The sequence below is a fragment of the Pseudomonas sp. FSL R10-1339 genome, assembly GCF_009600545.1.
GTDB lineage: Bacteria > Pseudomonadota > Gammaproteobacteria > Pseudomonadales > Pseudomonadaceae > Aquipseudomonas > Aquipseudomonas bubulae.
In genome coordinates this window covers 1-57,265 of the sequence record NZ_WIVQ01000025.1, presented here as the reverse complement: position 1 = coordinate 57,265, position 57,265 = coordinate 1, and the positions used below count along the sequence as shown (strand labels likewise).

Below are 57,265 nucleotides of genomic sequence, written 5' to 3'. Positions count from 1 at the left end.
GCTCAGGGCGCCGCCAGCCAGTGCCGCCCCGGCGACCCCCATGCCCATCAGGATGCGCCGGCGTTGCAGGTTGAACTCGTTCGGGGTGTGTGGTGAATCGCTCATGTACGTCTCGTCTGCAATTACAGGCCGCTAAGGCCGAGGGCGGGATCGATTCCATCGAGTGCATCGGCCATAACCTTGGCCTTGTTGCTGATTTGTTGGCGCTGCGGGGCGCTGACGGTGTCGTAGGTGCGGTAGCCCTGCGGGGTTTTCAGGCCATTGAGTTCGGCATCCAGCGCGCTGCTGGCACCGTCTATGGTGTGCAGCAGGTCGGCATTTTTCTTGAGCAGCAAAGGGCGCAGCAGATCAACCACTTTGTGCGCAGCCTCAAGGTTGGCGGCAAAGCCATTGAGGTCAATATGGCTGTAGCGCTCCTCTTCGCCGCTGTTGGCGCGGTTATCCGCCAGGTTGTGCAGGGTGCGGGCGACGATGCTGACCAGTTGTTCGGGGGGCAACGATTGGGCAAGCAACTGTTGCTTGAGCAGCAGGCCATTGGCTTGCAGCTGCTGGACAATCGGCGCCAGGCCTTGAGTACTGCGCTGGTCAAACAGGCCGTATTCCAGGCGGTGGAAACCGGTAAACCCCGGATCCTGCTCGCGCTTTTCGAAATAGTCGGCGCGAGCATTGATGGCGTTGTCCAGCTCGGCAAGGCGTTGCGCTGCCGGCGCCAGGCGTTGATAGGCCTCGCGTGCGGGGGTGTACAGAGCCTGCGCCTGCTCCAGATCACCGGCGCTAATGGCTTGCGACAGGGCATCGACAGCTCTGGTCAGGGCGCTGCCCTGTTGGCTCAGGTAAACCCGAAACTCTGACAACGGCCCAACAAAGGCCACCATCGTAGGCCTGGCATTGGCGCTGGCTTCGGACGCTGCAGTGGGCGTCACATGCAGGGTGCCGCGGGGGTTGCTGAGCAGGCCGCAGGTGATGGCGTAATCGCCAGGAGCGAGTGTCGCGTTGATCACCTGGCTCAGACCCGGGGCAATGTTTTCCCGCTCTTCGACCACCAGCACACCGTCGAGAATTTCCCACTCCACCGCGCGCTCGGAGGCATTGACGATGCGAAAGCTGTTGAAGCCGGCCGGTACAGTCAGGGCGTCGGGTTCACAGCTATGCGGGTGGATGGTCACGGTTATTTCAGTGCCGTGAGCCTTGCGCTTGGCCGCGGCCAGTTGCGAGGCGTAGTAGAACAACCCGCCGGCTGCGATCATCACGATCACCGAGCCGGCCACCGCCCAGCGCAGAGCGCGTGGGGGTGTACCGCTTGCAGGGGTTGGCATGCTTGACCTTATGGGTTTGTTACTGAAGAAGGGTGTGCGGTTTTGGCCGGTGCCGGCGGGCGAAAGAACATCACCAGCGTGACGACCAGATAAATCACATACGCACCGAGCACGCTGACGGTGGGGGCGTCCTGATAGCCGAACATGCCAGCCAGTACGGAGCCTAGCGGGCCATCCATCGGCAAGTGGGCGCTGATATCAAAGACCACGTCTTGCCAGTGGTTCCACAGGCCTGCCTCGTGCAGGGCCTGTACCGAGTTGGCCAGGATGCCCGCAGCGACCACCAGAATAAACAGGCCGGTCCAGCGGAAAAACAGCCCCAGGTTCAGGCGCATGCTGCCGCTGTAAATGGCAAAGCCGACGCCGATGGCCAGCAGCAGGCCGAGCAGGGCGCCCAGGGGTGCGGCGGGGCCTTCGCTTTGCTGGAAGACGGCTAACAGGAAAAATACGGTTTCAAGCCCTTCCCGGGCGACGGCAAAAAAGACCATGGCAATCAGTGCCGTGACTTGATGCTGGGAGCCGGCGAGGGCGTGATCGAGGGAGGTGTGCAGCGAATGCTTGATCGAGCGCGCGACCTTGCGCATCCAGAATACCATTGAGCTGAGAATGCCCACGGCAATGAGGCCGACGATGCCTTCGAACAGTTCTTGCTGTTTTTGCGGGAACTCGGCGCTCATCAACTCCAGCCCGCCGCCCACCAGCAAAGACAGGGCGGCGGCCAGAAACACCCCGACCCATACGGCGGGCATCCACTGCCCGCGGCCTGTTTGCTTGAGATAACTGGCAATGATGCCGACGATAAGTGCGGCCTCAATCCCTTCGCGCAGCATGATCAGAAATGGAACCAGCATGGTGGGCTACCGCGTCACAAATTAGTTAGGGTGCTAATTTGTAACATACTGATACGTATTGCCAAACAAGAATCGATTGCATTTGCTGAACGGTTGCTGAACGAAGATGGGGGTGTCTATTCAGCTTTTGCGGGAGCGGGCCTGGATCGAGTCAGGTAGTTCTACTGGTCTTTGTTGAGCACGCTTTGTTCAGCATCCTTCTTTAGCTCCTGCAGGCTTTCCAGCGCGGTTTCAGCCTTTATGGCGCGCAAGGAAAGGGCTGCGTGGCTTTCCTGGATCTGTGCGTGGGCCTGTTTCAAGCCTTCACTTTCCTGCGTGGCTACGCGCAGGCGCTCTTGAAGCAGGGTGCGTTCACTTTGCAGCTGACTGAGTTGGGTGTTGAGCTGCGTATTCTGGTTGCCCAGCTTGTGCTGCAGGTCATTGGCCTGGTTCAGTTCCTTGCCCAGTGCGCGGCTCTCGCTCAGTACGCGCTCATTGTCGCGATGCAGCTGGGTGATTTCATCCTGGCGTACCAATGCACTTTGCTGGGCCTGACGCAGTTCCATTTGCACCTGCTGCAACTGGCCTTCATGACGGCGCTGATCCTGCTCGCGCTGTTCCTTGGTCGCGCTGCGATAGTGCTCCAGCGCATCGCGGGCGTGCAGGTGCTTTTCTTCCAGCGAGCGAATCTGCTCGTCACGATCTTTCAGGCGCAGGTCAAAGTCGCTGCATGCCTGTTTCAGGGCTGCGTTGCGAGTCTGTTCGGTTTGCAGCATTGAGCGGGTGGCGTCGAGTTGGGTGCTTTCCTGATGCAGCGCTGCGCCCTGGATCTCCAGTTGCTGCTCAAGCTGTGCCCGAGCGTCCTGTGCTTCGTTCAACTGCGCCTGCAGTTGCACTTTGAGCTGCTCGTAATGCGCCTGAGCCCGGTCAATGGGCTCTTGTGCCTGCTCCTGCAGGCGCTGGGCGAGGCGGGCAACCAGCTCAGTCAGTTCATCATCGATTTGCTCACGAGGCACGCCGCGGCGCGAATCAACTTCGTCCAGTTCCTTTAGATAGCGATGGATCGTGGTTTTCGACCCGGTATTGCCCATCTCGATACGTACCGCATCAATGCTCGGGTGTTCGCCTCGAGCCAGGATCGCGGTGCGTGCAATTTGCACCACTGCCTTGTTTACGCCGCCACGGGCCATGGTCATCTCCTACGATTATGTACTGTGGTATGTATCATGTAATTACATACTAGATTAGCACATTTTATTGATGTTATTTAATGAAAAATAAGACGGGATATACTGGTATTATCCCGTGCCAGAGCCTTGAAACTGCTTTTAAGGCCTGTTTTCGGTACGCCACACAAGAGAGCTGCCCATGAGCGAGCTGGATCGCTACCTGAACGCCGCGACCCGCGACAACACCCGCCGCAGTTATCGGGCGGCCATTGAGCACTTCGAAGTGACCTGGGGCGGGTTTCTGCCGGCCACCAGCGATAGCGTGGCGCGTTATCTGGTGGCTCATGCCGGGCAATTGTCGATCAACACCCTCAAGCTGCGCCTGTCAGCGATTGCCCAGTGGCACAACAGTCAGGGGTTTGCCGACCCGACCAAGGCGCCGATGGTGCGCAAGGTATTCAAGGGTATTCGGGCACTGCATCCCGTGCAGGAGAAGCAGGCGGCACCGCTGCAATTGCAGCATCTTGAACAGGTGGTCGAGTGGTTGGAGGCTGAGGCCCTGGCGGCGCAAGCCAGTGGTGATCAGCCGGGGCTGCTGCGCGCAAGGCGTGACGCCGCCCTGATCCTGCTCGGTTTCTGGCGCGGATTCCGCAGTGATGAGTTGTGCCGCCTGCAAGTCGAGCATGTACAGGCTGTAGAGGGGGCAGGCATTACCTTGTATCTGCCACGCAGCAAAAGTGACCGCGACAACCTCGGCAAAACCTTTCAGACCCCGGCCCTGCTGCGACTGTGCCCGGTGCGCTCCTACATCGAATGGCTCAATACCGCGGCGTTGGTCCGCGGCCCGGTGTTCCGCGGAATCGATCGCTGGGGCAACCTGGGGGAGGAGGGCTTGCACGCCAACAGTGTGATCCCGTTGCTGCGCCAGGCGCTGGAGCGTGCGGGCATTGCGGCCGAGCAATACACCAGTCACTCCCTGCGTCGCGGTTTTGCGACATGGGCCCATCAAAGTGGCTGGGACTTGAAGTCACTGATGAATTACGTCGGCTGGAAAGACATAAAGTCAGCCATGCGCTATGTTGAAGCCACCCCGTTTACCGGGATGAGCATCACCGCGCAAAAAAACATCGGCAACTGATCAACATCAAGTTGAAACCTGTTCAGGTGGATCATATTTAGTTTTCGGCTATTTATAGGTACGCCTGATAGCTAAAACCAATCGTCAGCATCAGCTTTGCCAATGAGCCAGATACGAAATCTGTTGTTAGGATTCACCCCATCAACTTTTCAACCCTGACGGAGAGTCAACGATGCCTATCATCAACAGCCAAGTTAAACCATTCAAAGCAACTGCCTACAAAAACGGCAGCTTCGTGGAAGTGTCGGACGCTGACCTGAAAGGCAAGTGGTCTGTCGTGTTCTTCTACCCAGCCGACTTCACCTTCGTTTGCCCAACCGAACTGGAAGACCTGGCTGACAACTACGAAGAGTTCAAAAAACTCGGCGTGGAAATCTACAGCGTGTCGACTGACACCCACTTTGCCCACGCTGCCTGGCACAACACTTCGCCAGCCATCGGCAAAATCCAGTACACCATGATCGGCGACCCTACGCTGACCATCTCCCGCAACTTCGACGTACTGATCGAAGAAGCAGGCCTGGCTGACCGCGGCACTTTCGTGATCAACCCTGAAGGTCAGATCAAGATCGTCGAGCTGAACGATGGCGGTGTTGGCCGTGACGCTTCCGAGCTGCTGCGCAAAATCAAGGCCGCTCAGTACGTTGCTGCTCACCCGGGCGAAGTGTGCCCTGCCAAATGGAAAGAAGGTGAGTCCACCTTGGCTCCATCGCTGGACCTGGTTGGCAAGATCTAAGGCCGTGAACCAGCCAAGGGCGGTGATCCGCACCTGAGTTGTAAGCCGCATCGCCCTCAAAACGCCCGGGCGAGATTCGCTCGGGCGTTTTTTTGTAAAAAATTCATGTTCAAAGGAGATCGCCCGTATGTTGGACGCCAATCTAAAAGCTCAGTTGAAGTCATACCTGGAGCGGGTCACGCAGCCGATCGAGATTGTTGCCTCTCTCGACGACGGTGCGAAATCCCGTGAAATGCATGACCTGTTAAAAGAAATCGCCAGCCTTTCCAGCATGATCACCCTGCTGGACAACGGTAACGATGTGTGCAAGCCTTCGTTCTCGTTGAACCGCCCGGGCGGCGATATCAGCCTGCGTTTTGCAGGCATTCCGATGGGCCACGAATTTACTTCGCTGGTGTTGGCCTTGCTGCAAGTAGGCGGCCACCCATCGAAAGCCAGTGCCGAAGTAATTGAACAGATTCGCTCCCTTAAAGGCGAGTTCAACTTCGAGACCTATTTCTCGCTGTCCTGCCAGAACTGCCCTGACGTTGTGCAGGCGCTGAACCTGATGGCAGTGCTTAACCCGAACATTCACCATGTGGCGATTGACGGTGCCCTGTTCCAGGACGAAGTGACCGAGCGTCAAGTGATGGCGGTACCCAGCGTTTACCTTAACGGTGTCAACTTTGGTCAGGGCCGCATGGGCCTTGAAGAGATTCTGGGCAAGCTGGACACCAGTGCAATTGAGCGTCAGGCCGAAAAAATCAGCGCCAAGGAAGCTTTTGACGTGCTGGTGATCGGCGGCGGCCCGGCCGGTGCTGCCGCGGCGATCTATGCTGCCCGCAAAGGCATCCGTACTGGTGTGGCAGCCGAGCGCTTCGGCGGTCAGGTGCTGGACACCATGGCCATCGAGAACTTTATCTCGGTTCAGGAAACTGAAGGGCCAAAGCTCGCCACTGCACTTGAGGAGCACGTCAAGCAATACGACGTCGATATCATGAACCTGCAGCGTGCCGACAAGCTGATTGCCGGCAAGGCAGGTGAGTTGCACGAGGTGAAGTTTGCCAGCGGCGCTTCGCTCAAGGCCAAGACCGTAATTCTGGCCACCGGTGCGCGCTGGCGTGAAATGAACGTGCCCGGCGAGCAGGAATACCGTAGCCGTGGCGTGGCTTACTGCCCGCACTGCGACGGTCCGCTGTTCAAGGGCAAGCGCGTCGCGGTAATCGGCGGCGGCAACTCTGGCGTCGAAGCAGCCATTGACCTGGCGGGTATTGTGGCGCATGTCACCCTGCTGGAGTTCGATACCAAACTGCGTGCCGATGCCGTGTTGCAACGCAAGCTGCACAGTTTGCCAAACGTGAAGGTCATCACCAATGCACAGACCACCGAGGTCACCGGTGACGGCCAGAAAATGAACGGCCTGCGCTACAAGGATCGTCAGTCCGGTGAAGTTCATACGGTCGAACTGGAAGGGATCTTTGTACAGATCGGCCTGTTGCCAAACACTGACTGGCTCAAGGGTACTGTCGAGCTTTCGCCTCGCGGCGAGATCGTTGTCGATGCCCGCGGTGAAACCTCGATCCCCGGCATTTTTGCCGCCGGTGACGTGACCACCGTGCCATACAAGCAGATCGTGATTGCAGTGGGCGAGGGCGCCAAAGCCTCACTGAGTGCCTTTGATCACTTGATCCGTTCTTCAGCGCCGGAATAACCGGGCGCAAACAAAAAACCCCATGAGCAGTCATGGGGTTTTTTTTCGTTCGATTTTTACATCGGTTGTGGCTGGATGATTTCGACCCAGTAACCGTCCGGGTCCTTGACGAATGCCAGGGATTTCATGCGCCCATCGTTCAGGCGCTTCTGGAAGTCCACATTCAGAGCTTCAAAGCGCTCGCAGGCAGCACGAATATCCGGTACCGAAATGCAGATATGGCCAAAGCCGCGCGGGTCGGTGTTGCCGTTGTGGTAGACCACGCTGTCATCGGTTTCTGAACCGTGGTTATGGGTCAGCTCCAAGATGCCGGGGATGGACTTCATCCACAGTGTACGGGCTGCGTCGTCTGCCGGGATCTGTGCCTTGTCCACCAGGGCCAGAAAGTACAGGCTGAACTCGGCTTCAGGGAAATCGCGCTTCTCAACCAGCGAGAAGCCCAGGACGCGGGTATAGAAATCCAGGGATTTCTCGATGTTCTTGACGCGCAGCATGGTGTGGTTGAAAACGAAGTTGTGCGTAGCGCTATCCGGGGAAGCAGTGACGCCGGGAATGTTGTTCAGGTCTTGCAGGCTCATGAACCCTCCGAAAATAAGGCATAGGTGATCGGTCGCTACGTTGAGCGTGATGGGCGAATGATACGGAATGTGACGTCTGGCGCCAAACCCGTTTTCAGGGCGCAAGCGGTCTGCGGCAGGGAGGCAGTTGGGTTGCGGGGCAAATCACGGGCAAAAAGAAGCCCGCCGAAGCGGGCATGGGGCGCTAGTCCTTTAGCAGCCTCTATCCTGTGACCCGCGATGTGAAAAAATTGTGAAGCGCCGGCGTGTTCACGGTCTTTTGGACGCATGGATGTCACAACAGGATAATTCCTACTCGGTATTACTGTTTTAGCCGTAGTCAGTTGAGTGTTGGCGCACGGGCGGGGCAGTTATTGATGCAGGCATATTCAACGACGGAAGTGGGCAGTGCCTTTTCTGGCTGGCACCTTCATGTGGTGCATTAAACATCCGCCCAAGATTAAGCAAAATTGAATCAAGTTGAACCTTTTAGTTAAACAGCTTTAAAAGTTGTGCGGATAAAAAAGCCCTGCACAGGCAGGGCTTAGAGTGTGCACGGGCTTTATGCACGAAGCCAGGTATCCACAGTGGCTGCGCCGTATTCTTCTTTCCAGGCTTTCAAACCGCGGTGGTTGCCGCCTTTGGTTTCTATCAGCTCGCCGGTGTGCGGATTCTGATAGACCTTAAGCACCCGCGCCTTGCGCTGCTTGGGCGCAGATGCCCCTTTTGACGCCGCAGGGTTGGGGTCAAGGATGGCGATGATGTCCCGAAGATTTTTACCGTAGGTTTTCATCAAGGCTTGAAGTTTTTCTTCGAACTCGATTTCTTTTTTAAGTCCGGCATCATTTTTCAAGGCTTCCAATTGAGCCAGCTGTTCTTGTAGCGCTTTTTCAGCAGCGCGAAACTCAGCAAGTCTAGACAAAGTCATTACTCCATTCACAGCTTCGGTGGTACGTGACCGAGGCGAATTAATGATGTTTGGTTTGGAATGCACAAGATTTACAGTGCGTGCGTCCAAGGGGGTTGCTCCTGGTCGGCACGCCTGTTGATGCAATCATTTAAAGTTCGTGTCGCGACAAAAAAATTGTAGTTGTTAATTCTTGTGCTGCCAAGTCCCGCGCGGGGCAGTTTGAAAAAAGTTTTTAAACTGCACGGCTGTTTATTATTAAGTGGTCGTTAACTGCGCCTGCAAAGCCCGGATAAAGTCGACCGGTTGCATTGGCCGGGCAAATAAATAGCCCTGCAAAAAATCAACCCCATGGTCGGCCAGGTACTGGCTTTGCTCTTGTGTTTCTACGCCTTCGGCGACAATGCCCAGGTCCAGCTTGGCGCTTAGTTCAATAATGCTCTCCAGAATATGCCCGGACAATGCATCGGCGCCGATCATGGCGACAAAGCTCTGATCGATTTTCAAGTAATCAACGTTGAACTCGCGCAAGTAACTCAAGCTGGAATGGCCGGTGCCAAAGTCATCAATGGCAATCATGACCCCCAGTGCGTGCAACTGGCTAAACAATTGATGGGTTGTGGTGCTCGGTACGATCAACTCGCGCTCGGTAAGTTCCAGTACAAGATTGATATGCCCTGGCGGGAACGCTTCGAGAAAGCGCCGGCAGTCCTCTACCAACTCCAGATTCTGGCAATGATGAGCGGTAATATTGAATGCCAGGTGAAACCCGCGCTCCATGCTATTGGCATGAGGGGCCAGCAAGAGTGCGGTTTGTTCCATCAGCGAGCGCGTCATCGGCACAATCAATCCCGAATGTTCTGCGAACGGGATAAACAGATCGGGACGAACCAGCCCTTCTTTGGGGTGTTGCCAGCGCATCAATACTTCGGCGCCGGCCCATTGTTTGGTGTCGCCCCTTACAACCGGCTGCAAGTAAGGAATAAATTCGGCAGCGTCCAGGGCTCGCTGCAGTTCATGGGTGGGGGAGGTGGCGCGTTTTTTGAGTTGATGAACTGTCGCCGCAGAAATAACCCCGAGGAACATAAATAAAGCCATCAAGCCCGGGTATTGCGAGGCGACATAGCGCCAGACTTCACCCTCATTAAACCCGGCGACTACGCGGTAGGGGTAATCAGTTGAAGGTACTGTTGCTTGAGCAACGGGCAGATGAGGTGACGGTGTGTTGCGCACCAGGCCATAGCGATCAATCCATACATCGCCAACTTCTATCAATAATTGGGTTTTCTGATTGATCAGCCCTAAAACGTTAACCAGATGAAAACCGTACAGGCTGATCAGCACGCCGCGCTTTTCCTGGTTTTGCCGATAAACCAGGACGGGGTCATTGGGTGTCACCAGCGTGCCTGGCATCAGCCACAACACACCACCCGCATAGTTTTCGGGGGTTACGGCTTCTTTGAAATTGCCAAATAAAGAAGTGCAGTAAATCTGGTTGTCCCACACCAGGTTAACCGAGCGCACGAAGGGTCGGCGCGTGACCTGATCGCGCAAGGCCAGTTCAACGTGCTCGCAGTCCTGGCCTGCCAGCGGCAAGACGACATCGGCAGCAAGCTTTGCATTGTCCAGCATCAAGTCAAACTGACGCACTGCCTCTTGGGCGGTTTGTGTGGTCTCCTGTTTGAGTGACCGGTTGGCCTGCCAGACAATGATCAGAACCCCCAGTACTACTGGCAACAAGCCGCTAAGTACAATCAGGGCGTAGCGATCAGTCCATTTTCGGCTCAGCTTCAGAGTGAGTGGCATGCAGGATCCTGGTAACGCGTGGAGATGGCTTGGGTGCAAACTGACAGAACAATAGTAAAGGCATGCGCCGCACACAGGGCAATTTCATATGGCGTAGGACAAATATGATTACGCCATGTAGAATCGGCTTACGCATACAAGAATAACGACTTCTGCGAGCAGAAGCCCTACCGCGTAAGAGATGGATCGAAATGAAGCGATTCGGGTTGCAATTGATCTACGGTGATTTTCTCGCGCGCAGTGTACGCGGGATCTCCTGTGCGCCTCCTGCCAGCATCCGCATTCTTAGCAAATAACCTCTGTTAATTCTAAAAATGACCATGATGAGGCGCCAAAAATGGCTGATCTATACGAAAACCCGATGGGCCTGATGGGCTTTGAATTCATCGAATTCGCGTCCCCTGTACCCAATACCCTTGAGCCTGTATTTGAAATCATGGGCTTCACCAAGGTAGCAACCCATCGCTCCAAGGACGTGCACTTGTATCGCCAGGGCGATATCAATCTGATCCTCAACAATGAGCCCCACAGTGTTGCGTCCTACTTCGCGGCGGAACACGGTCCTTCGGTTTGTGGCATGGCTTTTCGCGTGCGCAATGCGCAACAAGCCTACAACCGCGCGCTGGAACTTGGCGCACAACCAGTGCATATCCCTACAGGGCCAATGGAGCTGAACCTGCCAGCCATTAAAGGCATTGGCGGCGCGCCGCTGTATCTGATTGATCGTTACGGTGAAGGCAGCTCGATTTACGATATCGACTTTGTCTTTATCGAAGGTGTAGACCGCCACCCGGTAGGTGCCGGGCTCAAGATCATCGATCACCTGACCCATAACGTGTATCGCGGGCGTATGGCTTACTGGGCCAACTTCTACGAGAAGCTGTTCAACTTCCGTGAAATTCGTTATTTCGACATCAAGGGCGAATACACCGGCCTGACCTCCAAGGCTATGACCGCTCCGGACGGCATGATCCGCATTCCCTTGAACGAAGAGTCGTCCAAGGGCGCAGGCCAGATCGAAGAATTCCTGATGCAGTTCAATGGCGAAGGCATTCAGCACGTGGCTTTCCTCAGCGATGACTTGATCAAGACCTGGGACGCCCTGAAAAAAATCGGCATGCGCTTTATGACGGCACCGCCTGAGACCTACTACGAAATGCTGGAAGGGCGTCTGCCGAATCACGGCGAGCCGGTTGAAGCCCTGCAATCGCGTGGCATATTGCTGGACGGTTCCTCTGACTCGGATGACAAGCGTCTGCTGCTGCAGATCTTCTCGGAAACCCTGATGGGGCCGGTGTTCTTTGAGTTTATTCAGCGTAAGGGTGATGACGGTTTTGGTGAGGGCAACTTTAAAGCGTTGTTCGAATCCATCGAGCGCGACCAGGTACGTCGTGGCGTATTGAGCGCTGACTAACAGAGCTGCTGACTAAAAGCCCCTCTCCCAAAGGGAGAGGGGCTTTGAACTGCCCGGTTAAAACAATCCCGCCGCAATATTGATCGAAAACCCCAGCACGGCCGTGTTGAACAAAAACCCCAGCAGTGAATGCCCCAGCACCGCCTTGCGCATTTCTCGGGTAGCGATACTCACATCAGCTGTTTGTACCGCAACACTGAGGGTGAAAGAGAAGTACATAAAGTCCCAGTAGTCCGGGTTCAGTTCCCCTTCAGGGAAGCGCAACGCCGGCTCAGTCCCTTCGTTGTTATAGAACAGTCTTGCGTAATGCAGGCTGAAAATCACCCCGATCATCAACCACGAACCCACCACCGTCAGCCCGGTAAAACCGTAATGCATCAGGCGATCGTCATCGCTGAGCTTGCTGCCTGACAGTTCAAGGGTAACGGCAGCCAGACTGGCAATCGAAGCAATGCATACGGTGATCAACACCATACTGGCGTTTTCATCTTCCACTTCGGCTGTACTTTTCACGTCACTGGCTTTGGAACGGATCACCAGCCAGAGCGTCATTGCCAGATACAGCCAGACACCGGCATTCCAGCCCAGCAGGAATTTGCTGGTCAGAGTGGAGGCTGGAGCAAAGATGCCTACTGCCACCCCGATCAGGGTGGCGACAGTAAGGCGAGGATGGGTGCGGGCAAGGTGCGGCATAAACAATCCCTGTTACCAGTTAATACAGCACCTTAGCACGCAGCGCGCTGGCTTAACGCTGACGAGGTTTACTTCTTGTCAGTTTCATTACAACAACGAAGAACACTGGCACAAATACCACTGCCAGGGTGGCGACGATCATGCCGCCAATCACCCCCGTACCGATGGCCTGCTGGCTGGCCGAGCTGGCCCCCGTGGCAATGGCCAGTGGCACTACACCGAGGATAAACGCCAGCGATGTCATGACAATCGGCCGTAGACGAAGGCGGGCGGCTTGCACGGTAGCGTCCACCAGATCATGGCCTTCGTCGTACAGCGTCTTGGCAAACTCGATGATCAAGATGGCGTTCTTCGCGGACAAACCAATAATCGTAATCAGGCCTACTTTGAAGAATACGTCATTGGGCATCCCGCGCAGCGTGACTGCCAGCACGGCGCCCAGGACGCCCAATGGCACTACGAGCAACACCGCAGTCGGTATCGACCAGCTCTCGTACAACGCTGCCAGGCACAGGAACACGATCAGCAGCGACAAGGCCAGCAGAACCGGTGCCTGCGCCCCGGAAACCTGCTCCTGCAAGGACAGGCCGGTCCATTCCAGCCCCAGACCTGCAGGCAACTGGTCGACCAGACGCTGCACTTCTACCATCGCCTCGCCGGTGCTGTGGCCGGCAGCCGACTCGCCGGAGATGCTAATCGCCGGGTAACCGTTGTAGCGGGTCAACTGCGATGGCCCCTGGATCCAGCGGGCCTCGACAAAGGCCGAGAGCGGTACCATCTTGCCCTGGTCGTTGCGCACATTGATTTTCAGCAAGTCTTCGACCTGGCTGCGCTGGTCGCCTTCAGCCTGCACCACGACCCGCTGCATGCGCCCCTGGTTCGGAAAGTCGTTGATATAGGCCGACCCTACGGCGGTAGACAGCACTGCGCCGATGTCTGCAAAGGAGATGCCCAGCGCATTGGCGCGCTTGCGATCGACCTCCAGCTGCACTTGCGGGCTCTCTGCCAGTGCTTCTTCGCGGACATTGGCCAGCACCGGGCTTTTTTCCGCCAGTGCCAGCAGTTCGCTGCGGGCTTGCATCAAGGCGTCATAACCGACCCCGCCGCGGTCTTGCAGGCGGAACTCAAAACCACTGGACGTACCCAGGCCGCTGACCGGGGGTGGCAAGATGGCAAAGGCAATCGCGTCCTTGATTTCACTGAAGGCAGCGTTGGCCCGATCGGCGATGGCAGACGCCGAGTCTTTGGCGCCGCGTTGCGACCAGTCCTTCAGGGTGGTGAAGGCCAGTGCCGCGTTTTGCCCGCTGCCCGAGAAGCTGAAACCCAGAATCATCGTGGTGTTGCCCACGCCGGTCTCGCTGGCGTTGTGGGCCTCGATCTGCTCGACCACGTTGATTGTGCGGTTCTGGCTGGCACCGGGTGGCAACTGGATATCGGTGATGATGTAACCCTGATCCTCGACCGGTAAAAAAGACGAGGGCAGGCGCGCAAAGCACAACACCAGAACCACCAGCAAAGCACCATATAGCAGCAGATAGCGGCCGCTGCGCTTGATCAGATGCACCACCCAGTTTTCATAACCTGCGCTCAGGTGCTCGAACTTGCGGTTGAACCAGCCAAAAAACCCGCCCTTGGCGTGATGCTCGCCCTTGGCGATCGGCTTGAGCAGGGTTGCGCACAGCGCCGGGGTCAATGACAGGGCCAGAAATGCCGAGAACAGAATCGAGGTCGCCATCGACAGCGAGAACTGCTGGTAAATAACCCCCACCGAGCCCGGCATGAATGCCATCGGAATAAACACGGCCACCAGCACCAGGGTGATGCCGACAATCGCGCCGCTGATCTGGGTCATCGCCTTGCGTGTGGCCTCGCGGGGCGACAACCCCTCGCTGACCATGATCCGCTCGACGTTCTCCACCACCACAATGGCATCGTCCACCAGAATGCCGATGGCCAGCACCATGCCGAACATGGTCAGGACGTTGATCGAGAATCCCAGTACCAGCATCGTGGCGAACGTGCCCATCAGCGCCACCGGCACCACCAGGGTCGGGATCAGGGTGTAGCGAATGTTCTGCAAGAACAGGTACATCACCAGAAACACCAGCACCATGGCTTCGACCAGGGTGTAGATGACCTTGGTAATCGAGACTTTGACAAAGGGCGTGGTGTCATAGGGGATGGTGTACTCGACACCGGCCGGGAAGTAGCGGCTGAGCTCGTCCATCTTGGCGCGAATCAGGTTGCCGGTATTCAGCGCGTTGGCTTCCGGGGCCAGCTTGACGCTGAAGGCGCTGGCCGACTTGCCGTTCAAGCGGGTGCCGTACTGGTATTCCTGGCTACCGATCTCAACCCGGGCCACATCGCTGACGCGCACGGTTGAACCGTCCGGGTTGGCGCGCAGGACAATATCGGCAAACTCTTGCGGGGTTGAGAGCTGACCCTTGACCAGTACCGTGGCGGTTATTTCCTGGGTAGAACGACCCGGCAAGTCGCCGATGCTGCCTGCCGATACCTGGGCGTTCTGGCTGGCAATAGCCTGGTTGACATCCGCTGGGGTCAGGTTGAAACCGATCAGCTTCTGCGGGTCGATCCAGATGCGCATGGCCCGCTCGGCACCATACAGCTGGGCCTTGCCGACGCCGTCGATACGCTTGACCTCGTTCATCACGTTGCGCGCCAGGTAGTCGCTTAGCGCGACCTCGTCCAGCGTGCTGGTGCTGTCGGCGGTCAGGGTCACCAGCATCAGAAAGCCCGAGGAGATCTTCTCCACCTGCAAGCCTTGCTGGATAACCGCCTGGGGCAGGCGTGATTCCACCGCTTTAAGGCGGTTCTGGACATCCACCTGGGCCATTTCCGGGTCAGTGCCGGGTTTGAACGTCGCGGTAATGCTGGCACTGCCCAGGCTGCTTTGGGATTCGAAATAGAGCAGGCCGTCGGTACCGTTGAGCTCCTGCTCGATCAGACTGACTACGCTTTCGTCCAGGGTTTGTGCCGAGGCGCCGGGGTAAATCGCGTACACCTCGACCTGCGGCGGTGCCACATCGGGGTATTTGGCGACGGGCAGCTGCGGGATGGCCAAAGCCCCCGCCAGCATAATGAACAACGCAACGACCCAGGCAAAGACCGGGCGGTCGATAAAGAACTGCGGCATGCTCACCGATCCGTGGAGTGTGCGAGAGGAAGTGTCGGGTCATCTATTTGTACTTGTTCGCCCGGGCGGGCGTGTTGCAGGCCTTCAGTGACAATCCGGTCACCGGCCTTAAGCCCGGACGTGACCGCCCAGCGATCATTCTGCGCGCCGCCCAGTTGTACCGGTTGCAGCTGCACGCGGTTGTCGGCATCGATCAGCAGCACCTGGGCGATGCCGGCGCTGTCGCGCAGGATTGCCCGTTGCGGCACGCTGATGCCTTCCTTGTTGACGGCCTGTTCCAGGCGTACCCGCACAAAGCTGCCGGGCAACAGGTCGTAGTCCGGGTTGGGGAACTCGCTGCGCAGAATGATCTGCCCGGTGCTCGGGTCCACGGTGACGTCGGTGAACAGCAGCTTGCCCGGCAACGGGTAGAGACTGCCATTGTCACGAATCAGGGTGGCCCTGGCCTGTTGCTTGCCAACTTGTTGCAATTCGCCAGCGCGGAAAGCTTCACGCAGGTTGTCCAGGTCGCGGGTGGACTGGGTGAGGTCGACATGGATCGGGTTCAGTTGCTGGATGCGCGCCATTGGCGTGACCTCGCCCTGGCCAACCAGTGCACCTTCGGTAACCAGCGCCCGGCCAATGCGCCCGGAAATCGGCGCGGTCACGGTGGCATAGCCCAGGTTCAGTTTTGCCCGCTGGACGGCGGCCTTGTTGGCAGCCACATCGGCGTTGGCCTGCTGGGCCGCTGCCCGTGCGTTGTCATGATCCTGGCGGCTGATGGCATTGATGCCGATCAGCTCGGCATAACGCTGGTCCTGCAGTTTTGCCTGCAGGGCCACTGCCTCGGATTTGCGCAATGCTGCCTGAGCGCTGTCCAGATCGGCCTGAAACGGTGCAGGGTCGATCAAAAACAGCACGTCGCCCTGTTTGACTTCACTGCCTTCGATGTACACGCGCTTGAGCACCACGCCTGCAACACGGGCACTGACTTGCGCCACGCGCGGGGCGACCACGCGCCCGCTCAATTCGTTATTGACCGACAGCGGCGCCGTAGCGATGACTTCGCTGCGCACTTTGGCCAAAGGAGGTCGGGTTTCAGCGACCGGACTTTTGTCACAGGCACTGATGGCCAGGGCCAGGGCCGTGAGAAATAGAGGGGCGAAGAGCTTTTTCAACGATCGTGCCTTCTGAAATATGCGGGATGTTTCTGTTTGGCATGCTAAGCGCAGCACGCAAGGGGCGTTGTGAAGCTATGTAGAGGGAGTGTGAAAAAGTGTGAAGGTTATGCGGCTATCCCTGCCAGGTTGTATATCCTTCGGGTTTCCCCCGGTTGTAAGCAGTTATTATGCCCACTATTTTGCTGGTCGAAGACGATGCCGCACTTTCGGAGCTGATTGCCAGCTATCTGGAGCGCAATGGCTATCAAGTCAGCGTGATTGCCCGAGGTGATCAAGTCTGTGACAGGGCGAGAAGCAACCCGCCTGACCTGGTCATTCTTGACCTGATGTTGCCAGGCCTTGATGGCCTGCAAGTCTGCCGTTTGCTCCGTACCGAGTCAGCAAGCCTGCCGATCCTGATGTTGACAGCCCGCGACGATAGCCATGATCAGGTGCTGGGGCTAGAGATGGGGGCCGACGATTATGTGACAAAACCTTGCGAGCCACGGGTGTTGTTGGCCCGGGTACGCACTCTTTTGCGTCGCAGCAGCCTGGCCGAGCCGCAAGTAGCCAGTGACCGTATCGTTATCGGCAACCTGTGCATCGACCTGTCGGAACGCACCGTCAGTTGGCGCGGGCAGATGATCGAGTTGTCCAGCGGCGAGTACAACCTGCTGGTGGTGCTGGCCCGGCATGCCGGCGAAGTGCTGAGCCGTGACCAGATTCTGCAGCGTCTGCGTGGCATTGAGTTCAACGGTACTGATCGCTCGGTCGATGTGGCCATTTCCAAGCTGCGGCGCAAGTTCGATGACTGCGCCGGCGAAGCGCGCAAGATCAAGACCGTATGGGGCAAGGGCTACCTGTTCAGTCGCTCGGAATGGGAATGCTGAATCCATGCTCAAGATTCTGATACGCCTGTATCTGGTGACCATCGTGACGTTTGCCACGGCCAGTTACCTGATCCCCGGGGTGATCGTGTCGCTGTTTCATGAGCGCTTCATGAACTACAACATCGACATGTCGCGGGGCATGCAGGCCTTGCTGGTCAAACAGTTCCATCATCTGCCCCCTGAGCAATGGCCTGAACTCGCCCGAGAAATCGACACGCAGTTCCAGCCGATACGGGTCAATCTGCTGCCCATTAGCGATGCCAAGTTCACTGCCGACGAGCAACAGCAGTTGAAGCAGGGGCAGGGCGTCTTGCGCATTGGCGAGTGGGGCTGGCGTACGCTGGTGGTTTCACCGCTGGACGATCAGGTTGCAATCGAATGGGTCATGCCGCCAGACCCCTTTGACATGAATGTGCTGTATTGGAGCATCAACGTACTGATCGGTGCCGCCATGCTCGGTGGCTTGCTGCTTTGGCTGCGACCGCACTGGCGCGACCTGGAGCGACTCAAACTGACCGCGGCACGTATCGGTCAGGGGCAACTCAGCGAGCGTACGCAGATCTCCCAACGTTCCAATATTCACGGCCTGGCCACGGTGTTCGACGCCATGGCGCAGGATGTCGAGCACCTGCTCAACCAGCAGCGGGACCTGCTCAATGCGGTATCCCACGAGTTGCGTACGCCATTGACGCGCCTGGACTTCGGCCTGGCCCTGGTTTTGTGCGACGACTTGCCCCGGGCTAGCCGTGAGCGCCTGCAAGTGCTGGTGGGGCATATTCGCGAACTGGATGGGCTGGTGCTTGAGCTGCTGTCATTCAGCCGCCTGCAAAACCCGGCTTTGATGCCGGAAAGGGTAGAGGTCTCGCTGGACGAGTTTATCGACAGCATCCTCGGCAGTTTCGATGAGGAGCTCGAAGCGCCCGAAATCGTGCTGGATGTGTTGTTACACGGTGCTCAAGAGCGTTTTGCCCTTGATCCGCACCTGACTGCCCGGGCGCTGCAAAACCTGTTGCGCAATGCCATGCGTTATTGCGACCGACGAATTCAGGTGGGTGTAAGCGTCACTGCGCAAGGCTGTGAGATGTGGGTAGATGACGATGGCATCGGCATTCCCGAACAGGAACGCGAGCGAATTTTTGAGCCGTTCTACCGCCTGGATCGCAGTCGCGACCGGGCAACCGGGGGCTTCGGCCTGGGCCTGGCGATCAGTCGTCGCGCCCTGCAAGCGCAGGGCGGGACGCTGAATGTCGAACAATCGCCTCTGGGCGGCGCCCGCTTCAAGCTCTGGTTGCCGGCCTGAAGAAGGAGACTGCGACCTAGATGGAACGTCGCTGGCGACTCACATGCTTCAAGCCTTCAATAATCAGCACGACCACCGCGAGCCAGATAGGGCCATAGGTCAGCCATTGGCCCTCTTCCAGGCTGTCGCCCAGCAACAGGGCGACAGCGACCAGCAGCACCGGCTCGACATAGCTGAGCAAGCCAAACAAGCTGAAGGGCAGCAGTCGGCTGGCCAGGATGTACGAGAAGCCTGCCGCAGCACTGATAATGCCCATCAGCGGCACCAGCGCATACAGTGCCTGGCGTTGCTCGCCAAGGTCGATATGCGGCCCTGCCAGCACAAACCACAGGGACGCCGGAACCATCAGCAACATGTCCAGCCAGAGGCCACCCAGGTTGTCGATGCCGATCTTCTTGCGCAGCACGAAGTACATCGGGTAGCCGATGGCCACCACCAGGGTCGTCCAGGAGAAGCCGCCGGTGCGATACAGCTCATTGGCCACACCGACCACGGCCAGGGCCGTGGCGATTTTCTGCAGGTGCGACAGGTGCTCGCCGTACACAATGCGGCCGGTGAGGATCATTGTCAGGGGCAACAGGAAGTAACCCAGCGACACATCCAGACCGTGTCCATTGAGCGGCCCCCACATAAACATCCACAGCTGTAGACCGACCAGGAAACTGGTAAGCAGCACGCAAGGAATCAGTAGAGGTTTATCGCGTAAGCGTTTGAAAATTATAGGAACCCATTTCCAGTCGCCAGAGAGGCAGATAAACAGGGTCATGAAGGGCAGCGAGATCAGTATTCGCCAGCCGAAGATTTCCTGGCCATCGAGGGGCCAGAGAAGGGAAGTGAACCAGTACAGAACGCCAAACAGACAGGAAGCCAAAATCGATAGAACAATGCCTTTAGACACAACAACCTCAATGGATCTACAACGTTACTCGTGTGAGTGGGCGCATAGCTTGAGGCTGTTGGCGGTCATTGGCAAACGCCTTTTAAACCAGTTACTTGGGAGTAATTCTTGTTGGTGATGTTTAACTTTGAAAATCGCAAGCAATTACTGGGCCAAAGTCGTTTAAAACGTGCGTTCGTGTTTTGAAAAAAACTGATTAACGGTGGGCTGTTACGGTGCAAAAGGGCAGATTGTGGGAGCGAGCCTGCTCGCGAAGCAGGCAACGCGAGCATTGCAGGAAATCGCAGTGATGCCTTCGCGAGCAGGCTCGCTCCCACTGTTTACACAGAACGGCGCTGGCGTACCAGATGCTTGAAGCCTTCAAAAATCAACACCAGCACGGCCAGCCAGATCGGCAGGTAGGTCAGCCATTGCCCGGCGCTGATGCTTTCACCCAGCAGTAACGCCACCAGCACCAGCAATACCGGTTCGACATAACTGAGCAGGCCAAACAGGCTGAATGCGAGCATGCGGCTGGCGAGGATATAGCTGATCAGGGCCAGGGCACTGATGCCTCCCAGAACCGGAATCAGCGCGTACAGTGCCGGGCGATGGCTGGCCACATCAAAGCCTTGTTCGCCGCTTTGCACAAACCACCAGGCCACCGGCATCAACAGCAACATGTCGACCCACAGGCCGCCGAGGTTGTCGGTGCCTGAGCGCTTGCGCAGCACGAAGTACAAGGGGTACCCGATGGCCACCACCAATGTGGTCCAGGAGAACCCACCCACTCGATACACCTCGTTGGCAACCCCCAGGGTTGCCAGCGCAGCCGCGATTTTTTGCAGATGGGACAACTGCTCGCCATACACCAGGCGCCCGGTGAGCAGCATGGTCAGCGGCAACAGGAAGTAACCCAGCGAAACGTCCAGGCTGTGGCCGTTGAGCGGTGCCCACAGAAACAGCCAGAGTTGCACGCCCACCAGGGCACTGGACGCCAACAGCACGGCAAGGAATTTCGGTTGTTGGCGCAGCCGCGAGAAAATCACCGGCACTAACCGCCAATCGCCGGAAAAACACATGAACAGGGTCATGCAGGGCAGGGTCAGGAGCATCCGCCAGCCGAAGATCTCGGCGCCGCTCAAGGGCCAGAGCAGGGATGTGAAGTAATACATGACACCGAACAGGCTCGATGCCAGAACAGACAGAACAATACCTTTGGACACAACAGCCTCGTTGAAACACGCATTTTGATTATTAGAAGTGCGTAGCTTGAGGCTCTGCGCGCTGCAGGGCAAATGCTTGATTGATTGTGGGCGCCAGATAATCAGTGGGAGCTGGTTTGCCTGCGATGCAGACGCCGCGGTCTGTCTGTCAGACCGCGGCGTCTGCATCTCAGGCAAACCCGGCTCCCACAGGTTGTGCTTGATTATGCGTTTTTGATTCCACGGGTCATGCGCAGGGCCAGCAGGCTGCCACCCACAATGACCGCTGCCAGCAAGTACAGCGCCACGTCAGTGGAACCGGTGGCGTCTTTGACAAAACCCACCAGATACGGGCTGAGGAAACCGGCCATTTGCCCCATTGAGTTGATCAGTGCCAGGCCGCCTGCGGCCGCCCCTGCGCTGAGCATCGCCGTCGGTACCGGCCAGAACATCGGCAAACCGGTCAGTGCGCCCATGGTGGCAATGGTCAGGCCCAGAATCGCTATGGCCGGCTGGGTGGCGAAATTCACCGCAATCACCAGCCCCAGTGCACCCATCAGCATCGGCACCACCAGGTGCCAGCGGCGTTCCTTGTGCAAGTCGGCAGAACGCCCGACCAGCAGCATAAATACCGCTGCCAGCAGGTAGGGAATGGCGCTGATCCAGCCAATCACCAGGGTGTCGCTGAAACCCAGGTTCTTGATGATCGACGGCAGCCAGAAGTTGATCGCGTACACGCCACTCTGGATGCAGAAGTAAATCAGGCCAAAGGCCCAGATGGCCGGGTTTTTGAACACTGCCAGCAGCGAATCGGTGGAAGAGGCCGGCTTGCTGTCCGCGTCCAGGCGATGGTCGGCTTCCAGTACCGCCCGCTCGTGGGCACCCAGCCATTTGGCGTTGGCAAAACTGTCACTGAGCAGGTAGATCGCCAGGCCGCCCAGCAACACCGTAGGCACGCCTTGCAGCAGGAACATCCACTGCCAGCCGGCAAGGCCGCCCTGGCCTGCAGCGAAGTGGCTGAGGATCCAGCCGGAAAACGGCCCACCGATCAAGCCCGAAACAGGAATGGCACACATGAACAGCGCCATGATCCGGCCACGACGAAACGTCGGGAACCACTGCGACAGATACAGCACCACGCCCGGGAAAAAGCCCGCTTCAGCCGCGCCGGTCAGCAGGCGCAGGGTATAGAAGCCAGTAGGCGTGGTGACAAACATCAGGCAGGTCGACAGTGTGCCCCAACTGATCATCATCACCGCAATCCAGCGCCTGGGGCCGAATCGGGTCAGGGCCAGATTGCTCGGTACGCCACACAAGACGTAGCCGATAAAGAAGATCCCGGCACCCAGGCCGCAGAACGTTTCGCTAAACTTGAGGGCGTCAAGCATCTGTAATTTGGCAAAGCCAACGTTTACCCGGTCGAGGTAATTGAACAGATAGCAGATAAAAATAAACGGAATCAAGCGCAGGGTGATGCGTTTGTAGATGGCGTTTTTATCGTCATCGCTGATCAGCGATGCGGTGGCGCTCTGTGACATCTTATGTCTCTCTTTATTATGTTTTTTCACGATCCAGGGGTAACGTTGACCGCAGCTTGAGTCTCGGTCACCACAACGCTGCTGTCTTTGTGCTGTCGCACAGCATTTCGCCAAGCGCTCTGTGCCCGTGAACAAATGTACCCAAGGATAGTCACCCCATGTTTGAACTGGACCACGATTTGGCGCAGGACATCGTTGACCGTGCGATGGCCATTTTGCCTTACAACGTAAACGTTATGGACAGCCAGGGCCTGATCCTGGGCAGTGGCGAGCCCGAGCGTATCAATACCCGGCACGAAGGGGCGCAATTGGTGCTGGCCAATGGACGGGTGGTGGAAATCGACGCACAAACGGCCAAATGCCTTAAGGGCGTGCAGCCGGGTATCAACTTGCCACTGCTGCTCGACCAGCGACTGATCGGGGTGCTGGGCCTGACTGGCGAGCCCGAGCTGCTGCGCACCTATGCCGAACTGGTGCGCATGACCGCCGAAATGCTGGTGGGCCAGCGCTTTCAGCAGGCCGAGCAACAATGGCGACGCCAGCGTTGTGATGACTTGGTGGCTTTGCTGCTCAGCGAGGGCGGTGACTCCCCGCGCCTGATTGATGAGGCCCAGCAGCTGGGGCTCAAGCCGCAGCTGTCTCGCATCCCCTATCTGTTCGAGCTGGGCAAGGGACAAAGTGCCGAGGCTTTGAGTGCCTGGTTGCAATCACGCTACCCGGACAGCTGGTGTGTGTGCCCGGCAACCGGGTCCCTGCTGTGGTGCCGCCCTGCAACCGCTGCACTGGATGATCTGCGTTTGCTGGAGAGGCTCGACGGCCAGGGCTGGCAGGTATTGCGCATTGCTGCGGGCGGGCAGGCCGATGCGCTCAAGGGGTTGCGCCGCTGTTACCGCCGGGTGGGGGATTTGCTGGCCTATGGCCGTGATGTGCTGCCGCACACCCGGTTGTTAACCCTTGATCGCTATCGCTTGCCGGTAATGCTGTGGCGCCATCGCAATGATGATGCATTGGAAGAACTGCTCGGCCCGCTGCACAAAGTAGTGGCCAAGGACGCCAATGGCCAATTGATTACCACACTGCGCAGTTGGTGCGAGCACGACGGCCAGAGCCAGGCCTGCGCCGATGCGCTGGGGATTCATCGCAACAGCCTGCGTTATCGGATGGAGCGCATCGCGGAATTGAGCGGCGTCGACCCCTTGAGCCTCAATGGCATGCTGGCCCTTTATCTGGGGGTGCAGTTACTGCCCCAGAGCTGAGCATTGTCCAAATGAACAACAAAGCCCGTGATTGCTTGTGCGCCCGACTGGCGTGTTTATGCCCGGTTACTGGCAGCATGGATGGCATAAGAACTGGAGATGCGCCCCATGAAAATCGTGATTGCCCCCGACTCGTTCAAAGACAGTCTGAGTGCCGAAAAAGTCGCCGATGCGATCGCTGCCGGTCTGGCTGATGCCATGCCCCACGCGCAGTTGGTCAAATGCCCGATGGCCGATGGTGGTGAAGGCACGGTCGAAGCGATTGTCGCCGCCGGTAATGGCCAGTTGCGCCGCAATCATGTGCAAGGCCCTCTGGGCGCGCCGGTCGAGGCCCATTGGGGCTGGTTGCGGGACAGCCACACAGCCATCATCGAAATGGCCGAAGCCAGCGGCTTGCAACTGCTCAAGCCGGAGCAGCGCAATGCCTGCATCACCAGCACCTTCGGTACTGGCGAACTGATCAAGGCTGCCCTGGACGCCGGTGCCCGCAGGGTGATCCTGGCTATCGGCGGCAGTGCAACCAACGACGCCGGGGCAGGCGCGTTGCAGGCCCTGGGTCTGGGCTTGTTCGATGCCCAGGGCAATCACCTGCCGCGTGGCGGCCTGGCGCTGGCCCATGTGGCGCGTATCGAACTGTCAGGCCTGGACCCGCGCCTGGCCGAAGTACGCTTTGAAATTGCCGCCGACGTCAACAACCCGCTGTGTGGCGAGCACGGTGCTTCGGCAATCTTCGGCCCGCAAAAAGGCGCATCCGCCGAACAGGTGCGCTTGCTGGATCAGGCGCTGGGGCACTTTGCCGATCACTGTGCAAACGTGCTGCCCAAGGATGTGCGACACGAGCCGGGCTCGGGCGCTGCCGGCGGGCTGGGGTTTGCTGCCAAGGCGTTCTTCGGCGCGCAGTTTCGCGCCGGGGTTGAAGTAGTGGCCGAGCTTGTAGGGTTGGCAGAAGCGGTGAAGGGCGCAGACCTGGTGATCACCGGTGAAGGCCGTTTCGATGCCCAGACCCTGCGCGGCAAAACCCCCTTTGGCGTGGCGAGCATCGCCCGCGCTGAAGGGGTCCCGGTGGTGGTATTGGCCGGCACGTTGGGCGAGGGGTATCAGGCGCTGTATGAGCACGGCATCAACGCGGCATTTGCAATTGCCAGCGGCCCGATGACCCTGCAGGACGCCTGCGCCCGGGCAGCACCATTGCTCACCGACCGGGCGCGGGATATTGCGCGGTTGCTGATCCTGGCCCGGGGTTAAATCCCCCCCTGTGGGAGCGGGCTTGCTCGCGAAAGCATCGCTGTGGTTTGCCAGATCGACCGCGTCGTTTGCATCGCAGGCAAGCCAGCTCCCGCATTGAGGCTACACATCACAGAATCGTGTAAGCTTTGCGGCTCTTCGCATTCGACCCTTAGCGAGCCCTATGCCGTCGCTCTTCAAACGCTCCTTGCTGCCTAAACTGCGCAGCTTTCCGTTGTCCGCCGATGCGCTGAGCATCTTGCCCAGCCCTGCGGATTTTCGCCGCTGCCTGCTGGAGCAGATTGCAGGTGCACGCCATCGCATCACGCTGGTGGCCTTGTACCTGCAACAGGACGAAGCCGGGCAGGAGATCCTCGATGCCCTGCACGCCGCCAAGGCCGCGCGCCCCGAGCTGGAAATTGCCGTGGTGGTTGACTGGCTGCGCGCCCAGCGCGGGTTGATCGGTGCAGGCAAACAGCCCGGCAACGCGGCCTGGTATCAGGCACAAACCGCAGCCCACGACACCCAAGTGCCGATTTATGGCGTGCCGGTGCAGACCCGCGAACTGTTCGGGGTGCTGCATCTCAAGGGCTTTATCGTGGATGACTGCGTGATCTATAGCGGTGCAAGCCTGAACAACGTGTACCTGCACAAGCTCGACAAGTATCGATTCGACCGTTACCACCTGCTGCACAACAAGCCGCTGGCTGACAGCATGCAGCACTTTGTCCAGCATGATCTGATCGAGAGCAAGGCCGTGCATCGCCTCGACCTGCCCACATTGCCTACCACTCGCAGCCTGCGCAGCGCTATCGGGGACTTTCGCAGCCACCTGAAAAAAGCCAGCTACGATACCAGCGCCGGGACTGTCGGCCACTTTGGCCTGTCGGTCAGCCCGCTACTGGGGGTGGGTAAAAACAATCAGCTGAGCCGGGTTATTTGTGAACTGATCGCCAGCAGCCAGCAACAGCTGACCATCTGCACCCCGTACTTCAACCTGCCATTGCCGGTGACTCGTGAAATCAACCGGGCTCTGGAACGTGGAGTGCGGATTGATATCGTGGTGGGCGACAAGACCGCCAACGACTTCTATATCCCGCCGAGCGAACCGTTTCGGGTTATCGCAGCGCTGCCGTATCTGTATGAGCTGAGCCTGCGCCGCTTCGCCAAGAGCCATCAGCGCATGATCGACAACGGTCTGTTGAACCTGCATCTGTGGCGCGAAGGTGACAACACCTACCACCTTAAAGGCATGTGGGTGGATGACCGCTACACCTTGCTGACCGGCAATAACCTCAATCCACGGGCATTCCGCCTGGATCTGGAAAACGGCCTGTTGATCGACGACCCACGCCGTGAGTTGCTGGAGCCGCGCAGCAAGGAGCTGGAGGCTATCTTTGCCCATACGCAACGTATCGACAACTTCAAGGACCTGGAAACCCTGGCTGATTATCCGCCAGCGGTGGCCAAGTTCCTGCGTCGCGTAAGCCGGGTACGGATCGAACGCCTGCTCTACCGAATTCTCTGAGTACCGGTGGGAGCGAGCTTGCTCGCGATTGCATCGACGCGCCGTGACAGGTACACCGCGTCGCTTCTATCGCGAGCAAGCCCGCTCCCACAGGGTATGGTCAGGGTAATTGCGGGATATACACCACGCTGCCACCTTCGCGTTTGTGCAACAACCGGTCGCCATTGTCCGGCTGGCTGGTGAGGGTCTGGTGATCCATGCTCAAGTAGCCAAGGGGCAGGGGATCGCCACTGCGGTACTGGGCAAAAATCAGCGTACGTTGCGGGTTGAAATGCTGGCCGCTGGTTTTGTCCAGCCAGGCCATTAACCCGGCACTGTCGCCATCGCGAGGGTAATCCTGGCTCTGGTCGATATAGAAGAACGGCTCGCCTTCATTCTGCACATACATGGGCAGTTTGTTGTCGACATCAATCATCACCATGCGCCACTGATCCCAGGGCGCCTGCTGGCTGGCCCGCGCTTTCACATCCTGGCCAAACTGGATAACCCCGCCGCCGCCGTTGGACCACGGATAGAACACCCCCAGCACCAACAGCAGTAACGTCGCACTCATGCCGAAACCGATGTTCCAGCGGCGCGGGTTGGTTTTGCCTTGCGCCATGCGCTGGGTCACCCACCAGGCCGCCAGCAGCTGGGCCAACGGCACCAGCGGCAACACGTAATAACTGCGCCGGCTGCCGCTGGCGGTGAAAAATACAAACAGCAAACCCAGCCCCCACACCAGCCACCGCGTATTGGGCTCGATATGCCGCCATTGACGTACGGCCACCCACAGCCCGATCATCCAGAATGGTGCCCAGGGCAGGGTGTAGGCCGGCAAGTAGATCAGGTAGGTGTAGATCGGCCCCATATGGTCAAAGGGGTTGAAGAACCGCACCACGTTTTCACGTAGCACCAGTTCCAGCCCGCTTTCGCCATAGGTGGGCGCGCCATACAGGTGGGACAGCACGAAGGGCAGCATATATACGGCCCCGGCAACCACCAGGGCGAGGAGCAAACGCAGGTTCAGATGACGCTTCCAGCGTTGTTCACTTAGCAGATGAGGCAACAGCACCAGCCCTGGCAGGATAAAACCGATCAGCCCCTTGAGCAGCGAGGTCAGGGACAGCAACAGGAAAAACACACAGTACCGGCTCAGACGGGTGTCATCGGGGCCGCGCCAGTACCACCAGACTGCCGCCAGCAAGCCGAACACCGTAAGGATGTCCGCCGTGGCCACCCGCGCCCAGAATACAAAGTAGAAGGTCGTGGCCAGCATCCAGCCAGCGATCAGCCCGGTGCCCTGCGAAACAACTGCTCGCCGAGCAGGTACACCAGCCACACGCTTAGCCAGGCGGCAATAACGGATGACAGGCGCAAGGACCAGTTGCCCAGGCCACCCATCAAGCTTGCGGTTGCCGTGATCAGCCAGTACGAGGGCAGGGGCTTGTCGTAGTAGGGCGAGCCTTTCAGATAAGGATCCAGGTAATCACCGCTCTGCAGCATCTGCAGGGCGATATTGGCCCAGCGGGTTTCCGGGCCCCAGAGCTCCCGTGAACCCAGGCCCAGCAACAAGAGCAGGGCAGATACGGCCAACAACACCAGCAAGCCTTTTTGCTCGCTGTTCCAGCGTTTGATCAGAGTCATTCAGGCTGAACCTTGGGAAAGATGAAAATCGCGAGATCACCGCGTTCGTAGCGCTTGCCACCCAGCGGCAGCAGCTCGACTTCGTGGGTTTCCAGTGCCGAATGAGCGCGCATGACCACGCCGACCGAGCCGCGTAAACGTGCCTCCTTCATCCAGCGATCGATGCTATCCATATCAACCTGACGCCCGGCTGAATCGGCATAACCCAAACCATATTTAAGCTCTCCGGTGCTGTTATAGAGCGTGATATCAGGCCGACCCAGGCGCCAGGACAGGGCCGATGCCGCGCCCAGGTCATTGCTGAGCAGCGTGCGGGCCTGACTCAGTTCCTGTACATGCTCGGCAATAAACTGATCGGGCATTTTGCTGTTGATGATCACTCCCGGCATCGCAGCGGGCAACAGCGCCACCAGCACACCCATGCCCATCGCAGGTGCTGCCCACAGCAGCAGCAGCGGGCGTAGGGCTTGCAGGGCGTTGCTAAGCAGCCAGCCCAGCAACACGATATAGGCCAGAGACAGGCTGAACACCTCGGTGTTCTCATACACCGGGCGACTGAATTGCAGGTAAGCCAGTCCAACCAGGCCGGCAACCGCCAATAGCACATTCAACAGGCCGTTGATACGCAGGGTGCGGCCCTTTGCCTGTTCAATCCATGAAACCACGGCTCGGCCCATCAGCAGCGACAAAGGCAGCAGGCACGGCATGATGTAGGTGGGCAGCTTGCCCTTGCTCATGCTGAAGATGGCCAGTGGCAGCAGCATCCACAACAGCAGAAAGCCGATCGCAGGTTGGCGCTTGTGTTTCCAGGCATCCATCAGGGTTTTCGGCAGCAAGGCCGCCCAGGGCAGGCTGGCGGCCAACAGGATCGGCAGGTAGAACCACCAGGGTTGGGTATGTTGTGCATCGGCCGCGCTGAAACGGCGTACGTGTTCGTTCCAGAAAAAAAACTGCCAGAAGTCCGGTTCCTGATGGTGGATCGCCAGCGCCCACGGCAGGCAGACAGCCACTGCGACAAGGATCGCCAACGGGCCATGGCTCAGCACTTCCTTGACGCGCCGCTGCCACAAGGCATAGGGAGCGGCGATCAACACGGGCAGTAACCAGGCCAGAAACCCCTTGGTCATAAAGCCCATGCCGCAGGCCACGCCCAGCACGGCCCAGGCACCGATGCGCGCGCGGCGGGTGGTGCTGTCAAAGGCATACCAGAGTGCTACCAGACTGAGGTTGACCCAGAAGGTGAACTGCGGGTCGAGGTTGGCATAGCCGGCTTGCCCGGCCACCAGTCCAAAACTCATATACAGCAGTGCGCTGGCAAAACGCTTGCGCGGGTCATGCCACAGGCGCCCGGCAATCAGCCATGCCAGCCAGACACTCAGCCCGGTACTCAGTGCCGAGGCGATCCGCACACCAAACAGGTTGTCACCGAATACAGCTTGCCCGATGGCGATCATCCAGTAACCGGCAACCGGCTTCTCGAAATAGCGCAAGCCCATAAAGTGTGGGGCTACCCAGTTGCCGCTATGGAGCATTTCCTGGCTGATCTGGGCATAGCGGGTTTCGTCAGGTATCCATAAGCCGTGGCTCATCAGCGGCAAAAGATAAAATACGACAAAAGCCAGGATCAAACCGGGTATTGCCCAGCGCTCAACACCTCGAGTGCGGGTATTGCAAGGTACAACGCCAGCCATGCTTTCCATCTGCGCGCCTGTTATCGACGTAAGTTATGGCCAGCACGTTAATCGGGAGGAAGTGGCGGAGAGGTGAAGCCTATGTGAAAAAAATGCGCGTCAAGCAGGGGTTACCCGATACACGCAACGGCGACTGCCTGTGATCATGTGTTCTGTTCGCTCAACCTGCCCCGAGTCCCCGATGGCCGCCTGGAACACTTGCAACTCTGCCCGGCAAAAGCCCTGGCATTGCTGCGCTGCAACACAGATCGGGCAGTGATTTTCGATGATCAGCCAGTTCTCGCCTTCAGCTTCCATGCTCGCCATATACCCGGCGCTGTCGCGTATGGCCACCAGCACCTGAACTTTCTCTTGCAGGTTTCGCCCTTGCTCACAGGCTGCAACGTATTCGCGGGTATTGGCCAGTTCCATGCTCTCGACCACTTTGTCGATCCCTTCATTGCCGTAGATCAGCTTGATTGAATCAATCAACTGCGCCGTGAGCTGCGCATGGGTATTGGGGAATCTGGCTTGAGCGGCATCGGTCAACACCCATTTTTGCGAAGGGCGCCCGGCCCCAACCGGCGGCATCAGGCAGCCAACGATCATGGCGCCGTCTACCAGCTTCTGGACCTGCTGGCGCGCAGCTTCCGGGGTGATATCGAGCATTGCCCCAAGATCCGCGGTTTTCAGCGGCCCGCGGGTTTTCAGCAGAAACAGGATCCGCTCGGCAGTGGCACCGTTGTTGCGTGCAGCATCAGGGGAGTCAGTCGCGAGCATAGAACAAAGCCATCAGGGTAATGAGGTTTATGGGGGGATCATACCGCCTGGAGGATAAATAATTACCAAAGCATTTGCTTTTATAATAGGCTGATTGCATCGAAATGGAACTCAAGGAAGGGAAATGACAACGGCATCGGGATGGTCGGCATTGCTATGGGGCCGCAACGGGCTGCGATCGGTGGCACTGGCAGGCGGAGTGGCGTTGCATGCCATCAACGTGTATCTGGTGACAACCATCTTGCCCTCGGTGGTCAAGGATATCGGCGGGCTGGATTATTACGCCTGGAACACCACACTGTTTGTGGTGGCCTCGATCATTGGCTCGGTAGTGTCGGCCAAATGCCTGTCGGCCCTTGGCCCCAGGCTCGCGTATAGCCTCGCCGGGCTGGTCTTTGCGCTGGGTTGCGGGGTGTGCAGCAGCGCCCCTGACATGGCCGTGCTGGTGTTGGGGCGCACCATTCAAGGCCTTGGCGGCGGACTGTTGTTTGCCCTGCCATATTCAATGATCCGACTGGTGTTCAACCAAACCCTGTGGCCAAGGGCAATGGCCCTGATTTCAGGAATGTGGGGCGCCGCGACCTTGATTGGCCCGGCCGTTGGCGGGGTGTTTGCGCAGTACGATGCCTGGCGTGCAGCATTCTGGGCACTGATCCCGGTGACCCTGCTGTTTATGCTGCTGGCCTGGGCCATGCTGCCCGGAAAAAGCGCCGAGGCATCACCTCGTCTGGTCTTGCCCTGGCTGCAACTGTTGCTGTTGACTGGCGTGGTGATGGCGATTGCCCTGGGCAGCATCAAGCCATCGCCGCTGTATAACGCGCTTGGGCTGGTGATCGGGCTGGTACTGCTGTATGCCGTGTACCGTGTTGAAAGCAGCGACAGGCACCGCATGTTGCCCAAGCACAGCCTGAACCCTGGCAGTGCGCTATTGCCGATCTATCTGTCGATGAGCCTGATGGTCATTGGCATGACCAGCGAAGTGTTTGTACCGTACTTCTTGCAGGTTTTGCATCTGCAAACCCCGCTGGTGGCGGGCTATATTGCAGCACTGATGGCGGGCGGCTGGACCCTTGGTGCGCTTTACAGCAGCGGCATGGCGCTGGCATCTGCCAACCGGGCAATCTGCTGCGGCCCCGTATTTGTGGTGTCTGGGCTGGCACTGGCGGCTGTCTGTGTGCCGCAAAGCGGCAGTTCATTGATCAGCCTGACCGGCGTTTCCCTGGCAATGATCGGCGTCGGTACAGGGATCGGGCTGGCGTGGCCGCATCTGCTTACCCGAGTACTGGCCAATGTGCCTGAAAGCGAAAAGGACATTGCCGGTGCGTCCATTACCACCGTGCAACTGATTGCCACGGCGATTGGCGCGGCACTGGCGGGGATGATTGCCAATATGGCCGGTTTATCCGCTCCGGGTGGCGTGGAGGGTGCCGCCAATGCTGCGGCCTGGCTCTTTGGCCTGTATGCCGTGTTGTCTGCGTTGCTGTTTATAACGGTGCGACAGGTGATTGCCCATAGTGCAAAGCGCTGAATCCGCCAGAAATCATGCCTGTGTCGATTTGTCGCAGGCATTGCTGCATCCCCCGGTTTTACAGGCTGCCGGCGCTGTAGTGCACCATTGAGGGGCGTGACTGCCGTGCGACAGCCTAGCGACAGTGGTAAATTCTGCGCCCATGCAACACGTCTACCCCACAGCAATCGTGCGCGCCAAGCCGGTCACTCCTGGCATCGGGCAGCGTACACACCTGCCTGATAATACGCAGGTTAAAGGCCTTTTCCGTTGGAAAAGGCCGCTTAAAGGAACCTGACATGAATGATTTACTGACTCGCCGCCGCGTAGTCACCGGTCTTGGCTTGCTCAGCCTGGGCTTGATCGCAGGTTGCGACCCTGGCAGCGGTTTGTCATACAAGTACGGCAAAGACCTCAGCAATGAAATCCTCGGGCGCAAGTTCAAGCTCAGGGATGCTCAAGGCAACGAGATGATGCTGGGTAGTTTTCGCGGGATGATGCCGATGATTTTCTTCGGCTTTACCCAGTGCCCGGCCGTGTGCCCGACCGCCCTGGCCCGTGCCGCCCAGGCGAAGAAAATGATGGGCCCCGACGGCGACCGCTTGCAGGTGGTGTTTATCACCCTGGACCCGGAGCGCGACAAGCCGGCGATGCTTGATGCCTATGTAAAAGCCTTTGACCCGAGCTTTATTGCCTTGTCCGGCACCCTGGAAGAAACCGCGGCTACGGCCAAGGAATTCAAGGTGTTTTACGAGAAGATCCCTACCGGTGACTCTTACACCCTGTCTCACACCGCAACCAGTTTCGTTTTCGATTCCCGTGGTGTGTTGCGTCTTGGCCTGTCGCCTTCACTGTCAGCCAAGCAGTGTGCCGAAGACCTGCTCACCGTGATGTCAGTCTGCTAATCCTGTGCACTTTGGAATGAGCCAACCCTATGAAGCCTGTTAAGTATCTACTGTTGTCACTGCTGGGCATGAGCCTGCACGTTTCTGCGCAAACCGTTGTTGATGATGCCTGGGTGCGCGCCACCGTGGCCGGTCAGCCTTCGACCGGTGCCTTTATGCACATTACTTCGAGCACCGACAGCAAGCTGGTTGAAGTCCGTTCTCCGGTAGCCAAGACCGTACAGATCCACGAATCGAAGATGCAAAACGACGTGATGAGCATGCAGCCAGTGACATCGGTAGCGCTACCGGCGGGCAAGGGCGTGGCCATCGAACCTGAGGGCTACCATGTGATGCTGATTGACCTGGTCAATCAGGTCAAAGCCGGTGACCAGGTACCTTTGACCCTTATTGTTGAAGACAGCAAAGGGGTCAAGGAACAGATTGAGGTGAAGGCCGAGGCGCGTGCACTCAATAGCATGCCGATGCACCACGATCATGGTTCGATGCACTGATTCGCAGTTAAACGCCGTAGCAGCAGCCTCGTTCCTTCGGCAGCTGCTACGGTTGGTTTACCTAAAACCGGCCCGTCAGCGGGTATTCGACCGCCAGGCGTATCTGGTCCGCATCCAGTTCGGCCTGTGCGGTATTGCCGCGATGGACATTATGTCGCAATGACATGATGGTGCCCTTGGCTGCACCGCTCTGCACCACATAGCGCGCTTCGAGATCCCGTTCCCAGTGCTTTCCGCCTTTGCCATAGCCCAGGTACGCATAGCCGCCCCGCGGATCCACATGGCTGCCGTCAATCTGGCTACCTCGCACATACGCTGCGCTGAACACCAGCCCCGGCATACCCCAGGGTGTCATCGCCAGGTCGTAACGCGCTTGCCATGATTGTTCGTTAGGTGCGTTGAAGTCAGATAGCTGGACCGCATTGGTCAGGAAAATCGCGCCCCGTGTCACATAATCAAATGGCGTGTTGCCATGCACTTTCTGATAGCCCACGCTGAAACTGTGCGGGCCCTGGGCATAGGTGCTCAGCAAACTCCAGGTGGTGTTATCGATATTGCCCGACAGCGCCTTGCCTTCATCGGTTGTGCGGTACAGGTTGAGGTTCAGCGACAGCGAGCGGTTTTCATCCAGCGCGTGGCTGAAGACGGCGCCCAGGTAATGCTGGTTCCAGGTGTCTTCGTAGCGCGAGGTGTAAAGGCTGGCGCTGAGGTTTTTGCTCGGGGTATACACCAGCCCGGCCAGGTCGAATGCATTGCCTTTGGGGCCATTGGAATAATTGACCACAAAGCCCTGATTGTGGCTGCTGGCATTGCGGTCGGTGCTTTCGGTGAAATGCCCACCGACCATTTTAAGGGCATTGAACTCGTTGCTGGTGAGGAACACCCCCGTGGCCGTTTCCGGCAGCAAGCGGCTGTCGGATGAGCTGAACACCGGGGTCTTGACCCGCTGCTCACCCCAGGACAGCACCGTGTTGGACATACGCAGCTTGAGCGCCGCGCCACCTCGGCCGTAGTTGTCCTTGGGGTAGCCGTCGTTGTCCAGCCCAAGCAGGCGGGCCTTGCCGGCGCGACCGCCGCCACTGTCCAGCTTGAGGCCCATATAGGCGTGGGCATCCACCCCGACACCGATCAGGCCCTGGGTAAAGCCTGATTGCAAGGTGCCCATCAAGCCGTAGGCCCACTCTTCGGCATAGCCATTGCGATCGGAGCGCGATTTATAGGCATTGCGTGCGCCGCTGTTGCTGGCTCCGTGGCGATACTCACGGCTGTCGTAGACCGTACGGTTGACCACACTCCAGGTGCTGTCTTCAATAAAGCCCTTGGCTTGCTCCTGGGCCGACTCCGCCACGGCCAGGGGGCTGGCGAGGGCGATCAGGATCGCGGAGCGCGTACCCACGGCACTCATTTCGCCACCTGCTGCTGTTGCAGTGCAGCAGTCAAACGGTCCAGTGCGCGTTTGGGTAACGTGGCGGGCAGCACCGGGGGCTCGGCAGAAGGTTCGCCCACCTGAATCAGCATGACCATGCCCATGGCCAGGTGCGGGGTGCATTGAATGCCGTAGAGGCCGGGCACGCTGAAGGTTTGCTCTACCTCCTGGTTGATCTTGCCCTTGAACGGTTGCGCACCTTCAGGCAGCAGTCCGGGCAGTGTGGCCGCATTGTGGCCGCTTTGTGTGGGGATGAACCTGACCGTGTCGCCGGGGGCGATCTGCAGGTAATCCGGTTCATAGACCATACCGGCCGTGGCACTGCGGGTGAGCATTTTCACTTCGTGGGTTTGTGCCAGTGTCGAAGTACAGAGCAGGGCAGTGGTCAGCAGCAGGGTAAGGGATGAAATACGCATGGGTGGCTCTCTTAAATAGTATTCAAACGCACATACGCAGGATCTGCGCGCCGTCAAAAGGGTCAGTCAGGTAATGCGCCTGTACCCCGAATGTGCTCTGCAGCCGTTGCGTGGTCAGGACTTCAAGGGGTTTACCAAGCGCCATCAAGCGGCCACGTTCAAGAATCGCCAGGCGATCACAGCTCAGGGCCTGATTGAGGTCGTGCATGGCGATCAGGGTGGTCACGGGCAGGGCATGTATGGTTTTTAATATGGCCAGCTGATGCTGGATATCCAGATGATTGGCGGGCTCATCCAGCAACAGGATTTGCGGGCGCTGGGCCAGGGCCCGGGCGATATGCACGCGTTGTCGCTCACCACCCGAGAGCCCGCGCCAGGTACGGTTGCGCAGATGCGTAGCATCCACATCGGCCAGTGCCTGCTCGACAATGGCCGTGTCCCCGGCTGACCACGGGCTTAGCGCCGACAGCCAGGGTGTACGGCCCAGCGCGACGGCATCAAAAACGCCAATGCTGTCGTGGGTGTCGGCATGCTGCTCGACCACCGCCAGGGTTTGCGCAATGTTGCGCTGGCTCATTTTGCGCAGCGCTTGCCCGTGCAGTAAAATCTGGCCCTGGCCGGGCACCCGCAGGTTGGCCAGCAGCTTGAGCAATGTGGACTTGCCGGAGCCGTTGGGCCCGACTATCCCCAGGGTTTCGCCGCGCTGCACACTGAGGGTGATGCCCTGCAACAGCTGGGTATCACCCACGCGGTAACTCAGGTTGCTACAACTCAGTACCGTCATCGTGCATGTCTCCGGCCGATCAGGATCAGCGCAAATACGGGCGCGCCCACCAGGGCAGTGACCACGCCGACGGGAATCACCTGGCCTTTTATCAAGGTGCGTGACAGCACATCGGCGGCAATCAGGAACAAGGCCCCGCCCAGGGCGCTGACGGGCAGCAGGCGGCCATGCCCGGTACCGGCCAGCAAGCGCACGGCGTGGGGAATGACCAGCCCGACAAAACCGATGGAGCCTACAATCGACACCATCACCGCCGTCACCAGCGCCGTACAACTGATCAGCAATAGCTGCACCCGGCGCACCGGGATACCCAATGAGGCCGCAGAGTCAGCACCAAAGGTGAACGCATCCAGCGCCCGTCGATGCCACAGGCACACCGCCAGCCCCAGCACCGCAACAGGCACTGCCAGCCATACCGAAGGCCAGCGCACGCCACTGAGGTTGCCCAGCAACCAGAACATGATCCCGCGAGCCTGCTCGGAACTGGCCGATTTGGTGATCAGGAAGGCAGTGATTGCGTTGAACAACTGAGAACCGGCAATGCCTGCCAGGATGATCTGGGCACTTACACCGGAGGGCCCGCTGGCCCGTGCCAGCAGAATAACCAGGGCAAAGGCGCAAATCGCCCCGGCAAAGGCCCCGGCCGACAGTGAAATGGCCCCGGCGCCCAGGCCAAGCACCGCGACCACAACGGCACCTGTGGACGCCCCGGCAGAAATGCCCAGCAGGTAGGGGTCGGCCAGCGGGTTGCGCAGCAAGGACTGCAATACCACGCCGCAGATGGCCAGCCCCGCACCGCAGGCCGCGGCCACCAGAGCTCGGGTCAGGCGATAGTTCCAGACAATGCCTTCGTCGATCGGGTCCAGTGCATGCCCGGCGCCCCACAGTTTGTTGGCCAGTACCTGCAGCACCACATCGGGTGCGATCGGAGTTTCACCGATAGCGACCCCGGCGAGTACAGCCAGCAGCAGTGCTGTACAGGCGGCGAAGGCAGTGATCAACCGTGCAGTCATTTAGGCAGGTCGTGGCGGCTGATCGCAGTTGCGAGTGTTTCGATGCCGTCGAACAGGCGCAGGCTGGCCTGCATCCCGTGGGCATCGAGGACAATGATGCGGTTGTTTTTCACGGCATCCATATTGCGGGTTACCGGGTCGGTACGCAGGAATTCAAGTTTTTTCTCGACGTCATCCGCCGGGAAGCGTCGGCGATCCATGCGCGCGATGACCAAAAATGTCGGGTTGGCCTTGGCCAGGGTTTCCCAGCCGACAGTTGGCCATTCTTCATCGGACTCCACCACATTGCGCACGCCCAGGGTGTTGAGCATAAAGTCGGGGATACCCTTGCGCCCGGCAACATATGGGTCGATATCCATGTCCGCACTGGAGAACCAGAACAGCGCACTGGTGGCGCTCAGGTCCTTGCCCTTGAGCGAGGCAATGGATTTTTCCAGGCTCGCCTTGAGCTGGTTGTTCAGTTGTTCACCGCGCGCCTGCACATCGAAGATCTCTGCCAGCTGGCTGATGCTCTTGTAGACAGTGTCGATACTGAATGGCTGCATGCGCGTGCCGTCGGCGCCAACCAGGTTGTCTTTGCCCTCGCAGTCAGAAGGCATCAGGTAAGTCGGTATCTTCAGTTCGTGAAACTGCTCGCGGGTGCCCACCACACCCTGCGGCCCCACCATCCACTCCAGCTGCACGACCACCAGCTCCGGGCGTTTCCCAATGACGGCTTCAAAGCTCGGGTCATTGTCGGCCAGGCGCTCAACCTTGTCGTTCTGTGCCTGGTATTGCACGGGGACATCGTTGAACCACAAAGAAGTACCCACCAGCCTGTCACCAAGGCCCAGGGCATAGAGCATTTCGGTGCCGGCCTGGCCAATGGTTACCGCGCTTTTGGGGGCATGCTCAAACGTCAGCGGGGTGGCGCAGTTCTGCAGGGTCAGGGGGTATTGCGTGGGGGTCGCATGAGCCAGGGCCGGCAAGGCCAGCGTGACCATGAGCGTAACAACGCGGTGCAACAGCATGATGCAATCTCCATTTGATCGTACACGGGGCATAGGTGCACGGACGGGAATGCATCATCGGGTACTGCTGCAGCAACAGTACAAAGCAGGATGCCTCCCCGGACACCCCGCCGGTTAGTGTGTGGACTTTGCCGGCAGGTCTCCTGACTGATGGGTCATCGCTTGCTCCAGCCTTCCCGGGGGGTATCCCAGTGGCAATCTTGGAGCAGGCTCGTCATCTACAGTTGCGGGGGCAGTTCCGTTGGGTGCTGAAAAAGCACTGCGGATTCCCTTTTAACCCCCCGCTAGGGGGGACCGGCGGCGAGATGATAATCGATCCTGTTGGGCAAAGGGGGGCGCCGTCAGAATCAGAAATACTTGAGCCAGGTGATATCCCGCCGGCGGGCTTTCAAGTTGGCGAACCAGCGCACCGGCAAATACAACGAAATGGCCAGCAGCACGGCCGTTAACCACACCGCCCCGATACTGTCGAAACCGAAATAGTTGCCCTGATTCAAGCCAAACAGGGCAACACTGGCCAGGTACAGCACTTTGAGTGCATACAGATGCAACAGATAGAAAAACATCGGGGCTGCGCCAAACACGGCCAGGGTGCTGATCCACTTGCGCTGTTGCGCCCGCTCAAACGTCAGCAACAGCAACAGGCCCACACCCAGGGTCAAGGCGAGAAACAACAGCGAAGGCGGGTATTTAGTGATATTGAAAAAACTCATCACGCTGTGCATGGCGGAGTCATGGCTTGCCCAGGGGGCTTCGCCATAGCCATTGAACAAACGCAGCAGCATAAAGCCGAGCAGGGCGCCACTGCCCGCCAGCAACAGATAGCGCTGGCGCAGGGCTGGCGGGGTGGAGCGGGTGAACCAGGGGCCCAGGCAATAACCCAGAGCAATCACGCCGATCCACGGCAACACCGGATAAGACGTGCGCATGCGCAAGCTGTCGCCCACTTCAATCCAGCCGCGATCATGCAAAATCGCCCAGGGCACATGCATCATCGAGCCCGCCGCAAAATGCAGGTTATCCAGCAGATTGTGCCCGGCGATGATTCCCAGGCCAAGTATCAGCAAGACCGGGCGTGGCAGCCACACCAGGGCGGCAAGGGCGATCATGCTGACGCCAATGGCCCAGATGACCTGCATGTAGATCACCGACGGCGGCAACTGGAAAGTCCAGGCGAAGTTGACCAGAGTGAACTCCAGCAGCACCAGAAACAGCCCGCGCTTGAACAGGAACGCCGAAACATCGCGTTTGCCCTGATACTTTTCGCCATACAGATACGCCGACAGACCGGTCAGCAAGACAAACACCGGCGCACACAGATGGGCCAGGGTACGGCTGAAGAACAGTGCAGGGTCGGTGATCTCGATATTCATCGGGTCGGCTACTTGCCGGTGCAGGAAGAATGTCTCGCGCACGTGGTCCAGCAGCATAAAGAGGATAACCAGGCCCCGCAGGGCATCGATGGACAGCAGGCGCTGATTCAAGGGGGGAGTAGGGAGGGTCATTGAAGGGTCGCTGGCAAGGGAATGTTATAAAGTACTGATACTGTATAACATTCCCTGTTTCGCTGTCACCCCTTTGAGAAACACTCTCAAAGCTGAATATGTCTAGCGCAGCACTTTCACCCAGGCCATCAGCAATGCCGAAGACAGCACCCCGGCCGTCATAAAGATATACGCCGCCCCCGGATTGCCGGTAAGGCCGATCAGGTAGCCCACGATCCAGGAGCCGACAAAGGCCCCCAGGGCGCCACAGGCATTGATCAGGCCAATGGCTCCGCCGAACACGTTCGAAGGAATAATCTCCGGTATCAGTGCGAAAAAAGGCCCATAAGGTGCGTAAAGTGCAGCACCGGCAATAGTCAGCAAAGCAAACGACAACCAGAAATGTGAAGACCCGAGCAGGAACGAGCAGAAGAAGGCCAGCGCCCCCAGGGCCAGCAGCGGCCAGATGAAGGGTTTGCGCTGCTGGGTTTTGTCCGAAGCCCAGGACACAGCCAGCATCGTCGCTACCGCTGCGACATAAGGAACTGCGCTTAGCCAGCCAACTGTCACGATGTCCGCCGCCGCTGCCTGTTTGATAATGCTCGGCAGCCACATGATAAAACCGTACACGCCAATGCTCCACAGCGCATGCACACAGCACAACTGGATCACCACAGGGCTGGTAAACGCCTGACGGTAATTGCGCACTTGCTGCATGCCTTTCTGTTCATCAGCCAGGGTCGCGGCCAGTCGGGCTTTTTCCTGTGGCGTCAACCAGTTCACCTGTTCAGGCCTGTCTCGCGCCATGCGCCACCAGACGAAGGCCCAGAGCACCGCTGGCGCGCCTTCAATGATGAACATTTCGCGCCAGCCCCAGGCCTGGATCAGGTAGCCGGACAGTACCGACATCCACAATACGGTCACCGGGTTGCCCAGCACCAGGAAGGTATTGGCCCGCGAGCGCTCTTTGCGGGTGAACCAGTTGCTGATGAAAATCAGCATGGCCGGCATCACGGCCGCTTCGACAATGCCCAGGGAAACCCGAATAAACATCAGCATCGGGATATTGGTCACCAACCCCGTGGCCATGGCGCAAAAGCCCCACAGGATCAGGCTCCAGAACACCAGTTTGCGCACGCTGTACTTCTGCGCGTACATCGCCCCCGGTACCTGGAAGAAAAAGTAACCGAGAAAAAACAGCGCACCGATCAGCGAGGACATGCCCTTGGTGATGCCCAGGTCCTGCTCGATGCCCGCCGCACTGGCAAAGCCGTAGTTGGCCCGGTCCAGGTAGGCCAGGCTGTAAGTAATGAATATCAGCGGGATCAGATACAGCCAGCGTTTGGTCGCGAAGCCCTGGGTCTTGACCTGCGCACTGCCGATCTCGCTCAAGGGCAGTGCTGGTTCTTTAAGCGTGCTCATGGGGTGTTCCTTGTTATTGTTTTTCAGGTGCGGGTCAAACAACGCTGGTCAGGCCCCCGTCCACAAACAGGGTTTGCCCGTTGATAAAGTCCGAAGCCGGCGAAGCCAGGAACACCGCGGCTCCGCACAGCTCATCAACCCGGCCCCAGCGGCCAGCCGGGGTGCGCTTGCACAGCCACTCGGAAAACTCCTGGTTATCGACCAGGGCGCGATTCATTTCGGTGGCAAAATAGCCCGGAGCCAGGCCATTGGCCTGGATGCCATGCCGTGCCCACTCGGCGCACATGCCTTTGGTGAGCATCTTCACTGCGCCTTTGGAGGCGGCATAAGGGGCGATGGTCGGGCGTGCCAGCTGGCTTTGCACCGAGCAGATATTGATGATCTTGCCGCGACCGCGGGCGATCATGTGCCGCGCAACAGCTTGGGAAACATGGAACACACCGTCCAGGTTGGTGCGCATCACGTCGTGCCAGTCGCTGGCGCTGAAGTCCTCCAGTGGCGCACGACGCTGGATGCCGGCGTTGTTGACCAGAATATCGATGGCCCCGACATCGCTCTCAAAGGTGTTGATCGCGGCTAGCAATTGCTCGCGGTCGGTCACATCGAAGGCCACGGATTCAGCCTTCAGCCCTTCGTCGCGCAGTTGAGCGGCCACGGCACGAGATTTATCGATATTGCGAGTGTTGATCACCACCGTTGCGCCAGCTGCGCCCAGGCCGCGGGCCAGTTCAAGCCCGATACCCTGGCCTGATCCGGTGATCAGGGCCCGACGTCCCTCAAGCTTGAAGCTGTTGATATTGAATGACATGCTGTTCTCCACAAATGGCCGTTTATTATTTTCAGCGGCCTTGTGGTTACTTCACCTCAAGCTATAAGTGCAGTCCAATCGTCATTGCTGATCTCGTGATCAATATTCTTGATTAAGATATTGGAACGTACTGCAGTGAGGGCTTGTCCATAAAGCCTGTACTCCCATACGTTGAGGTGAACATGCGCAGCTTGATTTCTGCATCAATAATGGCCGGTCTTTTGTGCGCCATGCCTTACGCAGCACAGGCTGATGACGACAAACCCGGGGACTGCAAGCCGGGGCAGATACTGGCTGAGTCCATGGACCTGAGCAGTTGCTATGGCAACGGCGACAAGGCGCCTGATCAATTCATCCGGGACGCGGAGGCGATCAAGGACTGGCACGCCCGGGGCCTGCCAAAACCTGATGAACATGAACAGTGGGTGCAAATCAGCGGCCACTATGTGCTGGTCAATCGCGTCAATGCGGTGATCAAGGAGATCCGCACCAAAGACGCCAGAGTCCTGAGTAAATAACGGCTGGATCCCGGACCAGTCAGCTCCCACCGATTGCGCTGCTGGCAATCAGGGTGGGAGCGAGCTTGCTCGCGATGATGTCACGCCGATCAGCTTTAACCCGCAGCGCGGCCATGGGCTGCCGTGGCCAGTTGCCCGGTGTCGACCCGTACGAAAATCGAATCGCCCACCGCCGTCAGCACATCCCCGGCATAGACCTCGCATATAATCCGCGTTTTACGCCCCACGTCGCCTTCCACCCGGGCCCGCAAGGTCAGCGGCACGCCCATGGGCGTCGGTTTGATAAATTTGATTCCCAGGTTGCCCGTGACGCAATTGATCCGCGGCAGGCTGGCCGCATCGCGCTGCTCCATGCGGTAGTGATAAGCCATGGCCGTCCAGTTCGAATGGCAGTCCACCAGCATGGCGATCATGCCGCCGTATACCAGTTCGGGCCAACCGCAATATTTGGGGTCCGGCAGGTGTTCGGCGATCACATGCACACCGTCTGCGTGCCAGTAACTCTTGATATGCAAGCCGTGAGGGTTGTGGCTGCCGCAGCCATAACAGACTCCATCGGGGGCTGCGGTGTCTTGCAGAGAGGTCGTTAGCCGGGACATATCATATTCATCCTCAAGGACCCGCCGACTTGTCGTGGCGGGCAATGTTCACAGCCAGCCGGGCTGTTGGAAAAGGTCTAAACCGGCGTCCGATTGCTGAGCAAAATCTTGCCGCTGGCCTCGGCAATCTGCTCGCCGCGCTGGTTGCTGCAATAGCCGCTGAGTATCGCAATACCGCCATTGCTGCGGGGTTTGTCGAGAGTTTCGGTAATGGTCCATTCGACACTCAGGGTGTCGCCTGCAAACACCGGAGCGATAAACCGGCAGTTATGCTCAAGGTAGGCCACGGCGGTGCCGTAGAAGTACATGCCGATGGAAGCAGACATGAAGGCGCTGGTCATTGGCCCATGCAGGATCGGTCGACCGAAACGGCTGCTGGCACAAAATTGGGCATCGCTGTGCAACGGGTTGAAGTCACCAAACATGTCGCAGGCACGGCTGATGTGTGACGCATCGATGGTCAGCGACTGGCCAAACGTTTCGCCCCGGGTAATTTCGTCGAAAGCCTTTCCTAGAAAATTCATGCTTGCAGCTCCATCGCAGTACGTTGTTCTTCCAGTTCGCGCAGGGCCTTGCGAATGATTTTGCCCGTCGTGGTCATGGGCAGTTCGTCTAGGAATTCAATTTCACGGGGGTACTCATGGGCGGCCAGTTGTGCGCGAACATGCGCCTGCAGCTCGCGTATGGTGTTGTTGCTGGCGGCGTAGCCGTGGTTGAGGACGACAAACGCCTTGACCACCTCGGTACGAATCGGATCTTTCTTGCCGATAGCCGCCGCCATTTTCACCGCCGGATGCTTGATCAGGCAGTCTTCGATGGGGGTCGGTCCGATGCGATAGCCTGCGCTGGTGATGACGTCATCGTTGCGTCCAAGGAAGAAGATATAGCCATCCTCATCCATCGAACCCTTGTCGCCCGTCACCAGCCAGCCGTTGAGGTATTTCTCGGCAGTGGCCTGGCTGTTTTCCCAATAGCGCAGCATCTGGCTGCCGTTGGGCGTGGCCACGGCAATATGCCCTGAACCACCTGTGGGCACGGGCACGCCATAGTCGTCGACGATGGCCACGTCAAACCCCTCGACCGCGCGGCCAATGGCATGGGGGCGGTAGATCCCCTGGCTGGCGCAGGAGGACACCACCAGATTGCATTCGGTCTGGCCATAAAATTCATTGATGCGCACGCCCAGCGCCTGGTCGCCCCAGGCCAACAGTTCATCACCCAGTGACTCGCCACCACTGGCAACCGACCGCAGCGCGAGATGCCAGCGCTGTTGCGGGTTTTCGACAGGGCGTAACAGCTTGAGGGCGGTGGGCGGGAAGAAGACATTTTTAATCTGCAATGCTTCAATCAGGGCAAATACGTCTTCAGGTACAAACTTGTCAGCGCGGTGGGCCACCACCGGCACGCCGTGATACCAGGCAGGTAGCAGCACATCGAGCAACCCGCCAATCCATGCCCAGTCTGCCGGGGTCCACATCCGGTCACCGGGCTGGGGGAAGTCGTCGTGTGAATTGCGCACGCCGGGCAAATGCCCGAGCAACACGCGATGGGCATGCAAAGCGCCTTTAGGATGGCCGGTGGTGCCGGAGGTGTAGATGATCAGTGCCGGATCCTCGGCCGCCGTATCGAGGGTCTCGAACTGGTCACTGTGGCACTGCAGTTGCTCATGGTAATCAAGCACGTCATTACGATGCGCGGGTGCATCGATAACGTAGCACAGCTGTAAGTGGGCAAGGCCGGCACGAATTCCGTCGATCTTCTGCAGGCCGCTGGCGTCGGTGATCAGCGCACGCATTGAACAGTTCGAAGCGCGATGTTCGATGGCGTCCGCACCGAACAGCTTGAACAGCGGAACCGCAATGGCGCCCAGCTTGTACAGCGCGATATGGGCGGTGCCGGCCTCCAGGCCTTGAGGGAGCATGATCCCGACCCTGTCACCTGCGTTGATACCTTGTGCGCGCAAACTGTTGGCCAGGCGGTTGGCCTGTTGTTGCAAGGCCAAAAAGCTGTGGTATTGAACCGTGCCATCGGCATTTTTCTGGATGATCGCAATGCGTTCGGGGTCGTCAGCCCAGCGGTCACAGCAAGCCCGGGCAATATTGAAACGCTGCGAAGCATCCCGTTGCGGGTCGCTGGGAGAGAGAGGTGCCGTGTTCATGGTCGAGTCCTTGTTGTTATGCGCCATGGTCAGAAGCTGCCGAACGTTGAACCCAGCACCATGACCACCAGCAAGGCGGTCATGGGCACAACGGTCGTCATCATGAAAATTTGCGGGTAGGACTGGCGGTGCGTAAGGTTACAAATTGCCAGTAAGGTGATCACCGCGCCCGAGTGGGGCAGGGTGTCCAGGCCGCCGGCAGCAATGGTAGCGACCCGGTGAAACAGGTCGGGGCTGATGCCCGCGGCTTCGATCATGCGCAGATAGTCCGCGCCCAGGGTGCGGAAGGCGATGCTCAGGCCTCCGGACGAGGAGCCGGTAATGCCTGCCAGCACGTTCATGCTGAGCACGGCCGAAATCAGCGGATGCTCCGGCGAGACATTGAGGATGGTGTCCTTGATCAGCGCAAATCCGGCCATACCGGCGATCACCGCGCCATAGGCCACTTCCGAAGCTGTGTTGAAGATCGGCAGCAGGGCGCCGATGGTGCCCTTGTTGAGGGTGACCGTCAGGTTGTCCCAGCGGCGCCAGTTGAGCAGGATCACAAATACGATTGCGCACATCAGGGCCAACAGCACGGACCACAGCCCTATGACGCTCACCGGCTCGATATTGCCAAAGCGCTCTTCACGCAAAACGCTGAGGTCCAGGGCAGGCAGGATCCAGTAGCTGAACGCCGCGTTCAGGCCGATCACCACGATTATCGGCAGCAGGGCTACGAGCAGTCCGGGTTTTTTTATGCTGGCATTCGACGCTATTTCGTCGTCATGGGGGCCGTAGCCTTCACCCTTGGCCATGGCCTTGCGGGCTCGCGATTGCAGCATCCAGCTGCCCATCCACAGCATGACGATCGACGCGATGATGCCCAGGCCCGGGGCGGCGAAGGTGGTGGTGCCCAGATAAGCCGTGGGAATCGAGTTCTGTATCGACGGTGCGCCAGGCAGCGCGGTCATGGTGAAGGTAAAGGCCCCCAGCGCGATGGCCGCTGGCATATAGCGTTTTGGCGTGCCGGACTCACGAAAAATTGCCGCCCCGATCGGGTATACGGCAAAGGCCACCACAAACAGCGATACGCCACCGTAGGTCAACAGCGCACAGGCCAGCACTACGGTGAGAATTGCATGGCGATGGCCGAGTTTGCGCATAAACCAGTCAGCGATGGTATGCGCTGCTCCGGAGTCGGCGACCAGCTTGCCGAACAGGGCACCGAGTATGAACAGGGGGAGAAACTTGATCACATAGAGCCCCAGCTCCTTCATGAACAGCTGGGTAAAGGTGGGCATGATATCTGCGGCTGCCCCGCTGAGAAGAACGGCCAGCGCGGCCATCAACGGCGCCAGGATCAAAACCGTCACGCCCCGGTAGGCGAAAAACATCAACAACAGAAGGGATATCAGTATCGCCATCGTGCTCATGGGTGGCTCTCTTATAATTATTGTTTTGGCTTGTTTTTGTGCTTACGTTTACGTTTGCGTCAACCTAGAGCACGTATGCGACCCTGTCAACCTTGCCCCCTGTATTCATCCGCCGCGCGGATCTGTCGAGGGTCGTGCAGCCTGGAGGTGATGGCTGGAACCGATAAACATATACATCGCCGGCACCATGAACAGCGTCAGCAGGGTGCCGATAGACAGCCCGGCGAAGATCACCAGACCCATATCATGGCGCCCTGCAGCCCCGGCACCGGAAGCCCAGACCAGCGGCACCACGCCCAGTACCATCGCGGCCGTGGTCATCAGGATCGGCCGCAGACGCACGCCGGCGGCTTCCTCAATGGCCTCACGCTTGCTGCGGCCTGCGCTTTGCAGTTCATTGGCAAATTGCACGATCAGGATCCCGTGCTTGGTGATCAGCCCCAGCAGCGTCACCAGGCCCACCTGGGTGTACACATTGATCGAGGCAAAGCCCATGGTAATAAAGGCCAGCGCACCAAACAGTGCCGGCGGCACCGAGAACAGAATGACCACCGGATCGCGGAAGCTTTCGAACTGGAAGGCCAGGGCCAGGTAGACGATTAATATCGAGAACAGCAGCAAGCCGACAAAGCCGCCGGACTCTTGCATGAACTGACGCGACTCGCCGGAAAAGTCCGAGGTGTAACCCGAGGGCGCAATGTCGCTCAGGATAGTGTTGAGCCTGGCCAGCAACTCGCCCTGGGCCACACCGCTGACGCCCGAGAGGGTCGCCGAGTTCAACTGCTGGAAGTGATTGATCGACTCGGGTTGTGTCGAGGTCTCGATATGCGCCACCGTGCGCGCCGGGATCATCACACCGGCGGGCGTACGGATGTAGTAATCGAGAATCTGCTCGGGGTTGAGCCGGTCAACCTGCAGTACTTGCGGGATGACTTTGTATGAGCGCCCGGCGGTCGAGAAGTAATTGACGTAGTTGCCACCCAATGCAGCTGACAGGGCTGCGCCGACATCTGCCTGGGTCATGCCCAGTGCGGCAATTTTTTCCCGGTCGACCACCAGTCTGGCCTGCGGTTTGTCCAGTTTCAGGTCCATGTCGGCAAACCAGAACAGCTGTTGCTTCTGGGCTTCGGCCATCACGGCCTGAGCCACTTCATTGAGGTTTTCTACCGAGTCGGTGGTGGTGATCACAAACTGCACCGGCAATCCCTGGGCGCCCGGTAACGAAGGCAATGGGAAGGCAGCGACGGTGGCCCCCGGCACCTGATTCCATTTTTGCTGAAGATCGAAGATCAGCTCGGCCTGGGAGCGTGTGCGCTCGCTCCAGGGCTTGAGCAAGACCCCGCCCAGGCCCTGATTGAGGGCGGGCAGCCCGGTCAGCTGGAACATCTGCGCGTATTCAGGCTCCTTGCTGGCGATCTGAAACGCCTGGTCGGCAATGCGCTCCATCTGTTGCGGTGCAGCTGTCGGCGGGCCTTTGATCATCATGAACACCAGCCCTTGGTCTTCGGTCGGTGACAGTTCGCTTTTGGCGGTCATGCCACTGGCGGCGACCAGTACAAACAGGACAAAGCCAAAGGTCACCAGCACCGGCCAACTATCCAGACCGGCTGACAAAACGCGATGGTAACGCCCGCGCAGCCAGTCAAAACACTGATCGAGCCGGCGCGCGAAGCGACCTTCATCCTGCCCGGGTTGCAATAGCCGGGAGGTCATCATCGGTGACAGCGTCAAGGCCACCACTGCCGATACGGTTACCGCACCGGCCAGGGAAAAACAGAACTCCTTGAACAGTGCCCCCGTCAAGCCGCTGCGCAGCCCGATCGGCACATAGGCGGCAATCAGCACCACCGTCATCGCGATGATCGGGCCGCCCAGTTCACGCGCCGCCATCAACGCGGCTTCAAATACACCTTTGCCTTGCTCCTTGATATGCCGGTCGACGTTTTCCACCACGATAATCGCGTCGTCCACCACCAGACCAATGGCCAGAACCAATGCAAGCAAGGTCAGCAGGTTTATCGAGTAACCCAGCAGGTACATGACAAAGAAGGTGCCGACCAGCGACAGCGGTATCGCCACCAGTGGCACTATCACCGCGCGGAATGAGCCGAGGAACAGGTAGATGACCACCGACACTATGACCAAAGCTTCCGCCAGGGTCTTGACCACCTCGATAATCGAAGTATTGATGAACGCCGTGGAGTCATAAACAATTTCGCCGCGCACGCCTGCAGGCAATTGCGCTTGCAGTTCGGGGAAGGCGTCGCGCACGCTGCTGGCAACGCTGAGGATATTGGCATTGGGCGCGGCCTTGATACCGACGAACACCGAACGTTTGCCGGAAAACGCCACGCTGCTGTCGTAGCTTTCTGCACCCAGGGTCACAGTGGCGACATCTTCCAGGTACACCAGGGCATCGTCGTTGTTCTTGATCACCAGCCGCTTGAATTCATCCACCGTGTGCAAGTCGGTTCCGGCCGTCAGGTCTACCGTGACCATTTGCCCGCGGGTTGAACCCACGGCAGACAGGTAGTTGTTGTTGGCCAGCGCCGCGACTACGTCCTGGGCGGTGACGTTATGGGCCGCCAGTTTGTCCGGGTCCAGCCAGGCACGCAGGGCGAACTGGCGCCCACCGAGGATTTCTGCGGTTTGCACGCCCTGGATCGAGTCGAGCTTGGGTTTGACCACCCGCACCAGATAATCGGTGATGTTATTGGTGGGCAGGGTGTCGCTGTAGAACCCCAGGTACATGGCATCCGTGGTTTGCCCCACCGCAACCGACAGCACCGGTTCCTGGGCCTGGGCCGGTAGCTGGTTCTTGACCGAGTTGACCTGGGTGTTGATCTCGGTCAGGGCCTTGCTGGCGTCGAAGTTCAGCCGCAGCGTGGCGGTAATGGTCGAGACCCCGGTAATACTCGACGAAGACAGATAATCGATGCCCTGGGCCTGGGCGATCGCCGACTCCAGTGGCTGGGTGATAAACCCGGCAACTGTGGCTGCATCGGCGCCGTAGTAGGCGGTAGTAATAGTGACCACCGCATTTTCGGTTCGCGGCCATTGGTTGACCGGCAATTCGAAGATCGAACGTAGCCCCAGGATCAGGATAAACAGCGAAACCACTACGGCCCAGACCGGGCGCTGGATAAAGGTATCGGTGAGCTTCATGGGTCACCTTTAATGTTCTTGAGGCGTTGGCGCCGCATCGTTGAGCGGCGCAGCACTGTTGTCGATCTGCACCGGTGAGCCATTTTTGAGTTTCATCTGACCACTGGTGATCAACAGGTCGCCTTCCTTCACACCGGACAGGATGGCGACCTGATCGCCACGGGTCGGTCCGGTCTTGATAAAGGTCTGTTGCGCCGTGAGAACGTCTTCACCCTTGTCGTTCTTGCTCGACAGCGCGATAAAAACGGTGGTGCCGTAGGGGTTATAGGTGACGGCTGTCTGTGGCACGGTCAGGTAGCGCAGCACCGCCCCCGAGTCGACAACTGCGCGGGCAAACATGCCGGGCACCAGGTTTTTCCCGGGGTTGGCAACGCTGGCTTCGACCGTGACGTTACGCGTGGTCGGGTCGAAGCGGGTGTCTATGGTGCTGACGCGCCCCGTGAATGTCTGGTTGGAGAGGCCGTCGGCGGTCACCGATACTTTTTGGCCGACAGCAATGGCTTCCAGTTGGGTCTGGGGCACGTTGAAGTCGATATAGATGGGGTCGAAGGTTTGCAACGTGGCGATTTTGTCACCGGGGTTGAGGTATTGCCCGGGGTTGACAGCAGTAATGCCTATACGCCCGGCAAAGGGCGCACGAATGGTTTTTTGCGCCACCAGCGCCCGCTGCTGTTCTGCGGCGGCCAGTTTGGCTTTGAGGTCTGCGTTGTCGGTGTCCACTTGCGCCTGGGACACGGCGTTGACCGCCAGTTGTGCGCGGTCACGCTTGAGGACGATGGCGGCCAGGTCCGCCGTGGCTTCCAGCGAATGGAGCAGGGCGATGTCCGAATCAGCATTCAATTGAACCAGCAGCGCCTGTGCTGCCACTTCCTGGCCCGGTGTAAAACCGATGCTGCGCACAATGCCACCCGCTTCGGTGGTCACATCGACCCCGCGCACGGCTTTTATCGAGCCCACGGCGGTCACCGTCGGCTGCCAGTCGTCGAACGGTACTTGTATGGCGGTGACGACGGCGGCGGGCAAGGGCTGCTTTGCCTGGGCAATCATGGCTGAGATCTGCGCGAACTTGACCCCGGCAATGATCGCGACAATCACCAGCACCACCCCGATCATGATAAGCATCGGCCGCCACAGCCTGCGCCTTGCAGTGGGTTGCGCGAGTGAGTCGTTGTTGACGTCAGCCATGGTTGTTCTCGCTGTTTCAATGGTATTCAGTCGAGCCGCGTGGGTTTGGCGGGCGCGGTCTTGTTGTGACTCGGCATGAGTTCTTGCCAGGTCGGCAAGCCGAATCGGTCAGGGCGGCCCTGGGGGTCAGGGTCGCTGCGGTTCCACCAGCCGCCGCCCAGAGCCTGGAACAGCGCTGCGGTATCGCTGTAGCGCACGGCCTGGGCCTGGACCCGGGTGAGCACGGTGTTCTGGTAGGTTTGCTGCGCCGTGAGCAAGTTGATATAAGCCACCGCTCCCAGGCGGTACTGCGCCTGCACCAGGGCAAGGCTGGCCTGGGCGGACTGCTCCGCAGCCACTTGCTGCTTGAGCGTCTCGGCATCGGCCTCCAGCGCCCTGAGCGCGTTGGCCACATCCTGGAATGCGGCAAGCACCGTACCGCGGTACTGCGCCGCCGACTGGTCATACGCCGCAACCGCCGCCCGTTTTCGGTGTTCAAGCGCACCAGCATCGAACAGCGGTTGGGCAATTGCCCCGGCCAGGCTCCATACACCCGAGCCTGCGGAAAACAGCGTGCTGCCGCTGGCTACCGTGGAACCCAATGAACCGGTAATGCTGAACTGTGGCAACTGATTGGCCACCGCCACGCCAATATTGGCACTGGCCTCATGCAGTTGCGCCTGAGCGGAGCGCACATCCGGACGCTGTTCGACGATTGCCGAGGGCAGACTCACTGGCAATTCTTGCGGCAGATGCAGGGACGCCAGGTTGAAACGCTCGCCCTTGTCCTGATTGGGGAACCTGCCCAGGTAGGCCATCAACTGGTTCCGGGTTTGCGCCAACTGCTTTTGCAAGGGCGCCAGAGTAGCGCGGGTTTGCGCCAGGGCAGTTTGCTGGGTCAATACATCGGTATCGGCAATGGCACCGAGGCGCCGCTGCGCCTGCAGCAGGTCGAGCTGGTCGCTCTGTAGCTGGATGATTTGCCCGGTCGCCGCAATCTGATCGCGCAGGGACGCCAGGCTGACGGCGGTATTGACCACATTGGTGGATAGCGTGAGGTAGGTGGCCTCAAGCTGAAAACGCTGGTACTCGGCTTGCGCCGTGGACGACTCGATCTGCCGGCGCGTACCGCCGAAGACATCCGGCGCATAGGACACGCTCAGTGACGCGGAGCTGAGTGTGAGAATCGGCGACGACGCCGTACCGGATGTGGTCCCGGAGACTTTCTGGCGGGTTTTCGACAAATTGCCGTTCAGGACGGGAAACAAGGAAGCCTGATCGACATACACCTGCTCATTGGCCTGGCGCAATGCTGCTTGCGCGGCGCTGATATCCGGGTTGGCGCGCAAGGCCTCTTCCACCAGGGCGTTCAATTCCGGCGAGCGGAACAGTGTCCACCATTGCCCGGGTATATCCATGCCGGCAATCAGGCGTTGCGCAGCGCCGCCAGCGTCGATATCGGCCCGGGCGGTGGTCGTGAGGTTGTGCGTGGAGTAACCGGCATCCGCAGCGACTTCGGGACGAACAAAGTCAGGCCCCAGGGTACAACCTGCGAGGGCAATGAACAGCAGACTCAGCGGCAAGCACCGTTGCATCCGACAGCCCTCCTGAAAGGGCAGGTAGTGACGGGATTCAAGTCACGTTGGCAGTTGGACTGAACGTTAATCCAAGCGCGGGACAACCGCAACCAGAGGAAACCTTCGCCCTCGGCGGGGTGTACAGGTTACGGGGGCACTCTGGCTTACTCGTCCACTTGGACGAGGCGCTTGCACGCAGGATCGGGCTAGCTTTCGCTCAGGGTGTTGTGCGGGCCCTTGTTCAGTTGAGGAGGCATCAATGAGTTGTGCAATTTCTTGCGCTGATGGTCTGGCAGCCCTGTTGCTTGAGCAGAAAGCCGCGTTCAACGCTCAGGGCGCAGTCAGCGCTGCGCAGCGCCGGGCGCGAATCCAGCGGGTAATCGACATACTGGTGGACCACCACCTGGCGCTGGCCGAGGCGATGGATGCCGACTTTGGCGGTCGCCCCCGGGGGTTCTCATTGATGAACGATGTGCTGGGGGCACTGGGCTCGCTCAAGCACGCCCGGGACCACCTCGAAAGCTGGATGCAGGATGAACCGCGACAGGTCTTCAGCCCCTATGATCAGCTCGGTGCCCAGGCATGGGTGATGTACCAGCCCAAGGGCACCGTGGGCATTCTGGGGACCTGGAACGCGCCGCTGTACACACTGCTCAGCCCGCTGGCTTCGGCGCTGGCGGCAGGTAACCGGGCGATCCTCAAGCCCTCGGAGGTGGTACCGCGCACTGCCGCGCTGGTTGCCAGGCTGTTTGCCGAACTGTTCGACCCGCTGGAAGTGGGGGTGGTCACCGGCGGCGCCGACCTGGCCCAGGCTTTTACTGCGCAACCCTTTGATCACCTGGTGTTTACCGGCAGTACCGCCGTGGCCCGCTCGGTGATGGGTAATGCAGCGCAAAACCTGGTGCCGGTGACACTGGAACTGGGCGGTAAATCGCCAGTGATCGTTGCCCGCAGCGCGGATCTGGCCACGGCGGCCTTTCGCATTGCTCTGTCCAAGACCACCAACAGCGGTCAGGTCTGCATCAACCCGGACCTGGTCTACGTTGCCCGTGAGCAGCTTGAGGCGTTTATCAATGCCTTTGCTGGCGCTTACCGCGGGTTCATCCCCGAGGTAAGCGACAACCCGGATGTAGTTGCCGTGGTCAACCCACAACATCTGGCCCGGGTGGAAAATCTGGTTGACCAGGCCCGTCAGGCCGGTGCCCGGGTGATAAGCCTGCCCTATGCGCAAGCGGTCGATATGCAAAACCGTCGGCGCCCGCTGCAACTGGTTATCGACCCGCCTCAAGACAGCTTGATCATGCACGAAGAGATCTTCGGCCCGGCCATGGTCGTGCTGCCCTACGACGAGGTCGACCAGGTGATTGCGCATATCAATGACCGGCCACGGCCACTGGCCCTCTACTACTTTGGCAACGATGCCCTTGAACAGCGTCATGTGCTGGAGCACACCTTGTCCGGTGGCGTCACCCTCAATGACGTGATGATGCATGCCGCCTTGCATGATGCTCCGTTCGGCGGTATCGGCGGCTCGGGCATGGGCCATTACCACGGCCGTGAAGGGTTCCTTGAGTTCAGCCACCTGCGCACCGTTCTCAAGGCACCCGACCACGACCCGCGCGGCGAATGGGGCTTGCTGCCGCCTTATAGCGAGCATTTCGAGGCGGCAATGCTGGCGCAGATCACTCGGGATTGATCCTGGCAGACGGTTGTTTTGTTCGTCCATACAGACGAAGCGGCGGGGCGCAGACAGCCTTAGAGTGAGCCGCACACAAGCACGTTTTCTAACAGTCTGGAGGCGCGTCCCCATGTTTGTCGATCTCACCCCTGAACAGCATGCATTGCGACTCAAGGTCCGGGACTATTTCCAGAACCTGATGACCCCCGAGCTGCGCCAGCAGATGCGCGGTACCGAAGGTGGCGAGCTGTTTCGCCGCACCATCGCGCAAATCGGTCGCGATGGCTGGCTGGCGGTAGGCTGGCCCAAGGCCTATGGCGGGCAGGGTTATGGCCCGACCGAGCAATTGATTTTCTTTGAAGAAGCCAATATCGCCGGCGCGCCACTGCCATTCGTGACCATCAGTACCGTTGGCCCGGCGCTGATGGCCCACGGCTCGGCGTTGCAAAAGGATAAATTCCTGCCAGGGATCGCCGCCGGGGACATCAACTTCGCCATCGGTTACTCCGAAGCCAGTGCTGGCAGCGATCTGGCGGTATTGAAAACCGCCGCCCGTGAAGATGCCGACGGTTTTGTGGTCAATGGCAGCAAGCTCTGGACCTCGGGCGCCGATGCGGCCGATTTCATCTGGCTGGCGGCCCGTACCGACCCCGAGCAGGCGCGTCACAAGGGCATTTCGATCCTGATTCTCGACACCCGTGCCCAAGGGTTTTCCAGCACCCTGATCCCGACCTCCGGCAACCCTACGGCGGCCACCTATTACGACAATGTGCGGGTGCCACGCAACATGCTGGTGGGTGAGCTGCATGGCGGCTGGAAACTGATCACGGCTCAGCTCAACCACGAACGCCTGGGCCTGGGGGCCTGGTCCGACAAAGTGGTCAGCCTGTTCAACCGCGTCTATCTGTGGGCACGTTGCGCCGATGAGCAGGGCCACCGCGCCACTGATGTGGCCTGGGTCAAGCGTGATCTGGCCGAGTGTTATGCCCGGCTTGAAGCCATGCGCCTGATCAATTTCCGGATTGCCGCCGACCTTGAACGTGACCGTGTGGACGTCGCACTGGCCTCGACCACCAAGGTCTACGGCTCGGAGTCGGCGATCGAGATCCTGCGCAAGCTGTCAGCCATCCTGGGTGCCAGTGGCCTGACCCGGGCCGGTTCGGCAGCGGCTTATCTGCTTGGCGAGCTGGAATATGAGGTGCGGGCATCGGTCAACCTGACCTTTGGCGGTGGCACCAATGAGATCCAGCGCGAGCTGATTGCCCAGTTCGGCCTGGGCATGCCGCGCACACAACGCTGAGTTACGCAGTGGCCCCAATATCGGAGATAAGGATGAACGATTTCAACAACGCAACCCTGCTGTCCAGTGCCGAACGCGCAGTTGTGCCACGGGAGCAGACGCAGGCAATTCTCGATTTGCGGGCCGCCGCCAGTGCCCGGATCAAACCGGCCGATCGCTACACCCTTGCCGATCGCCTCGAAGAGCAGGCGCAGCGTCACGGCGAACGGCCCTTTATCATTTATGGCGAACAGCGTCTCAGTTTCGCCCTGATCAATGCCCGCGCCGACCGTTTGGCCCATGTCCTGTATGCCCGCGGCCTGCGTCCGGGTGATGTCTGCGCCCTGGCGATGGAGAACCGCCCGGAGTTTTTCTGTTGCTGGTTCGCCCTGGCCAAGCTCGGCGTGGTGGCGGGTTTCGTCAATACCCAGGTCAGCGGCCGGCCACTGGTGCACGCGCTGCAGGCGATCGATGCCAAGGCCATGCTGGTCGGCGAAGAGGTGCTGGGCAATGTGCTTGCCACTCAAGGCTTGCCACCGCTGCCCTTATGGCTGGTAGCGGATACCGAGCAGCCATGGACCGGGGCCATGCCGTCACAGGTCGATACCGGACTGGCTCAAGCACTGGCCACAGCCCCCGCCATGCCATTCCCTCGTGATGTGCGCGCCGACCTGAGAGCCGAGAGCCCGTGCCTGCTGATCTTTACCTCGGGCACCACCGGCCTGCCGAAAGCGGCGCGTTATAGCCATATGCGCTGGATGTCGACCGGTGACATCATGGAAATCACCCTGCAAACCACCGCCCATGACGTGTTTTACTGCTGCTTGCCGCTGTATCACGGTGCAGCCGCCACGTCCGTGACGTCCACCGCGCTGAAAACCGGTGCAACCATTGTGGTACGGCGCAAATTCAGTGTCCGTGAGTTCTGGAACGATGTGCGCAAGCATCATGTGAGCGTGTTCCAGTACATCGGTGAAATCTGCCGCTATCTGCTCAACCAGCCCGAGGTGGCCGGTGAACGTGACCACGGTCTGCGCTGCATGCTCGGCGCCGGGTTGACCCGCGAAAGCTGGCAGAACTGGCTGCGCCGTTTCGGGCCGATCCAAGTGTGTGAAGGCTGGGGCTCCACCGAGTCCAACACCAATGTGGTCAATGTCGACAATTATCTGGGGGCTTGCGGCCGTGTGCCGTACTGGGAAAAGAGCAACTTGCGCCTGGTGCGCTATGACGTTGAAACCGACAGCCACCCACGGGACGAAAATGGCTTCTACCAGCTGTGCGAGGCGGGCGAGGTGGGTGAGGCCCTGGGTTTTATCATCAACCATCCCGACATCGGCGGCGGGCGTTTCGAGGGTTATACCTCAGCCGAGGCGACTGCCAGCAAGATTCGTCGCAATGTGTTCAGCCAGGGCGATGCCTACTGGAGTTCAGGTGACCTGCTGCGTTTTGACAAGGACGGCTACCTGTATTTTATCGACCGCATTGGCGACACTTTCCGCTGGAAAAGTGAAAACGTTTCCACCCTTGAGGTGGCGGCTGCGCTGGGCGACTTCGAAGGCCTTGAGCTGATCAACATTTATGGCGTGCAAGTACCCGGGCAGGAGGGGCGCGCCGGTATGGCGGCGGTGTTGATGCAGCCGGGCCGCCGCTTCGACCCGCAGGCGTTCTATGCATTGACCGAAACGCGCTTGCCGCGTTACGCCGCCCCGGTGTTCGTACGGGTATCGGCAGCGGCTGACCTGACCAGTACCTTCAAGTTGCGCAAGGTCGACCTGCAACGTCAGGGCTATGCCCCTGCAGCATTCAGCGACCCGCTGTTTATCCGTGATGACAGCAGCCGCAGCTATGTGCCGTACAGCGCACAGGTGCTGGAGCGCATTGGCCTGGCCGCTTTTGTCGGGGACACCAGCCAGTGACCGGTCGGCCGTAACTGATCCATAAACCTCACCTATCCAAACAGGCGGCGTCTGAGGTGGGGAGGAATCAAATCATGCTGGCGC

Annotated in this window: 45 protein-coding genes, 1 pseudogene and 1 riboswitch; of the genes and pseudogenes, 16 read left to right on the top strand and 30 right to left on the bottom strand. The window is 59.1% G+C overall.

Annotation, left to right across the window (positions count from 1 at the left end):
* Nucleotides 1-122: 122 nt before the first annotated feature.
* The 3 genes from efeO to GHO03_RS10335 form a co-directional block, all read right to left on the bottom strand.
* A complete protein-coding gene (gene efeO, locus GHO03_RS10345) occupies nt 123-1,316 on the bottom strand; it encodes an iron uptake system protein EfeO (RefSeq protein WP_133144599.1) in 1,194 nt (397 codons plus the stop codon).
* Between the two features lie 8 nt (nt 1,317-1,324).
* On the bottom strand, nt 1,325-2,167 hold the full coding sequence (gene efeU / locus GHO03_RS10340) for an iron uptake transporter permease EfeU (protein ID WP_133144600.1): 843 nt from the start codon (nt 2,165-2,167) through the stop codon (nt 1,325-1,327).
* A gap of 161 nt (nt 2,168-2,328) precedes the next feature.
* Entirely contained in the window at nt 2,329-3,336 is a 1,008-nt protein-coding gene (locus GHO03_RS10335; RefSeq protein ID WP_153399769.1) for a DNA-binding protein, read from the bottom strand.
* A 178-nt stretch (nt 3,337-3,514) separates the two neighbouring features.
* Between GHO03_RS10335 and GHO03_RS10330 the strand changes: the two genes are divergently transcribed.
* From GHO03_RS10330 to ahpF, 3 genes are all read left to right on the top strand, one after another.
* Nucleotides 3,515-4,453, top strand: a complete 939-nt coding sequence (locus tag GHO03_RS10330; protein WP_153399767.1) for a site-specific integrase — start codon at nt 3,515-3,517, stop codon at nt 4,451-4,453.
* 172 nt (nt 4,454-4,625) lie between these two features.
* Nucleotides 4,626-5,189 carry an alkyl hydroperoxide reductase subunit C gene (gene ahpC, locus GHO03_RS10325; RefSeq protein WP_016780891.1) on the top strand — a complete coding sequence of 188 codons (564 nt, stop codon included), beginning with the start codon at nt 4,626-4,628 and terminating at the stop codon, nt 5,187-5,189.
* A gap of 127 nt (nt 5,190-5,316) precedes the next feature.
* Nucleotides 5,317-6,879 carry an alkyl hydroperoxide reductase subunit F gene (gene ahpF, locus GHO03_RS10320; protein WP_153399765.1) on the top strand — a complete coding sequence of 521 codons (1,563 nt, stop codon included), beginning with the start codon at nt 5,317-5,319 and terminating at the stop codon, nt 6,877-6,879.
* Between the two features lie 56 nt (nt 6,880-6,935).
* Here ahpF and gloA read toward each other — a convergent pair whose 3' ends face one another.
* The 3 genes from gloA to GHO03_RS10305 all read right to left on the bottom strand — a co-directional run bounded on the left by gloA (nt 6,936) and on the right by GHO03_RS10305 (nt 10,149).
* On the bottom strand, nt 6,936-7,457 hold the full coding sequence (gloA, locus tag GHO03_RS10315; RefSeq protein WP_095019190.1) for a lactoylglutathione lyase: 522 nt from the start codon (nt 7,455-7,457) through the stop codon (nt 6,936-6,938).
* A 541-nt stretch (nt 7,458-7,998) separates the two neighbouring features.
* Nucleotides 7,999-8,358, bottom strand: coding sequence for a histone-like nucleoid-structuring protein, MvaT/MvaU family (locus GHO03_RS10310; RefSeq protein ID WP_095019215.1), 360 nt, complete (start codon nt 8,356-8,358; stop codon nt 7,999-8,001).
* A gap of 243 nt (nt 8,359-8,601) precedes the next feature.
* Nucleotides 8,602-10,149 (bottom strand): EAL domain-containing protein, encoded by a 1,548-nt coding sequence (locus GHO03_RS10305; RefSeq protein ID WP_095000265.1) that lies wholly within the window; start codon nt 10,147-10,149, stop codon nt 8,602-8,604.
* 337 nt (nt 10,150-10,486) lie between these two features.
* Here GHO03_RS10305 and hppD point away from each other — a divergent pair, with 337 nt between their 5' ends.
* Complete coding sequence (gene hppD, locus GHO03_RS10300) at nt 10,487-11,563, top strand: 4-hydroxyphenylpyruvate dioxygenase (protein ID WP_095000264.1); 1,077 nt, start codon at nt 10,487-10,489, stop codon at nt 11,561-11,563.
* Between the two features lie 57 nt (nt 11,564-11,620).
* On the opposite strand, the gene GHO03_RS10295 is transcribed toward hppD, so the two are convergent.
* From GHO03_RS10295 to GHO03_RS10285, 3 genes are read right to left on the bottom strand one after another with little or no spacing between them, the layout of a single operon-like run.
* Complete coding sequence (locus GHO03_RS10295; protein ID WP_095000263.1) at nt 11,621-12,256, bottom strand: DUF1345 domain-containing protein; 636 nt, start codon at nt 12,254-12,256, stop codon at nt 11,621-11,623.
* A 52-nt stretch (nt 12,257-12,308) separates the two neighbouring features.
* Nucleotides 12,309-15,410 (bottom strand): efflux RND transporter permease subunit, encoded by a 3,102-nt coding sequence (locus GHO03_RS10290; RefSeq protein WP_095000262.1) that lies wholly within the window; start codon nt 15,408-15,410, stop codon nt 12,309-12,311.
* Nucleotides 15,411-15,412: 2 nt separating this feature from the next.
* Nucleotides 15,413-16,567 (bottom strand): efflux RND transporter periplasmic adaptor subunit, encoded by a 1,155-nt coding sequence (locus GHO03_RS10285; RefSeq protein WP_095000261.1) that lies wholly within the window; start codon nt 16,565-16,567, stop codon nt 15,413-15,415.
* Between the two features lie 170 nt (nt 16,568-16,737).
* On the opposite strand from GHO03_RS10285, the gene GHO03_RS10280 reads away from it, so the two are divergent.
* Nucleotides 16,738-17,439 (top strand): response regulator transcription factor, encoded by a 702-nt coding sequence (locus tag GHO03_RS10280; RefSeq protein ID WP_095000260.1) that lies wholly within the window; start codon nt 16,738-16,740, stop codon nt 17,437-17,439.
* Nucleotides 17,440-17,443: 4 nt separating this feature from the next.
* A complete protein-coding gene (locus GHO03_RS10275) occupies nt 17,444-18,739 on the top strand; it encodes an ATP-binding protein (RefSeq protein ID WP_095019187.1) in 1,296 nt (431 codons plus the stop codon).
* A gap of 16 nt (nt 18,740-18,755) precedes the next feature.
* Here GHO03_RS10275 and rarD (GHO03_RS10270) read toward each other — a convergent pair whose 3' ends face one another.
* The 3 genes from rarD (GHO03_RS10270) to GHO03_RS10260 all read right to left on the bottom strand — a co-directional run bounded on the left by rarD (GHO03_RS10270) (nt 18,756) and on the right by GHO03_RS10260 (nt 22,359).
* Nucleotides 18,756-19,637 (bottom strand): EamA family transporter RarD, encoded by an 882-nt coding sequence (gene rarD / locus GHO03_RS10270; RefSeq protein WP_095019186.1) that lies wholly within the window; start codon nt 19,635-19,637, stop codon nt 18,756-18,758.
* A 320-nt stretch (nt 19,638-19,957) separates the two neighbouring features.
* Nucleotides 19,958-20,842, bottom strand: coding sequence for an EamA family transporter RarD (gene rarD / locus GHO03_RS10265; protein ID WP_095000257.1), 885 nt, complete (start codon nt 20,840-20,842; stop codon nt 19,958-19,960).
* 203 nt (nt 20,843-21,045) lie between these two features.
* Entirely contained in the window at nt 21,046-22,359 is a 1,314-nt protein-coding gene (locus GHO03_RS10260) for an MFS transporter (RefSeq protein ID WP_153399763.1), read from the bottom strand.
* A 158-nt stretch (nt 22,360-22,517) separates the two neighbouring features.
* Here GHO03_RS10260 and GHO03_RS10255 point away from each other — a divergent pair, with 158 nt between their 5' ends.
* From GHO03_RS10255 to pssA, 3 genes are all read left to right on the top strand, one after another.
* Nucleotides 22,518-23,615, top strand: a complete 1,098-nt coding sequence (locus GHO03_RS10255; protein ID WP_095000255.1) for a sugar diacid recognition domain-containing protein — start codon at nt 22,518-22,520, stop codon at nt 23,613-23,615.
* 108 nt (nt 23,616-23,723) lie between these two features.
* Nucleotides 23,724-24,860, top strand: coding sequence for a glycerate kinase (locus GHO03_RS10250; RefSeq protein ID WP_153381154.1), 1,137 nt, complete (start codon nt 23,724-23,726; stop codon nt 24,858-24,860).
* A gap of 163 nt (nt 24,861-25,023) precedes the next feature.
* Nucleotides 25,024-26,367: a CDP-diacylglycerol--serine O-phosphatidyltransferase gene (gene pssA, locus GHO03_RS10245; protein WP_153399761.1), complete on the top strand. Its 1,344-nt coding sequence runs from the start codon at nt 25,024-25,026 to the stop codon at nt 26,365-26,367.
* Nucleotides 26,368-26,467: 100 nt separating this feature from the next.
* Here pssA and GHO03_RS10240 read toward each other — a convergent pair.
* The 3 genes and pseudogenes from GHO03_RS10240 to GHO03_RS10230 form a co-directional block, all read right to left on the bottom strand.
* A pseudogene (locus GHO03_RS10240) lies at nt 26,468-27,993 on the bottom strand (ArnT family glycosyltransferase).
* A complete protein-coding gene (arnT, locus tag GHO03_RS10235; RefSeq protein ID WP_153399759.1) occupies nt 27,990-29,693 on the bottom strand; it encodes a lipid IV(A) 4-amino-4-deoxy-L-arabinosyltransferase in 1,704 nt (567 codons plus the stop codon). The pseudogene GHO03_RS10240 and the gene arnT overlap by 4 nt, the downstream one beginning before the upstream one ends.
* Before the next feature lie 90 nt (nt 29,694-29,783).
* The gene (locus GHO03_RS10230; protein WP_095000252.1) at nt 29,784-30,443 is read right to left on the bottom strand and encodes a metalloregulator ArsR/SmtB family transcription factor; all 660 of its coding nucleotides are present in this window, start codon (nt 30,441-30,443) and stop codon (nt 29,784-29,786) included.
* Between the two features lie 124 nt (nt 30,444-30,567).
* Here GHO03_RS10230 and GHO03_RS10225 point away from each other — a divergent pair, with 124 nt between their 5' ends.
* From GHO03_RS10225 to GHO03_RS10215, 3 genes are all read left to right on the top strand, one after another.
* Complete coding sequence (locus GHO03_RS10225; protein WP_153399757.1) at nt 30,568-31,971, top strand: MFS transporter; 1,404 nt, start codon at nt 30,568-30,570, stop codon at nt 31,969-31,971.
* A 278-nt stretch (nt 31,972-32,249) separates the two neighbouring features.
* Nucleotides 32,250-32,855 (top strand): SCO family protein, encoded by a 606-nt coding sequence (locus GHO03_RS10220; protein WP_016780913.1) that lies wholly within the window; start codon nt 32,250-32,252, stop codon nt 32,853-32,855.
* Between the two features lie 29 nt (nt 32,856-32,884).
* Nucleotides 32,885-33,349, top strand: a complete 465-nt coding sequence (locus GHO03_RS10215; protein ID WP_095026266.1) for a copper chaperone PCu(A)C — start codon at nt 32,885-32,887, stop codon at nt 33,347-33,349.
* A 61-nt stretch (nt 33,350-33,410) separates the two neighbouring features.
* Here the strand turns inward: GHO03_RS10215 and GHO03_RS10210 are convergent, their stop codons facing one another.
* The 8 genes from GHO03_RS10210 to GHO03_RS10175 form a co-directional block, all read right to left on the bottom strand.
* Complete coding sequence (locus GHO03_RS10210) at nt 33,411-34,754, bottom strand: OprD family porin (RefSeq protein WP_095000248.1); 1,344 nt, start codon at nt 34,752-34,754, stop codon at nt 33,411-33,413.
* A complete protein-coding gene (locus GHO03_RS10205) occupies nt 34,751-35,191 on the bottom strand; it encodes a pseudoazurin (protein WP_153399755.1) in 441 nt (146 codons plus the stop codon). The genes GHO03_RS10210 and GHO03_RS10205 overlap by 4 nt, the downstream gene beginning before the upstream one ends.
* Nucleotides 35,192-35,213: 22 nt before the next feature.
* Nucleotides 35,214-35,975, bottom strand: a complete 762-nt coding sequence (locus GHO03_RS10200) for an ABC transporter ATP-binding protein (protein ID WP_153381021.1) — start codon at nt 35,973-35,975, stop codon at nt 35,214-35,216.
* A complete protein-coding gene (locus GHO03_RS10195) occupies nt 35,972-36,988 on the bottom strand; it encodes an iron ABC transporter permease (protein ID WP_153381019.1) in 1,017 nt (338 codons plus the stop codon). The genes GHO03_RS10200 and GHO03_RS10195 overlap by 4 nt, the downstream gene beginning before the upstream one ends.
* A complete protein-coding gene (locus tag GHO03_RS10190; protein WP_095024681.1) occupies nt 36,985-37,998 on the bottom strand; it encodes an ABC transporter substrate-binding protein in 1,014 nt (337 codons plus the stop codon). Before GHO03_RS10190 ends, GHO03_RS10195 begins: the two co-directional genes overlap by 4 nt.
* Nucleotides 37,999-38,113: 115 nt before the next feature.
* Nucleotides 38,114-38,312, bottom strand: a riboswitch (cobalamin riboswitch).
* 33 nt (nt 38,313-38,345) lie between these two features.
* Nucleotides 38,346-39,503 carry a DUF1624 domain-containing protein gene (locus GHO03_RS10185; protein ID WP_095019936.1) on the bottom strand — a complete coding sequence of 386 codons (1,158 nt, stop codon included), beginning with the start codon at nt 39,501-39,503 and terminating at the stop codon, nt 38,346-38,348.
* Nucleotides 39,504-39,605: 102 nt separating this feature from the next.
* Nucleotides 39,606-40,904: an MFS transporter gene (locus GHO03_RS10180; RefSeq protein WP_153399753.1), complete on the bottom strand. Its 1,299-nt coding sequence runs from the start codon at nt 40,902-40,904 to the stop codon at nt 39,606-39,608.
* Nucleotides 40,905-40,938: 34 nt separating this feature from the next.
* Complete coding sequence (locus tag GHO03_RS10175) at nt 40,939-41,712, bottom strand: SDR family NAD(P)-dependent oxidoreductase (protein WP_095000241.1); 774 nt, start codon at nt 41,710-41,712, stop codon at nt 40,939-40,941.
* A gap of 182 nt (nt 41,713-41,894) precedes the next feature.
* Here GHO03_RS10175 and GHO03_RS10170 point away from each other — a divergent pair, with 182 nt between their 5' ends.
* Complete coding sequence (locus GHO03_RS10170) at nt 41,895-42,230, top strand: RcnB family protein (RefSeq protein ID WP_095000240.1); 336 nt, start codon at nt 41,895-41,897, stop codon at nt 42,228-42,230.
* A gap of 95 nt (nt 42,231-42,325) precedes the next feature.
* Here GHO03_RS10170 and GHO03_RS10165 read toward each other — a convergent pair whose 3' ends face one another.
* The 7 genes from GHO03_RS10165 to GHO03_RS10135 form a co-directional block, all read right to left on the bottom strand.
* The gene (locus GHO03_RS10165) at nt 42,326-42,829 is read right to left on the bottom strand and encodes a PaaI family thioesterase (RefSeq protein ID WP_095000239.1); all 504 of its coding nucleotides are present in this window, start codon (nt 42,827-42,829) and stop codon (nt 42,326-42,328) included.
* Nucleotides 42,830-42,906: 77 nt separating this feature from the next.
* Entirely contained in the window at nt 42,907-43,353 is a 447-nt protein-coding gene (locus GHO03_RS10160) for a MaoC/PaaZ C-terminal domain-containing protein (RefSeq protein ID WP_153399751.1), read from the bottom strand.
* A complete protein-coding gene (locus tag GHO03_RS10155; protein WP_153381017.1) occupies nt 43,350-44,987 on the bottom strand; it encodes an AMP-binding protein in 1,638 nt (545 codons plus the stop codon). The genes GHO03_RS10160 and GHO03_RS10155 overlap by 4 nt, the downstream gene beginning before the upstream one ends.
* 29 nt (nt 44,988-45,016) lie before the next feature.
* A complete protein-coding gene (locus GHO03_RS10150) occupies nt 45,017-46,402 on the bottom strand; it encodes a GntP family permease (protein WP_153399749.1) in 1,386 nt (461 codons plus the stop codon).
* A gap of 105 nt (nt 46,403-46,507) precedes the next feature.
* Complete coding sequence (locus GHO03_RS10145) at nt 46,508-49,567, bottom strand: efflux RND transporter permease subunit (RefSeq protein WP_153381015.1); 3,060 nt, start codon at nt 49,565-49,567, stop codon at nt 46,508-46,510.
* 9 nt (nt 49,568-49,576) lie between these two features.
* On the bottom strand, nt 49,577-50,689 hold the full coding sequence (locus tag GHO03_RS10140) for an efflux RND transporter periplasmic adaptor subunit (RefSeq protein ID WP_178102666.1): 1,113 nt from the start codon (nt 50,687-50,689) through the stop codon (nt 49,577-49,579).
* Between the two features lie 89 nt (nt 50,690-50,778).
* Complete coding sequence (locus GHO03_RS10135; protein WP_153399747.1) at nt 50,779-52,326, bottom strand: efflux transporter outer membrane subunit; 1,548 nt, start codon at nt 52,324-52,326, stop codon at nt 50,779-50,781.
* Between the two features lie 241 nt (nt 52,327-52,567).
* Between GHO03_RS10135 and GHO03_RS10130 the strand changes: the two genes are divergently transcribed.
* The 3 genes from GHO03_RS10130 to GHO03_RS10120 all read left to right on the top strand — a co-directional run bounded on the left by GHO03_RS10130 (nt 52,568) and on the right by GHO03_RS10120 (nt 57,181).
* Nucleotides 52,568-54,004, top strand: a complete 1,437-nt coding sequence (locus GHO03_RS10130; RefSeq protein WP_095019932.1) for a coniferyl aldehyde dehydrogenase — start codon at nt 52,568-52,570, stop codon at nt 54,002-54,004.
* Between the two features lie 112 nt (nt 54,005-54,116).
* Nucleotides 54,117-55,286 (top strand): acyl-CoA dehydrogenase family protein, encoded by a 1,170-nt coding sequence (locus tag GHO03_RS10125; RefSeq protein WP_095000232.1) that lies wholly within the window; start codon nt 54,117-54,119, stop codon nt 55,284-55,286.
* A gap of 32 nt (nt 55,287-55,318) precedes the next feature.
* On the top strand, nt 55,319-57,181 hold the full coding sequence (locus tag GHO03_RS10120) for a long-chain-acyl-CoA synthetase (protein ID WP_153399744.1): 1,863 nt from the start codon (nt 55,319-55,321) through the stop codon (nt 57,179-57,181).
* The last annotated feature ends 84 nt before the right edge of the window (nt 57,182-57,265 follow it).

Coding starts and splice junctions, on each gene's coding strand:
- efeO (WP_133144599.1), bottom strand. CDS start 1,316: ATGCCAACCCCTGCAAGCGGTACACCCCCACGCGCTCTGCGCTGGGCG.
- efeU (WP_133144600.1), bottom strand. CDS start 2,167: ATGCTGGTTCCATTTCTGATCATGCTGCGCGAAGGGATTGAGGCCGCA.
- GHO03_RS10335 (WP_153399769.1), bottom strand. CDS start 3,336: ATGGCCCGTGGCGGCGTAAACAAGGCAGTGGTGCAAATTGCACGCACC.
- GHO03_RS10330 (WP_153399767.1), top strand. CDS start 3,515: ATGAGCGAGCTGGATCGCTACCTGAACGCCGCGACCCGCGACAACACC.
- ahpC (WP_016780891.1), top strand. CDS start 4,626: ATGCCTATCATCAACAGCCAAGTTAAACCATTCAAAGCAACTGCCTAC.
- ahpF (WP_153399765.1), top strand. CDS start 5,317: ATGTTGGACGCCAATCTAAAAGCTCAGTTGAAGTCATACCTGGAGCGG.
- gloA (WP_095019190.1), bottom strand. CDS start 7,457: ATGAGCCTGCAAGACCTGAACAACATTCCCGGCGTCACTGCTTCCCCG.
- GHO03_RS10305 (WP_095000265.1), bottom strand. CDS start 10,149: ATGCCACTCACTCTGAAGCTGAGCCGAAAATGGACTGATCGCTACGCC.
- hppD (WP_095000264.1), top strand. CDS start 10,487: ATGGCTGATCTATACGAAAACCCGATGGGCCTGATGGGCTTTGAATTC.
- GHO03_RS10295 (WP_095000263.1), bottom strand. CDS start 12,256: ATGCCGCACCTTGCCCGCACCCATCCTCGCCTTACTGTCGCCACCCTG.
- GHO03_RS10290 (WP_095000262.1), bottom strand. CDS start 15,410: ATGCCGCAGTTCTTTATCGACCGCCCGGTCTTTGCCTGGGTCGTTGCG.
- GHO03_RS10280 (WP_095000260.1), top strand. CDS start 16,738: ATGCCCACTATTTTGCTGGTCGAAGACGATGCCGCACTTTCGGAGCTG.
- GHO03_RS10275 (WP_095019187.1), top strand. CDS start 17,444: ATGCTCAAGATTCTGATACGCCTGTATCTGGTGACCATCGTGACGTTT.
- GHO03_RS10260 (WP_153399763.1), bottom strand. CDS start 22,359: ATGTCACAGAGCGCCACCGCATCGCTGATCAGCGATGACGATAAAAAC.
- GHO03_RS10255 (WP_095000255.1), top strand. CDS start 22,518: ATGTTTGAACTGGACCACGATTTGGCGCAGGACATCGTTGACCGTGCG.
- GHO03_RS10250 (WP_153381154.1), top strand. CDS start 23,724: ATGAAAATCGTGATTGCCCCCGACTCGTTCAAAGACAGTCTGAGTGCC.
- pssA (WP_153399761.1), top strand. CDS start 25,024: ATGCCGTCGCTCTTCAAACGCTCCTTGCTGCCTAAACTGCGCAGCTTT.
- arnT (WP_153399759.1), bottom strand. CDS start 29,693: ATGGAAAGCATGGCTGGCGTTGTACCTTGCAATACCCGCACTCGAGGT.
- GHO03_RS10230 (WP_095000252.1), bottom strand. CDS start 30,443: ATGCTCGCGACTGACTCCCCTGATGCTGCACGCAACAACGGTGCCACT.
- GHO03_RS10225 (WP_153399757.1), top strand. CDS start 30,568: ATGACAACGGCATCGGGATGGTCGGCATTGCTATGGGGCCGCAACGGG.
- GHO03_RS10220 (WP_016780913.1), top strand. CDS start 32,250: ATGAATGATTTACTGACTCGCCGCCGCGTAGTCACCGGTCTTGGCTTG.
- GHO03_RS10215 (WP_095026266.1), top strand. CDS start 32,885: ATGAAGCCTGTTAAGTATCTACTGTTGTCACTGCTGGGCATGAGCCTG.
- GHO03_RS10210 (WP_095000248.1), bottom strand. CDS start 34,754: ATGAGTGCCGTGGGTACGCGCTCCGCGATCCTGATCGCCCTCGCCAGC.
- GHO03_RS10205 (WP_153399755.1), bottom strand. CDS start 35,191: ATGCGTATTTCATCCCTTACCCTGCTGCTGACCACTGCCCTGCTCTGT.
- GHO03_RS10200 (WP_153381021.1), bottom strand. CDS start 35,975: ATGACGGTACTGAGTTGTAGCAACCTGAGTTACCGCGTGGGTGATACC.
- GHO03_RS10195 (WP_153381019.1), bottom strand. CDS start 36,988: ATGACTGCACGGTTGATCACTGCCTTCGCCGCCTGTACAGCACTGCTG.
- GHO03_RS10190 (WP_095024681.1), bottom strand. CDS start 37,998: ATGCTGTTGCACCGCGTTGTTACGCTCATGGTCACGCTGGCCTTGCCG.
- GHO03_RS10185 (WP_095019936.1), bottom strand. CDS start 39,503: ATGACCCTCCCTACTCCCCCCTTGAATCAGCGCCTGCTGTCCATCGAT.
- GHO03_RS10180 (WP_153399753.1), bottom strand. CDS start 40,904: ATGAGCACGCTTAAAGAACCAGCACTGCCCTTGAGCGAGATCGGCAGT.
- GHO03_RS10175 (WP_095000241.1), bottom strand. CDS start 41,712: ATGTCATTCAATATCAACAGCTTCAAGCTTGAGGGACGTCGGGCCCTG.
- GHO03_RS10170 (WP_095000240.1), top strand. CDS start 41,895: ATGCGCAGCTTGATTTCTGCATCAATAATGGCCGGTCTTTTGTGCGCC.
- GHO03_RS10165 (WP_095000239.1), bottom strand. CDS start 42,829: ATGTCCCGGCTAACGACCTCTCTGCAAGACACCGCAGCCCCCGATGGA.
- GHO03_RS10160 (WP_153399751.1), bottom strand. CDS start 43,353: ATGAATTTTCTAGGAAAGGCTTTCGACGAAATTACCCGGGGCGAAACG.
- GHO03_RS10155 (WP_153381017.1), bottom strand. CDS start 44,987: ATGAACACGGCACCTCTCTCTCCCAGCGACCCGCAACGGGATGCTTCG.
- GHO03_RS10150 (WP_153399749.1), bottom strand. CDS start 46,402: ATGAGCACGATGGCGATACTGATATCCCTTCTGTTGTTGATGTTTTTC.
- GHO03_RS10145 (WP_153381015.1), bottom strand. CDS start 49,567: ATGAAGCTCACCGATACCTTTATCCAGCGCCCGGTCTGGGCCGTAGTG.
- GHO03_RS10140 (WP_178102666.1), bottom strand. CDS start 50,689: ATGCTTATCATGATCGGGGTGGTGCTGGTGATTGTCGCGATCATTGCC.
- GHO03_RS10135 (WP_153399747.1), bottom strand. CDS start 52,326: ATGCAACGGTGCTTGCCGCTGAGTCTGCTGTTCATTGCCCTCGCAGGT.
- GHO03_RS10130 (WP_095019932.1), top strand. CDS start 52,568: ATGAGTTGTGCAATTTCTTGCGCTGATGGTCTGGCAGCCCTGTTGCTT.
- GHO03_RS10125 (WP_095000232.1), top strand. CDS start 54,117: ATGTTTGTCGATCTCACCCCTGAACAGCATGCATTGCGACTCAAGGTC.
- GHO03_RS10120 (WP_153399744.1), top strand. CDS start 55,319: ATGAACGATTTCAACAACGCAACCCTGCTGTCCAGTGCCGAACGCGCA.